53 protein-coding genes, 2 tRNA genes and 1 pseudogene (2 of these 56 only partly in view) are annotated in these 55,532 nt (G+C 57.9%); 18 read left to right on the top strand and 38 right to left on the bottom strand.

Translation table 11 applies throughout. The annotated features are described in order from the left end of the window. From ACVWY8_RS03325 to ACVWY8_RS03310, 4 genes are all read right to left on the bottom strand, one after another. Positions 1–28: the 5' portion of an energy-coupling factor ABC transporter ATP-binding protein gene (locus ACVWY8_RS03325; RefSeq protein ID WP_457393101.1), read on the bottom strand. The gene continues 653 nt to the left of window position 1, outside the view; only the first 28 of its 681 coding nucleotides appear in the window; it begins with the start codon at positions 26–28; its stop codon lies beyond the left edge, outside the window. Between the two features lie 36 nt (positions 29–64). Next, positions 65–334, bottom strand: coding sequence for a hypothetical protein (locus ACVWY8_RS03320; RefSeq protein ID WP_414332008.1), 270 nt, complete (start codon positions 332–334; stop codon positions 65–67). 150 nt (positions 335–484) lie between these two features. Next, positions 485–943 carry an MAPEG family protein gene (locus ACVWY8_RS03315; RefSeq protein WP_011434188.1) on the bottom strand — a complete coding sequence of 153 codons (459 nt, stop codon included), beginning with the start codon at positions 941–943 and terminating at the stop codon, positions 485–487. Positions 944–1,078: 135 nt separating this feature from the next. After that, positions 1,079–1,507: an SHOCT domain-containing protein gene (locus ACVWY8_RS03310; protein WP_457393104.1), complete on the bottom strand. Its 429-nt coding sequence runs from the start codon at positions 1,505–1,507 to the stop codon at positions 1,079–1,081. A 138-nt stretch (positions 1,508–1,645) separates the two neighbouring features. Between ACVWY8_RS03310 and glmU the strand changes: the two are divergent. The 6 genes and pseudogenes from glmU to ACVWY8_RS03280 all read left to right on the top strand — a co-directional run. Beyond that, positions 1,646–2,998 (top strand): annotated as a pseudogene (glmU, locus tag ACVWY8_RS03305) (bifunctional UDP-N-acetylglucosamine diphosphorylase/glucosamine-1-phosphate N-acetyltransferase GlmU); the annotation flags it as partial. Positions 2,999–3,037: 39 nt separating this feature from the next. Continuing rightward, entirely contained in the window at positions 3,038–3,544 is a 507-nt protein-coding gene (locus tag ACVWY8_RS03300; RefSeq protein WP_414328979.1) for a PPC domain-containing DNA-binding protein, read from the top strand. Positions 3,545–3,927: 383 nt separating this feature from the next. After that, positions 3,928–4,374, top strand: a complete 447-nt coding sequence (locus tag ACVWY8_RS03295) for a pentapeptide repeat-containing protein (protein WP_457393107.1) — start codon at positions 3,928–3,930, stop codon at positions 4,372–4,374. A 52-nt stretch (positions 4,375–4,426) separates the two neighbouring features. Then, positions 4,427–4,702: a lipopolysaccharide assembly protein LapA domain-containing protein gene (locus ACVWY8_RS03290; protein ID WP_457393110.1), complete on the top strand. Its 276-nt coding sequence runs from the start codon at positions 4,427–4,429 to the stop codon at positions 4,700–4,702. Positions 4,703–4,899: 197 nt separating this feature from the next. Next, positions 4,900–6,159 (top strand): 4-hydroxy-3-methylbut-2-enyl diphosphate reductase, encoded by a 1,260-nt coding sequence (locus tag ACVWY8_RS03285; protein ID WP_011434194.1) that lies wholly within the window; start codon positions 4,900–4,902, stop codon positions 6,157–6,159. A gap of 26 nt (positions 6,160–6,185) precedes the next feature. Continuing rightward, a complete protein-coding gene (locus ACVWY8_RS03280; protein ID WP_457393326.1) occupies positions 6,186–7,118 on the top strand; it encodes an AEC family transporter in 933 nt (310 codons plus the stop codon). Here the strand turns inward: ACVWY8_RS03280 and ACVWY8_RS03275 are convergent. Together ACVWY8_RS03275 and ACVWY8_RS03270 are read right to left on the bottom strand one after the other, a co-directional pair. Beyond that, complete coding sequence (locus tag ACVWY8_RS03275; protein ID WP_414349826.1) at positions 7,115–7,309, bottom strand: hypothetical protein; 195 nt, start codon at positions 7,307–7,309, stop codon at positions 7,115–7,117. The genes ACVWY8_RS03280 and ACVWY8_RS03275 overlap by 4 nt on opposite strands. A 301-nt stretch (positions 7,310–7,610) precedes the next feature. Then, on the bottom strand, positions 7,611–9,146 hold the full coding sequence (locus ACVWY8_RS03270) for a hypothetical protein (RefSeq protein WP_457393113.1): 1,536 nt from the start codon (positions 9,144–9,146) through the stop codon (positions 7,611–7,613). A 94-nt stretch (positions 9,147–9,240) separates the two neighbouring features. Between ACVWY8_RS03270 and ygfZ the strand changes: the two genes are divergently transcribed. Next, positions 9,241–10,209: a CAF17-like 4Fe-4S cluster assembly/insertion protein YgfZ gene (gene ygfZ, locus ACVWY8_RS03265; RefSeq protein WP_457393116.1), complete on the top strand. Its 969-nt coding sequence runs from the start codon at positions 9,241–9,243 to the stop codon at positions 10,207–10,209. Between the two features lie 69 nt (positions 10,210–10,278). On the opposite strand, the gene ACVWY8_RS03260 is transcribed toward ygfZ, so the two are convergent. The 14 genes from ACVWY8_RS03260 to ACVWY8_RS03195 all read right to left on the bottom strand — a co-directional run bounded on the left by ACVWY8_RS03260 (position 10,279) and on the right by ACVWY8_RS03195 (position 23,829). Beyond that, positions 10,279–10,533 (bottom strand): HNH endonuclease, encoded by a 255-nt coding sequence (locus ACVWY8_RS03260; protein ID WP_414357979.1) that lies wholly within the window; start codon positions 10,531–10,533, stop codon positions 10,279–10,281. 2 nt (positions 10,534–10,535) lie between these two features. Next, positions 10,536–10,952, bottom strand: a complete 417-nt coding sequence (locus tag ACVWY8_RS03255; protein WP_414344169.1) for a KGK domain-containing protein — start codon at positions 10,950–10,952, stop codon at positions 10,536–10,538. Positions 10,953–11,275: 323 nt separating this feature from the next. Continuing rightward, complete coding sequence (locus tag ACVWY8_RS03250; protein ID WP_414332234.1) at positions 11,276–11,686, bottom strand: KGK domain-containing protein; 411 nt, start codon at positions 11,684–11,686, stop codon at positions 11,276–11,278. A 47-nt stretch (positions 11,687–11,733) separates the two neighbouring features. Next, positions 11,734–14,268, bottom strand: a complete 2,535-nt coding sequence (locus ACVWY8_RS03245; RefSeq protein ID WP_457393119.1) for a dynamin family protein — start codon at positions 14,266–14,268, stop codon at positions 11,734–11,736. 204 nt (positions 14,269–14,472) lie between these two features. Next, positions 14,473–14,545: transfer RNA gene (locus ACVWY8_RS03240), tRNA-Phe, on the bottom strand. A gap of 59 nt (positions 14,546–14,604) precedes the next feature. Continuing rightward, a complete protein-coding gene (locus ACVWY8_RS03235) occupies positions 14,605–15,258 on the bottom strand; it encodes a Crp/Fnr family transcriptional regulator (protein ID WP_011434200.1) in 654 nt (217 codons plus the stop codon). Positions 15,259–15,576: 318 nt separating this feature from the next. After that, positions 15,577–17,172 carry a bifunctional aminoglycoside phosphotransferase/ATP-binding protein gene (locus ACVWY8_RS03230; protein WP_457393328.1) on the bottom strand — a complete coding sequence of 532 codons (1,596 nt, stop codon included), beginning with the start codon at positions 17,170–17,172 and terminating at the stop codon, positions 15,577–15,579. A 75-nt stretch (positions 17,173–17,247) separates the two neighbouring features. Continuing rightward, positions 17,248–17,817 carry a hypothetical protein gene (locus ACVWY8_RS03225; RefSeq protein ID WP_414332236.1) on the bottom strand — a complete coding sequence of 190 codons (570 nt, stop codon included), beginning with the start codon at positions 17,815–17,817 and terminating at the stop codon, positions 17,248–17,250. Positions 17,818–17,850: 33 nt separating this feature from the next. Further along, positions 17,851–18,852: a zinc-dependent alcohol dehydrogenase family protein gene (locus ACVWY8_RS03220; RefSeq protein WP_414349833.1), complete on the bottom strand. Its 1,002-nt coding sequence runs from the start codon at positions 18,850–18,852 to the stop codon at positions 17,851–17,853. Between the two features lie 429 nt (positions 18,853–19,281). Then, complete coding sequence (locus ACVWY8_RS03215) at positions 19,282–20,166, bottom strand: hypothetical protein (protein ID WP_457393121.1); 885 nt, start codon at positions 20,164–20,166, stop codon at positions 19,282–19,284. Positions 20,167–20,497: 331 nt separating this feature from the next. Continuing rightward, positions 20,498–21,898, bottom strand: a complete 1,401-nt coding sequence (locus tag ACVWY8_RS03210) for an AtzE family amidohydrolase (RefSeq protein WP_414417106.1) — start codon at positions 21,896–21,898, stop codon at positions 20,498–20,500. Continuing rightward, positions 21,895–22,083 (bottom strand): DUF4089 domain-containing protein, encoded by a 189-nt coding sequence (locus ACVWY8_RS03205; RefSeq protein ID WP_414328765.1) that lies wholly within the window; start codon positions 22,081–22,083, stop codon positions 21,895–21,897. The genes ACVWY8_RS03210 and ACVWY8_RS03205 overlap by 4 nt, the downstream gene beginning before the upstream one ends. Positions 22,084–22,176: 93 nt before the next feature. Next, a complete protein-coding gene (locus ACVWY8_RS03200) occupies positions 22,177–22,809 on the bottom strand; it encodes a hemerythrin domain-containing protein (RefSeq protein ID WP_457393124.1) in 633 nt (210 codons plus the stop codon). A 153-nt stretch (positions 22,810–22,962) separates the two neighbouring features. Then, positions 22,963–23,829 carry a tRNA (5-methylaminomethyl-2-thiouridine)(34)-methyltransferase MnmD gene (locus ACVWY8_RS03195; RefSeq protein ID WP_457393126.1) on the bottom strand — a complete coding sequence of 289 codons (867 nt, stop codon included), beginning with the start codon at positions 23,827–23,829 and terminating at the stop codon, positions 22,963–22,965. A gap of 124 nt (positions 23,830–23,953) precedes the next feature. Here ACVWY8_RS03195 and accD point away from each other — a divergent pair, with 124 nt between their 5' ends. The 3 genes from accD to ACVWY8_RS03180 all read left to right on the top strand — a co-directional run bounded on the left by accD (position 23,954) and on the right by ACVWY8_RS03180 (position 26,339). After that, positions 23,954–24,898, top strand: coding sequence for an acetyl-CoA carboxylase, carboxyltransferase subunit beta (gene accD, locus ACVWY8_RS03190; protein WP_414344447.1), 945 nt, complete (start codon positions 23,954–23,956; stop codon positions 24,896–24,898). A gap of 239 nt (positions 24,899–25,137) precedes the next feature. After that, entirely contained in the window at positions 25,138–25,533 is a 396-nt protein-coding gene (locus ACVWY8_RS03185) for an STAS domain-containing protein (protein WP_457393128.1), read from the top strand. Positions 25,534–25,634: 101 nt separating this feature from the next. Further along, positions 25,635–26,339 carry a class I SAM-dependent methyltransferase gene (locus tag ACVWY8_RS03180; protein ID WP_457393130.1) on the top strand — a complete coding sequence of 235 codons (705 nt, stop codon included), beginning with the start codon at positions 25,635–25,637 and terminating at the stop codon, positions 26,337–26,339. Positions 26,340–26,414: 75 nt separating this feature from the next. Here ACVWY8_RS03180 and ACVWY8_RS03175 read toward each other — a convergent pair whose 3' ends face one another. Beyond that, entirely contained in the window at positions 26,415–28,595 is a 2,181-nt protein-coding gene (locus ACVWY8_RS03175) for an NAD-binding protein (RefSeq protein WP_457393133.1), read from the bottom strand. A gap of 474 nt (positions 28,596–29,069) precedes the next feature. On the opposite strand from ACVWY8_RS03175, the gene ACVWY8_RS03170 reads away from it, so the two are divergent. From ACVWY8_RS03170 to ACVWY8_RS03160, 3 genes are all read left to right on the top strand, one after another. Next, a complete protein-coding gene (locus ACVWY8_RS03170) occupies positions 29,070–30,116 on the top strand; it encodes a Fe(3+) ABC transporter substrate-binding protein (RefSeq protein ID WP_457393136.1) in 1,047 nt (348 codons plus the stop codon). 173 nt (positions 30,117–30,289) lie between these two features. Further along, positions 30,290–31,558 (top strand): esterase-like activity of phytase family protein, encoded by a 1,269-nt coding sequence (locus ACVWY8_RS03165; RefSeq protein ID WP_414390689.1) that lies wholly within the window; start codon positions 30,290–30,292, stop codon positions 31,556–31,558. Positions 31,559–31,651: 93 nt separating this feature from the next. After that, complete coding sequence (locus ACVWY8_RS03160) at positions 31,652–33,352, top strand: ABC transporter permease (RefSeq protein WP_414416571.1); 1,701 nt, start codon at positions 31,652–31,654, stop codon at positions 33,350–33,352. Between the two features lie 5 nt (positions 33,353–33,357). On the opposite strand, the gene ACVWY8_RS03155 is transcribed toward ACVWY8_RS03160, so the two are convergent. The 8 genes from ACVWY8_RS03155 to ACVWY8_RS03120 form a co-directional block, all read right to left on the bottom strand. Next, positions 33,358–34,302, bottom strand: a complete 945-nt coding sequence (locus tag ACVWY8_RS03155) for a F0F1 ATP synthase subunit gamma (protein WP_414330493.1) — start codon at positions 34,300–34,302, stop codon at positions 33,358–33,360. A 61-nt stretch (positions 34,303–34,363) separates the two neighbouring features. After that, entirely contained in the window at positions 34,364–35,884 is a 1,521-nt protein-coding gene (atpA, locus tag ACVWY8_RS03150) for a F0F1 ATP synthase subunit alpha (protein WP_414357040.1), read from the bottom strand. Between the two features lie 43 nt (positions 35,885–35,927). Further along, positions 35,928–36,476: an ATP synthase F1 subunit delta gene (gene atpH / locus ACVWY8_RS03145; RefSeq protein ID WP_414330491.1), complete on the bottom strand. Its 549-nt coding sequence runs from the start codon at positions 36,474–36,476 to the stop codon at positions 35,928–35,930. Between the two features lie 20 nt (positions 36,477–36,496). Then, positions 36,497–37,060, bottom strand: a complete 564-nt coding sequence (locus ACVWY8_RS03140; protein ID WP_457393139.1) for a F0F1 ATP synthase subunit B — start codon at positions 37,058–37,060, stop codon at positions 36,497–36,499. 35 nt (positions 37,061–37,095) lie between these two features. Beyond that, on the bottom strand, positions 37,096–37,569 hold the full coding sequence (locus tag ACVWY8_RS03135) for a F0F1 ATP synthase subunit B' (protein WP_414349846.1): 474 nt from the start codon (positions 37,567–37,569) through the stop codon (positions 37,096–37,098). A 102-nt stretch (positions 37,570–37,671) separates the two neighbouring features. After that, complete coding sequence (gene atpE, locus ACVWY8_RS03130) at positions 37,672–37,917, bottom strand: ATP synthase F0 subunit C (RefSeq protein WP_235280127.1); 246 nt, start codon at positions 37,915–37,917, stop codon at positions 37,672–37,674. 221 nt (positions 37,918–38,138) lie between these two features. After that, entirely contained in the window at positions 38,139–38,885 is a 747-nt protein-coding gene (atpB, locus tag ACVWY8_RS03125; protein ID WP_414330483.1) for a F0F1 ATP synthase subunit A, read from the bottom strand. Between the two features lie 5 nt (positions 38,886–38,890). Further along, positions 38,891–39,295, bottom strand: coding sequence for a hypothetical protein (locus tag ACVWY8_RS03120; RefSeq protein WP_457396809.1), 405 nt, complete (start codon positions 39,293–39,295; stop codon positions 38,891–38,893). Between the two features lie 517 nt (positions 39,296–39,812). On the opposite strand from ACVWY8_RS03120, the gene ACVWY8_RS03115 reads away from it, so the two are divergent. Both ACVWY8_RS03115 and ACVWY8_RS03110 read left to right on the top strand, forming a co-directional pair. Next, on the top strand, positions 39,813–40,400 hold the full coding sequence (locus ACVWY8_RS03115; protein WP_011434226.1) for a DUF3177 family protein: 588 nt from the start codon (positions 39,813–39,815) through the stop codon (positions 40,398–40,400). Next, positions 40,397–40,711, top strand: coding sequence for a DUF7734 family protein (locus tag ACVWY8_RS03110; protein ID WP_414330481.1), 315 nt, complete (start codon positions 40,397–40,399; stop codon positions 40,709–40,711). Before ACVWY8_RS03115 ends, ACVWY8_RS03110 begins: the two co-directional genes overlap by 4 nt. 14 nt (positions 40,712–40,725) lie before the next feature. On the opposite strand, the gene gpmI is transcribed toward ACVWY8_RS03110, so the two are convergent. The 4 genes from gpmI to mnmE all read right to left on the bottom strand — a co-directional run bounded on the left by gpmI (position 40,726) and on the right by mnmE (position 45,082). Further along, a complete protein-coding gene (gene gpmI / locus ACVWY8_RS03105) occupies positions 40,726–42,318 on the bottom strand; it encodes a 2,3-bisphosphoglycerate-independent phosphoglycerate mutase (RefSeq protein ID WP_457393143.1) in 1,593 nt (530 codons plus the stop codon). Between the two features lie 215 nt (positions 42,319–42,533). Next, positions 42,534–43,052, bottom strand: a complete 519-nt coding sequence (locus ACVWY8_RS03100) for a tetratricopeptide repeat protein (protein ID WP_457393146.1) — start codon at positions 43,050–43,052, stop codon at positions 42,534–42,536. Positions 43,053–43,091: 39 nt separating this feature from the next. Continuing rightward, the gene (gene dps / locus ACVWY8_RS03095) at positions 43,092–43,592 is read right to left on the bottom strand and encodes a DNA starvation/stationary phase protection protein Dps (RefSeq protein WP_414344460.1); all 501 of its coding nucleotides are present in this window, start codon (positions 43,590–43,592) and stop codon (positions 43,092–43,094) included. Between the two features lie 110 nt (positions 43,593–43,702). Then, positions 43,703–45,082, bottom strand: coding sequence for a tRNA uridine-5-carboxymethylaminomethyl(34) synthesis GTPase MnmE (gene mnmE / locus ACVWY8_RS03090; protein WP_414418763.1), 1,380 nt, complete (start codon positions 45,080–45,082; stop codon positions 43,703–43,705). Positions 45,083–45,232: 150 nt separating this feature from the next. Between mnmE and glgP the strand changes: the two genes are divergently transcribed. Further along, positions 45,233–47,833 (top strand): alpha-glucan family phosphorylase, encoded by a 2,601-nt coding sequence (glgP, locus tag ACVWY8_RS03085; protein ID WP_457393148.1) that lies wholly within the window; start codon positions 45,233–45,235, stop codon positions 47,831–47,833. A 412-nt stretch (positions 47,834–48,245) separates the two neighbouring features. Then, positions 48,246–49,307: a tetratricopeptide repeat protein gene (locus ACVWY8_RS03080; protein WP_457393150.1), complete on the top strand. Its 1,062-nt coding sequence runs from the start codon at positions 48,246–48,248 to the stop codon at positions 49,305–49,307. Here ACVWY8_RS03080 and ACVWY8_RS03075 read toward each other — a convergent pair. Continuing rightward, on the bottom strand, positions 49,304–50,113 hold the full coding sequence (locus ACVWY8_RS03075; protein ID WP_414522992.1) for a response regulator transcription factor: 810 nt from the start codon (positions 50,111–50,113) through the stop codon (positions 49,304–49,306). The two genes, ACVWY8_RS03080 and ACVWY8_RS03075, sit on opposite strands and share 4 nt — an antisense overlap. Positions 50,114–50,415: 302 nt before the next feature. Between ACVWY8_RS03075 and fni the strand changes: the two genes are divergently transcribed. Further along, a complete protein-coding gene (fni, locus tag ACVWY8_RS03070) occupies positions 50,416–51,474 on the top strand; it encodes a type 2 isopentenyl-diphosphate Delta-isomerase (RefSeq protein WP_457393330.1) in 1,059 nt (352 codons plus the stop codon). Between the two features lie 258 nt (positions 51,475–51,732). On the opposite strand, the gene ACVWY8_RS03065 is transcribed toward fni, so the two are convergent. The 4 genes from ACVWY8_RS03065 to ACVWY8_RS03050 form a co-directional block, all read right to left on the bottom strand. Further along, positions 51,733–53,331 carry a DUF6930 domain-containing protein gene (locus ACVWY8_RS03065; protein WP_457393153.1) on the bottom strand — a complete coding sequence of 533 codons (1,599 nt, stop codon included), beginning with the start codon at positions 53,329–53,331 and terminating at the stop codon, positions 51,733–51,735. A gap of 189 nt (positions 53,332–53,520) precedes the next feature. Further along, positions 53,521–53,593, bottom strand: a tRNA-Thr gene (locus ACVWY8_RS03060). Positions 53,594–53,676: 83 nt separating this feature from the next. Beyond that, complete coding sequence (locus ACVWY8_RS03055) at positions 53,677–54,489, bottom strand: TPM domain-containing protein (protein WP_457393156.1); 813 nt, start codon at positions 54,487–54,489, stop codon at positions 53,677–53,679. Between the two features lie 143 nt (positions 54,490–54,632). Further along, a protein-coding gene (locus ACVWY8_RS03050; protein WP_457396806.1) for an FAD-binding oxidoreductase crosses the window boundary here: on the bottom strand, positions 54,633–55,532 show its 3' portion. The gene runs 204 nt beyond the window's last position; the window shows 900 of its 1,104 coding nt (coding positions 205–1,104); its start codon lies off the right edge, out of view — the gene reads right to left on this strand; the stop codon is at positions 54,633–54,635.

Below are 55,532 nucleotides of genomic sequence, written 5' to 3'. Positions count from 1 at the left end.
TCTCCACCCGAATGGCCACCTCAGACATGGGGATCCCTTAGCGGCAGAGAGAAAAGGGCTGTCCTCAGCTTTGCAACTGGGCCAAAAAACCGGGACGGGCTCCCATGGGGCTGGCGCCGCCCGACTTGGAAGTCATTTGCACGCCACATAGCTCACCGGTGAGCAGGAACACCTTTTTGCCGGTGCGGTCACAGGTCAGCTCCAAACTCTGAGGGGATCCACTCTGCAGAGCATTGACGATGCTTTGGTAGGCCCGGTTGGCCGCTTCTTCCTCTTTTTGGTGGACAACGATGGGGGCAGGGTTCCCTTTCAGGAGCAGTTCCAGAGTGTACATGGCTGACCGTTGTGTAGTGGGCCGTGGACAGAAGAGAGGCACCCAGAGGACGCCGTTGGCGACAGCAGGACGAAGTCCTTTTCCAGTATCGCAGGTTGGGCCAGGGTACCGGCAGGCTCAACAAATGACGGGGGAGTTTCTCTCGCCAGATTAGGCCAGGCCGGTGCCGAGAAAAGGCAGCAGGCTAATCAGCAACAGGCCCAAAGTAGCTAGGGATCCCGCCAAGAAGGAGAGGGATCGCCCAATGGGAATATCGGCAATGTAGAAAAAGTTGTAGAGCAGCCGCGCCAGCAGAAACACCCCACACAGCACAGCTACCCCTTCATCTCCGCTGAGGCCAAAATACCAGGGATCCGAGTGAGGGCCGGTGATGTAGGCGATCAACGCTGCTGCCGCAAACATCCCAAAGGTCTCAAACCCGTTGGCGTGGGCCCAGGTGGCCCGTTGCCCGTAGGGAGGTAGCCTATCAAACATAGCCCGAGGAGCATGCAGGTCGTAGCCAACGCGGGCACGGGCATAGCCCACCACCCCCATGGGCAGATAGACCAAGAGCATGGCTGCCGCGATGGAGAACAGGGGGATGGCTACGAGAGGAGGATTTGGCAACATAAGATAGGCAAAAGGGCGGTGCACAATGTACAGAGGAGAGAAAAGAGCCCAGCTTGGGTGGGAGCTATTGCCGGGAAAATCAACACCAGAACCATTATCCATCTATCGGGCTGTCTATCCAGGCAGATGCTTGCGTCAGGAAATCTTGCGGATTTGCCGGCGGCGCTCCTCATATTCAGCGCGGGTGATCAAGCCCTGTTTCAACAGGCTTTCCAACTGCTGTTCGGGATCCCGGGCTTCTCGCCCTTCCACACTGGTCCATTCCAGCTCGATCAACTCTCGGTTGAATCGAAAATCGAAATCGGCATTGCTCATGGTCAGGATCCACAGCCCTTCCAGCAAACAAAGGGCGCGTACCCCGTAGCTGAGAATCTGCAGCGGGATGGAAGGAACGAACACCATCAGCCCCACCACCAAGTAGCCCCAGCCCCAGCGTTGGTGCCCCATATAGAAGCGCTGCAACCCTGGGATCAGCACCCCCAGCATCGCCAGCCAACCGGCCACCTCTCGGATTAACCGCCGACGATCCTGTGGGGGCGTATCAGGATCCCTGCTCTCGGCCATAGACTGCACCAGCTAGATGTGCCATTAAGCTAGCTCAGTTTTGGCCGCACAGGGCTCAGGAACTTGGATCCAACCTTAGAAGATTTTTGAGCAGCATCCCGCCGCCTATACTTGATGGGGGCGGTTCGGGGAAGGAACATGGCAGAGCGGGAACTATCGGTAGCGATCTTGGCAGCGGGCAAAGGTACCCGGATGCGGTCGCAGTTGCCCAAGGTGCTGCACAAACTGGGATCCCTGTCTTTGATCGAGCGGCTGCTGCGCACGGTGCTGACGTTAAAGCCCCACCGCTGTCTGGTGGTCGTGGGTTATGAACAAGAGCAGGTGCGCCAAGCCCTGCGGGAGTACCCGGTTGAATTTGTGGAGCAGGCCCAGCAATTGGGCACCGGACACGCCGTTCAACAGCTGTTGCCCGTCCTGGGCGGTTTTCAGGGGGATCTGCTGGTGATCAACGGGGATGTGCCCCTGCTGCGGGCAGAAACCCTGCAAGCTCTGGTGGAGCGCCACCGCCAGGTGAACCCAGAGGTAACCTTGCTCTCGGCTCAGGTGGCGGATCCCTATGGCTATGGACGGGTGTTCTGCGATGCCCAACAGCGAGTGCTGGAACTGGTGGAAGAGCGAGACTGCACCCCAGCCCAACGGCAAAATCGCCGCATCAACAGTGGGGTGTATTGTTTTCACTGGCCGGCTCTGGCTCAGGTTTTGCCCCATCTCAATCGCAACAACGCACAGCAGGAGTACTACCTAACAGATGCCGTCAAGCGGGTGGGCAAAGCCATCGCTCTGGATGTTGCCGATCCGCAAGAAATTGTGGGCGTCAACGACCGCCGCCAACTGGCCCAGGCGTACCAGATTTTGCAGGATCGCCTCAAAGAAGCCTGGATGGAAGCCGGGGTCACCTTTGTGGATCCCGACAGCAGCAGCCTCGAGGAAACGGTGGAATTGGCCCCCGATGTGGTGATCGAGCCCCAAACCCATCTGCGAGGGGTGTGCCGCATTGGCTCGGGAACCCGCCTGGGGCCGGGCAGTTGGATCGAGTCCAGCGAGATTGGATCTGGGTGTCACATTCTCTACTCGGTGGTCAGCCACAGCCGCATCGGCAACCACGTCTGGATAGGCCCCTACGCCCACGTGCGCCCCCACAGCCAGATTGGGGATCACTGCCGCATCGGCAACTTTGTGGAAACCAAAAATACCCAGATTGGATCCCACAGCAATGCCGCCCACTTGGCCTACCTGGGCGATGCCAAGCTGGGATCCCAGGTCAACATCGGCGCGGGCACCATCATCGCCAACTACGACGGCCAGCAAAAGCACTTCACCGAAATTGGGGATCGCAGCAAAACAGGCGCCAACTCGGTGTTGGTGGCTCCTTTGCAGGTGGGATCCGATGTCACCATTGCCGCCGGCTCCACCATCCCTGCCCGCTACCCCCTGCCGGATGACTGCTTGGTGATCGCTCGCTCCCGCCCGGTGGTCAAGCCCGGCTGGCGACTTGGGATCCGCTCTTCCCGCCCCCAGGAGCTCCAGCCCATGCCGCCGGGATCCCTCAAGATTTATCCCTTGCGCCTTTTCCCCGGCCAAGATCTCAAGCAGGAACTGGAGCGAGTGGCCCGGCAGCAGCCCTTGCAAGCGGGGTTTGTCCTCAGCGCCGTCGGCAGCCTTAGCCAAGCCACCCTGCGCCTGGCCGACCAAACGGGGGATCACCTGTTGTCGGAACGCCTGGAGATCCTGGCCCTGAGTGGATCCCTGTGCCCTGACGGAGTCCATCTCCATCTCACCGTTGCCGATGCCCGAGGCCAAACCTGGGGGGGACACCTGCGCCCCGGCTGCCTCATCTACACCACCGCCGAAATTGTCCTCGCCGACAGCCCGGAGTACCGCTTCTCCCGTCAACCGGATCCGGCCACCGGCTACCTGGAGTTGCACATCCAACCCGTGGCAGGGGATCCCTGCTGGCCGTCCCCACCCCCCCAACCCCAGCAAAACCAGCAGACAAAACCAGAGGCTGACAACAGCAGGCCGAAAAGCTTACAGTAGTCAACATGAGTTACCTAAAGCTAAAGGGGGCTTGTGAGCGCCAAGCCGAAAGCTTCACGGAACTCATGGACGCTTTGCGGTGTGGCGGGCATGTTACTGGGTTTTCGGACGCAACTCATTCTTAACCGCAAGCAAACAACTCTAGCCGCCCAACACGCTGCGGTAGCCCGCCACGCCTGTGGAGATTCCTCTGGCGGGGTGGTAAGCCTGAAGCTTACTACCAGTCACGAGTCGTGGAAGCAGGAAGAAAGCAGAGACGCGACAGGCACTGAACACTCTGGAAGTGTTTGTTAGCGTTTCGTAGGTCTTTCGGAGCGGTCATCAGTACCCCGTTGAGCAGCCAGAAATTGTTAAGCTTAACGCACGGATGGCAGTATCCGGCCATGCCCCGAGTGACAACTGCTGACGAGCTGCTGACAGAATATGCCTCTGGCGAGCGCAACTTTCAAGAATCCAACCTGGTGGGGGTGGACTTGGTGCGCTCCAACTTGCAAGGGGTGAATCTGAGAAGGGCCAACCTCTCCTTTGGCAAGCTGAGTGGCATTAACCTGCAGGAAGCCGATTTGCGCGGCGCCGATCTCAGCTCGGCCAACTTGATGGGGGCCAACCTCCGCGGGGCCAATCTTTGGGAAGCCAACTTGATCGGCGCGGATCTCAGCTTTGCCGACTTGCGGGAAGCCAACTTGCACGGTGCCTACCTTTGGGAAGCCAAGCTAACCCGTGCACAACTGCAGGGAGCCGATCTAAGCGGGGCAAAAATCGGCGGAGCAGTGCTGACCGGCGCTGACCTCAGCAGAGCCACCCTACCCGACGGGAGTGTGCGGGCTTGAGCCACCCCCCCAGCAGACAAGGCAGAATGGAACTGTTGCGACGGGATCCCTGATGTTGCTGCTGTTCAACTTGGTCTTGACACTGCTGCTGGCTGTGGGAGTGGCAGTCCTGGCCGGACAAAACCCCACCACCCTGACCGTACATTTCTTAATGTGGCGCTCGGTGGAGCTGCCCTTGGGATTTCTCATTGCCGCGGCTGTCGGCTTGGGCCTGTTGACGGTGGGGCTGGGCTCTCTCCTCTGGCCTGGGCGCAGCTTTTCTGCCACCGCCCGCCAATTACAAGAGCGGGTGCGCCAACTGGAAATGCAGGATCAACCGCCCCAATAACGGCCAATTCCCAAAGGGATCCCCCTGCTTTCTGGCTTTGGCTCAACAGCTTCGATCCCGCCGTTGACTTGCTGGACGATTTTGTCGGTGGCCCTGAGGAAAGCGTGCCGAAATAGCTCGCCGACTGAGACTGGGCGTAAGCTGAGAAAGGATCCCTTCGCCGTCTGCTTGATCAGTGCGTATCTCCAACCGTAACCATGCCTCATTCCCAACCCACTTCCCCGGATCCCTCTCCCCAAGACCCACGGGCCCTGCGCAAAGCCCTGCGCGGATCCAGTACCTACTTCGCCAAGGGGTTTGAAGAACACAAGGATCAGGCTCAACTGGAGCTGCAAACCACCTACAAAAGCCCCCTTGTGGAGCAAATCCGTGCCCAGTCCTACCGCTATCAGCGGGGCGACATTACCATTCACCTGGCCAGGGCCTTTGGCTTTTGCTGGGGCGTGGAACGGGCGGTGGAATATGCCTATGAAGCGCGGCGACGCTTTCCGGATCGGCAACTGTGGATCACCAACGAGATCATCCACAACCCTCTGGTAAACCAGCACCTGAAGGAGATGGGGATCCGCTTTGTGGAGAAAGGCCCAGACGGCAAGAAGGACTTCTCTCAGATCCGGCCCCAAGATGTGGTGATTTGGCCTGCTTTTGGGGCAAGTGCATCGGAAATGGCGTTTTTTCGGTCGCAGGGCAATGAGATTGTCGATACCACCTGCCCCTGGGTTTCCCGCGTGTGGAACCAAGTGGACAAGCACCGCGCGGCCCAATTTACCTCTGTCATCCACGGCAAGTACAACCACGAAGAAACCGTAGCCACCAGCTCCTTTGCCGAAAAGTACCTGGTGGTGCTGAACCTGGAAGAAGCGGAATGGGTCGCCCGCTACATTTTGCAGGGCGGAGATGCGGCAGAATTTCGGCGGCGCTTCGGCAAGGCCACTTCCCCCGGTTTTGATCCGGATCGCGATCTGGAGCGGATCGGCATCGCCAACCAAACCACCATGCTAGAGGGGGAGACCCGCGCCATTGCTAAGCTCTTTGAGACCACCATGCTGCGCAAATATGGCCCCCAGGAGTTGGACAATCACTTCATGAGCTTCAACACCATCTGCAATGCCACCCAAGAGCGGCAGGATGCCATGTTCGAGCTGCTCGAGCAGCCTTTGGATGTGGTGGTGGTGATCGGGGGGTTTAATTCCTCGAATACCACCCACCTGCAGGAAATTGCCCTGGCCAAGGGCTTGCCTTCCTTCCACATCGATGGCCCCGACTGCATCCAACCCAACAACCGCATCCGCCACAAGCCCCTTCACCAAGACCCGACGGTTACCGAAGGGTGGCTACCCGATGGGCCGGTGCAAATCGGCATTACCTCCGGTGCCTCTACCCCAGACCGCGTTGTTGAAGAGGTGATTCAACGCATCTTCGCCCTGCGTGAAGAACCTCGGCGGATCCCTGCCTAGGGATCCCTTCCCTCTTCCCTTTGAGCGTGCTCAACACCCTTTTTCAGGTTTATCCTCCCTTGCTGGGCTGGACGCTGCTGGGTTTTTTTCTCCAGAAGGGGCTGCCCGGCGGCTGGAAGCGTTGGCTGGATCCCCACGCCTTGGGGCGATTCATGTTTTGGGTGGGAGTGCCCCTCAGCATTGTTGGGTTTATGCAGGGGGTGGATCTGTCGGGCCAAATCTGGGTTGCTCCCCTGATCTGCTGGCTGTCGGTGGGGCTGGGGTTTGCCTTGACCAGCGCTTGGCTGTGGTGGCAGCGCCACAACTGTTGGAGCAGTGCCCAGCAGGGCAGCTTTCACCTGACCGCCACTCTGGGGAACACCGGGTATTTGGGCTACCCCATCTGCTTGGCTGTGGCCGGAAGGGCTTACTTTGGCTGGGCCCTGTTCTACGATCTGCTGGGCACTCTGTTCATGGCCTACGGGTTTGGCGTGTGGGTGGCCAGCCGCCACGGCAGTTCCCATGCCCAACCTTGGCAGGTGGGCCTCCACATTTTGCGCACCCCTGCTCTTTGGTCTTTTGCTATGGGCCTACTGCTGACCCGCGAACCCCTGCCGGGTTGGCTCTCTCAAGGGTTGGCGGCTTTTGCCTGGAGCATGATCCCGCTCAGCTTGATGATTTTGGGGATGCGGCTGGCCCAGGTGAAGCGCTGGGGATCCTTTCTTGCCGCCGGAGTGGCCCTCTTGATCAAAATTGTGATTGTGCCGCTCTTGGTGGGAATCGGCCTTGCCTTCACCCCCTACCCGCCTCTGGCCAAGCTGGTGCTGGTCCTGCAGAGCGGTATGCCCCCCGCCATCGCCACCCTGGTGCTCACGGAAGAATACGACTTGGATCGGGAAATTACCGTAACTGCCTTGGCCGTGGGGTACTTAGCCGCCTTGCTGACCTTGCCCCTCTGGCTGGGACTCTGGGGATCCTAATAGGCCAGGTGAGACAAGGTTTGCTCTAGGTAGCGATGCACCAGTTGATCCAGCTCTGCTTCCTGAGTGGGCAACTCCCGGCCCTGGAGCCATCCCCGAAAACCCGAGCTTTCCACAATGGCCTGCCGCAATGGCTTCCAAACTGCTTGCGTGCGCAGTGCTGTATCGGAGCTGAGAGCAGGACTGATCATGAGAAGAAGGTGAGTAGGAGTGATTCACCCTCAGAATAGCTTGGATCCCAGTTGACTTTGGCTCTCTAGGATACAAATCTCCCCTCTATGCTGAGCAAGCCTTCTCTCAGTCGCTCAAGCCAAAAAATCCTCAATATAGTCATTCCAAACTAGATTGAGACACTCCCCAGGCGTTCCGCGCTGCTTCCGCGGCCACCCCCAGACCTTCTCCCAGAGGGAGAGAGGAGTTGGACAGAAATGTTTCATTCCTGTTTAAAATGACCATACATCCCATCAACTCGAGCAAGAGGCCCAGGGATCCCTAAACAAACAGTTGGCTGCGCTGCTCGACCCGCAAAGTTGGCCCCAAGGCATTGAGAAGAGAGACGCCGTAGCTGCGGGCAATGATGCGGCTATCCAAAATGGCCACCCATCGGGTGGATGAGCTGGAATCTTCTCCCGAATCAGAGCTTTGCCGCAGAGGCGCAACAGCCCGTTGCAACTGGGCAGCGGCCACCGGCAAAAGGTACTGACGGAACCAGTCCTGCTGGGTGCGTTGCAGATATTGCACCCGTCCGGCCACCCTTGGGTCTTCCACAGAAGGGAAAGGCAAAGTGGCGATCACCATCAGCTCAGGGCGCGGCAAGCCGGCCTTGTGGTGCAGCCAGTAGGGCCAGTCGCAGACCAAAATGCCCTTTTCGCCGGGGAACGGGCTGTTTACCCGCACCCGTGAGCCGAATTCGGCAGCCAAAGCCGCTCCCACCTGTGCTTGCAGAGGCTGATCCGACACCAACACCACCACGAAGCCCTGCGCTTGAGGGATCAGCTTTTTCAGCTCTTGCAGCAGGTGATCCCGAAATAGAGGGCTGTTGGGCAAGGGCAGGCGCGGCAAGTAGAGGGACAGCTCCGCCCCGCCGGAACGGGGCCAACCCTCGCCTGAGGCAAACCGCAACGGCGTCAGATCCGGCAAGCCCAACCGTCGCCGGTAGGTTTCCGCCTGGCGATCCAGATCCAGCGCTTCCCCGATAATCACCACCGGCTGTGTGGCCCAAATGGGGGCCAACCAATCCTGCAGAGCCGCCGGGCTGTGGTGAAGGGTGAGGCGACCGGTTTCTCGGTCGGTTTCGGCCCACCAAATCCATTTGGAGACGGGATCCCCCTCAGAGCTGAGCCGCCGGCGGATTTGATCCCAGGGATCCGGCAGCCAGCCGGGGTAGCCTGTCACCAAAGACAGCACAGCATCCAGGTGAACCTGTTCATCCGCATGAAGCAGACAGCGGGAAAGAGGCCGCCGCAAAAGCTGAAGGGACAAATTGACCTGAACCTGGGAGAGCTGCTCCGCCTCGGCAGGGAAGATTTGCCGGAGCTGTTGCCAATGGCTGGCTTCCAGGGTCACCGTTAGCGCCTGGTAGGCCCAATCTTCCAGGTCTTCGGCTCCGTCGAGGATCAGAGGGATCCCCGTTGGCACTTGCGAGGATCCCTTTCTCAGGCGAGCTTGCAGCCAATCCAGGGGATCCACCAACAGCAACCCCTGGAAATCGGGATCCGGCCAGCGGTCTTTTTGCAGGACAGGCTTATGCAACTGCAGGGTGTGCTGTAGCCAGGGGATCTCTTCCCCCAAAATTTGCGCCTGCACAGGAGCTGTAGCGCAGAGCAAGGTGGGGTTGGGCCACATCAGGGCCGGCAGCAGATAACTGAGGCGGTGCTGACCCCCAGCAGGCACCTGGATCAAGGTGCTGCGACCCAACCGCAACCCTCGCGCCACCATGCGAGCCATCGTCAACTGGTGGGGCCACAGGGCTTCGGGAGACTGCCGCAAAAGCTGCCGCAACTGTTGGTGGACTTCAACCTCAATCACAGTTCAGTACGCCGGGGGTCTGCCACAGACGGTAGGGTGAACTAGCCTATTCTAGGGTAGAGAAGAAAACCAAAGCCCATCTCTGGGGTGAGCGATGTCTCTTCTAGCTGCTGTTTCCACGGGATCCCTGCTTCTGGATCGCTCCGGGTGGGGCCGTTTGCGCATGAAGGGATCCCCAGGCTTGGACTATCTGCACAACCAAAGCACCCAAAATCTGAAGGCCCTCCAGCCAGGGCAGGGGGCCGACACGGTTTTCGTGACCCCCACCGCTGGCATCCTGGATCTGGCCACGGTGTACGCGGGAGAAGAAGACTGCTGGATCTGGACTTCGCCCCAGCGGCGCAGCCTGCTGATGCAGAGTTTGGGGCGTATGCTGCCTTTGGTGCGGGGAGCAGAGTTGAAAGATGAGACGGACCAGACCTTTGGTTTTGGGTTGCTCGGCCCCCAGAGTCAGGCTCTCCTGGAGCAAGTGGTGAGCTCAGAAGAGATCCCGACCGGGCCTCATGAGCACCGCCCCGTGGAGATCCAGGGGATCCCTGTCCATCTGGCTTGTGGCACGGGTCTTGCCCAGCCGGGGTTTACCCTCTGGGGCACCATTGACCAGAAAGTCGCTCTTGAAGAATGCTTGCTCCAAGCCGGAGCCAAGCTGGCCCCACCTGAGCTGTGGGAAGTCCTCCGCCTAGAAGCGGGTCGCCCCGCCGCCGACCGAGAGCTGACCTCAGACTACAACCCCCTAGAAGCCGGCCTGTGGCGAGCTGTTTCCCTTGACAAAGGTTGCTACGTTGGCCAGGAAGTCTTGGCCAAGCAGGTAACCTACCGGCGCATTCGGCAAACTTTGTGGGGGATCCGCCTCCAAGGAGAAGCTCATCCTGGCACAGAGATTTTGCGGCAGGGGGAAAAGATTGGTTTACTGACCAGCGCGGGCTTGACTTCGCAAGGGTACCTGGGATTGGGATACGTGCGCACTAAATTCAATCCTGCCGAGGGGCTGGAAGTTGAAGTCGGCTCAGCGCCGGGAGTCCTGACCCGAATGCCGTTTTTGAGTTTCCCGCCTATTGTCTAGGATTGTTTTTGCGGCAGAGACCTCCCCTCTCCCGCTTCAAGGGAGAAACGCGGGCAAAGGATCCAGAACTTATAGGTCAAAGTGGCGGCGAAAGCGGGGATCCCGTCGATCCTTTTTGCGTCGGTTGCAGGTTTTGCACAACGTTTGCAGATTGCTGATATCGTTACTGCCCCCTTGGGCAATGGGGATGATGTGATCGATCTGAAGCTGAACCTCTGGGGGCGACTTTCCGCAACCGCGACAACGGAAGCCGTCTCTTTGGAAAACATACTCCCGCACGGCTGCTGGAATTAGAATCCTTTCGCCGGATTTTCTTTCTTTCATCGTTATTCATCCATACTGCGAAGATCGTCCAGTGGAGACTTTTCATCTAGAGGTTCTAATATCTCTTGGTCGGGTTCTTTTATCAGAAATTCAGGATTGTCAGGATAAAAGTCAATCGTAACTTCTACTCTTACTTTTACTCTACCGGTCTGCCAACCGTTAGTTTTAGGAGAAAGAATCGAGCATGGAACTCCTTTATGGAAAAAATGAACCTGATCTTCATAGGGAATACCTGTTTGTATCTCAGACGAACTCAAGTGACTGTTTAGTCCGCTTCCCATTTGGTCAAACCTCAGGAAATAAGAATTGATAGAATCGCAAAGCTTGGAAATCATGTAGACTTTCTGCTTATTGTTCTTGTTGATAAAAGTGATAACTCCGTCTCCCAGTTGGCTAAGATTAATGGATGTTTTTGTCATCTTATCGACCTCAAGACATAGAGACAACAATCCACGGTGAGCCAGGACGTAAGAGTTTAGCAGGAATTCCTTTCACGTTAGTTATTCCGTTCAAGTTGCTCCATAGAATCGAGACTCCCTTTTCGCTAAGTTTGCTGGATAAGTAGGATCTGATACTCTCATAAACAATCTCTGAGTACACCTGAGCAAACTCTTGCGAGTAGATTAGGCGTCCTCCTATATCAATGACAGTATTTTGGAAAATATCTAGCTCAACAAAGCACTCCTGAGATTGATCATTACTTGACACTTGCCCAACCCCCTCTATGTCTCTCTGGCTTAGGCTAGCTCTCACTTTCGCGAAGGTCATCCAGAGGGGATCCACTGCTGCTCTCTGAGCCTGTATCCTCTGGCTCAAACTCTACAGTGATCCGCAATCTGACTCTGCCTTTTTCCCAATCCTTCTTGCCCGGCACCAAGAGCTGACAAGCAAGTCCCTGCCCAAACCACTTCGCTTCTTGCAACAATTTTTCTTCTGGCTTGGGAGCAAGAAGGCTACTGGCAATGTTGAGCAAGTCTTCCGGCGGCAGGATCCCTGAGGATCTCAAGGCCGCAATGAACAAGCGATGCAGCTCTTCTTTCTTGGTCAAGTCCTCTTGGGCTGCTTTGACCAAGTTGGCAACCTTGAAAGTTTTCTCCCTTACAGAGAGGATCCCTTCTGGGTGCTGCTGTAGAGGTATCGATTTGGATCCCATGACTTTATCTGGATCAAGTGAAAGGCCAAAAACAAAGACAAGCCGCTCTATCTCAAATCATCGAGAATGCTATCCAACTCTGGAAAACTCTCGTCTATGGGTGTAGAACGACCAAGAGCGACTGCTTCGCTTGCATTGCTGTCACCTACTTGCTGTTCAGGAAGACTTGCCAAAATTTGAACTGACTCACCAACAGAGGAAGGTTCAGGACGAGTAATCAAGGGCAGCATCTCACGATTGAGGCCCAAAGCTTGCAAGCAGAGGTTGATCCCAGAAACAGCTTGGTTGTACTTGTCTATGCTTGCCTCCAGTTCTTTCAGCCGCTGTTGGTTAAGCGCAATTTTCTCTTCAGCCTCTTTCCTGAGAGTTGCTTCCATGAACTGCTTTGCTTCTGGGTACTTTTGTAAAATCTCATCGGCTACTTGCTTGGCAACCGGCAATAGCTGAGTTTTTAGAGTATTGTTGGTCTCTTGTCGGAAGCTAGAACGCACTGTCTGGCTAATTTTCGGCTCAAAGTCAAGCTTGAGTAATTGTCGGATTCCAGGCTCTGCGTCGCGAATAGCAGAGATGTCATAAGATTGGCTGGTTTGCTTTAGGACTTCTCGAAACTGGTAGATCGAGAATGTTCCTTCGTCATAGAAGCGGGGGCTTTCTCTGAGGTAGCGGTCGCACTCTTTTCGGGCACCATTGACAAGAGAGCTCAAAGTTACATCTCTAACCAAAAGAAGCTTTTTCTCCAAGTCCCCATCGGATCCCAGTAGGCGAAACAACTGCCTGTAGTAGCTCGAGCTGCGAACTTCATCAACAAGGCGACGAAAGAAGTTCTCTACAAGCGTGCTGGCTGATTCTACCAGGATGTCCTCTAGATGGTTGGACAAATAATAAAAGGCTTCGACCAATACAGCTAAGAATGGAGCTGTGGAGTTGCGGGGACGAATGCGAACGGCTTGACTGTAAACATTGTCCAACGAAAAAGTATCCAAAAGCTCATCTAGCCTCCGTACCATCCTAGTCTTCAATTTATGGAAATCGTTCTCAAATTCTTTGTTTTCTCCGTTAATAACTTTATTGACTACTGTCTGGATATGCTCGTCAAACTCTCGGCCAATACTGGCTAGCTGCTGATTGATCAGCGTCAGCTCATAGGAAATCATGCTGTCAATCTCTTTGGGCTGGCTATCAATGTCTCGGTAGAGATCTAGATAGGACTTCCTCATCTCGATGCAGAGAGGTTGCAAATCATCGGCCAGCGCGGAAAATAGCTGTGGCCGCTTTTCTTCCGTTAAATAACGAGTGATCCCAGCCCGAAAGTCTTCAATACCGCTATCTTTAATCATATACTCAATCAAAGGTTTTCCCCACTCCCTCAGAATCCGAACGTAGTTATTTATGGGTGTGTCGTACCCATGTACAGAAGGGCGGAACGGGGATCCAACCAACCTACCTGACGTGCAGTACTTGTTAAACTCGCTGACAAACTGGGGCGTTTCTTCCTCACCACCCAATTCTTTGATGCTTTCTGAAAAAATCGTATCCAGTCCAAATCGATCCTCAGGGGTAGTTGCCTTGATCTGGGAACCATAGAAGCCGAGAAGGCCGCTTGTCTTAAATACGCGGAGTTGACGAAATTGCTGGTCGATAATGTTTTCTAGTCTCTGCTTTAGTTGTGCGTTGTACCAAGTCTCATCAATCCGGTTAAACACATAGAAGACGCGATCCCTGATGCTGTCATTACCTTGAATGTGTTCAATAAGTTCTGTCTCTTCCTTGGTCAGCTCACCCGTTGCAGCACACTTGAGAACGCAAACAACTGCGGACGTATCCGGATCGGCAATTTTTCGATAAGTACGCTCTGCATCCGCTTTGACTGGAGCATCGATCCCAGGAGTATCGACAATAACGTTTCCATCTTCCAGCAAGGGGTGGTGGCAATAGTATTCCACCTTTCGCAAAACTGCGCTATTGGCGCCGCGCCGGGCAAAACCCGCAGCTTCTCTTAGGTTGCCGAAGTTGAGCTGCTCCATTGAGAAAACTTTGTTCTCGGTAGGGTGAATTTTGTCCCGGTTCTGCTGGAAACCTGTAATCAACAAGCGAAGTGCATCCGCCTGCTTCGCCCGCTCTGACTTGCTTTTGCCTCCCTCCTGCTGAATAATAGCCTCAGCACGCTCCTTCAGGGGATTCAGTGCAGTGTCTTCCAGCCTGCTGAGTGACGGAGCCAAGTTTAGGAAAGCGCAGAAGGCGGTCATCTGTTCTTGCACTTCCTGCTCGCTAAGAAAAGTGAGCACTACCCTCTCCGCATTTGGCTCTGCGTAGGCGATGTAGCACTCTGTCCCTGTGGCGTGCCCTTCGGCGCTGTAGAGAAGCTCTCTTTCTAAGAGGGCATTGATTAGCATAGACTTGCCAGCACTGAAAGCACCGGCAAAGACAATCTCGAAGGTTGGAGAAATAGCTTTGCTGAGGGAAGCTTGAATCCGAGTGGTATCTTGCTTGCCTGAAAAAGTGGAATCCTGATGCCAGAGTTGCAGGATAGCTTCAACCTGCTCTTTCAAGTTCTCACACTGAGGCAGGAGCTTTACAGACATAAGAGAGCAATCTCCACAGAGGCTGCCGGGATTATAACTTGCCTATGCTTGAGGTGAGGATTCCTACAACAATTTTCTTCAGTCCCGGAGCTGTGTGGCTATATGTGCATACACGTGAAGAGAGAAGAGCAGAACTCCCCAGACCGACATAGCAAAAAGGCTTAGGTCGTTGACCCAAGCCCGCCTCAGCATACTCATACCAGATGCCAGGAACCAGACTTGAACTGGTGACACGAGGATTTTCAGTCCTCTGCTCTACCAACTGAGCTATCCCGGCTCTGGACCTACTATCTTACGATGTCGAGGGGGGTTTTGACAACTGGTGGCGCCCCCAATTTAGCCAATCAATTTCTCCAAAGCCTCCATCTGGGGGATGCAGAGAACATCTCGGTTGCGATCCCGGCGGATCAGCTCCTCTTGCTCCAGCTTGGACAGGACGCGAGTGACCGTTTCCCGGGCTAGGCCACTTAGGCTGCTCAGCTCCCGATGGGGCAAGTTGGGGATCTCTACGCCACTTCGGCTAACCCGGCCACGGGATTCGGCCAAAAACAGCAGGATATCGGCAACACGGGCCGTACTACTGGCCTCGCGCAACTGCAGACGACGGTTGATCTGCCGTAAGCGGCGCGACATGAGCTGAGCAAGGCGGATGCCGGCCTGAGGATCAGAAGCCAAAAAAGCCAGGAAGTGTTGGGCCGACAGACAACTGACTTTGGTGGCTGTTAGGGCTACAACGTCGGTGGAACGAGGCGCTTCGTCCAAAGCAGCCATTTCCCCGAAGATTTCCCCTGGACCAAGAATGGTGAGGGTGATCTCCCGGCCTTCGAGATCATGGGTGCGAATCTTGACCCACCCTTCCAGGATGAAATAAACGGCGTTACCCCAGTCATTTTGTAACAAGATGGCCTGGTTGACCGGGTGGGAGCGCAACGACATTTGCCCGGCCAGAGGCTCTAGCCTCTCAGGAGGAAAGCCCTCAAACAGGAGCATCAGGCGTAGGTCATCTGGAGTTACATCGCTCACCGTGGGATCCTCCTGCACGTGGTCAGTTCTGGTCGAGTGGGATGGGAAAAGGGTGGGCCTGCACAGACACGTCAACATGCCCCTCAGCCTACCGTCTCTCTCAGGTCTATGGCCCGCCGAGGCGAACTGCGTAGCGATAGGGCAGGGCTTTAGACCCAATTTTTACCGCTACTTTGGAAAGGGATCCCTGCACAACAAAAGCTGCTGCCATCCTCTAGCCCAGAAACGGCAAAATCCATCTTGCTGATAGCAATTTTCTCGAGTTTGTGCAGTTTGAGTCGAGATCTAGACCTGCTGAAGTTGAGATGGCCAATCTTGGCTGGTATCCAAAATCTTTAAAAAAGGCCGTTCCGAATCGGAAAAATCCTGCCAGTGGGCCTGCTGTTGGGAGAGCATCTCGGCGGTGGCATCAGCAATGTCGGCAGAGTGCTGCTGATCCCCATCGATGCAGCCGGCTGGGGCCAAGAGGGGTTGAGGAGCTGGGCTGCGGCGTTGCAGGCGCTCCCGCAAAACAGGTTCAGGGGCGTAGCAGTGGAGGATGCGCAGTGGGATCCCTTGGCGTTGGGCCTGATCAATGGCCATCCCCCGCAGGGCTTGCCGGTCAAACTTGGCGTCCAGAATCACGGTGTAGCCTTCCTGGGCCAGCTCTACTCCCAACTGCACCAAGCGGCGGTAGGTTTTATCGGTCATCTCCGGGGTATAAACCTCCGGCCCCCCCCGTTGCCGCAGAGGGATCCCGGCCAAATGCTTGCGCACCGCATCGGAGCGAATGTGAATGGCTCCCCGCTGACGGGCCAAGTGGCGGGCTACCGTGCTTTTGCCGGATCCCGACAATCCCGACATCAGGAACAACTGCCCCCGCTTGGGGAGGGTGTATTCCCAGGCAAGACGGTAATAGCGGGCGGCGGTGCTAAAGGCTGTGGCCTTGGCTTCCTCTGCTGCAGTGGGATCCTCCAGCAAAAAAGAGGTGACCTTGGCCCGCACGTAGGCCTGCCGATTGAGGTAAATAGGCAAGATCTTCAACCCTTCCCAATCTCCGGTTTCTTCCAGGTAGGTGTTCAAATAGGCGTTTCCCAGATCGGGGCGATGGCGGGCATCCAAATCCATCACCCCATAGGATATGTCGTACATGACATCCACAAAGCGGAAGGCTTCATTAAACTCGATGCAATCAAAAAGCAGGATCTTCCCTTCCCAAAAACAGATGTTGCCTAGGTGCAGGTCTCCGTGGCATTCACGAATGCGGTTTTGTTCTATTCTTTGTTGAAACAGCTCCTGCCGCTCAGCAAAAAAGCGATCGGTGTAGGCTTGGGTTTCTCGATATTGCTGAGCTGTTTGTGGGCCGCCGACGTAGCGCTGGGTTTGGGCGTAATTCTCGTCAAAGGCTTCTCGCACCCGTTCTGGCCGGCCAAAGCTGCGGATGTAGTCGTTGGTCTCGGTTTGGGCATGAAACGTCGCCACCACCCGCCCCAGCTCCTCCATCAAGGACGGCGTTAGCTCTCCCCGCTCAAACAGGTTGCTGAACAGTTGCTCTTGGGGAAATTGCCGCATTTGCAGAGCGTATTCTATGGGCTCGCCGCTGCTGTTGAACTGAAATCGGCCATCGGTCTGGACAATGGGCAACACTTGCAGATAAAGGCCGGGAGCACCGCGCTGGTTCATGCGCAGCTCTTCTTGGCAAAAGTGGCGCCGCCTCTCCAGGGTGGTGAAGTTCAAAAAGCCAAAGTCCAAAGGCTTTTTCACTTTATAGGCATAGTCGCCTGTCAGCAGAATATAGGAAATGTGGGTTTGAATAAGCCGAATGGGATCCTGTACCGGATGAGGGTAGAAGGCGGGATCCAGCATCGCTTGGATCAAGGGGGGCAGGTGGGTATCGACCATGAAAAACGATAGAGATGGAAAAAGGGCTTGGACGGGGATCCCTATCTTCCGCCGACAGAGCAGATTGTCCTCCACCTATTCCTTAAAGGGCAAGGCGGCTTCTTGGGGGGAAAGACGGATGAGGCTGATCCCCTGCTGAATTAGCGTATCTTGAGCAGCACCGGAAAGAGCGTAGGGCCAGACCAGATATTTGGTGTTGATGTAGTCTTGTCCGCGCTTGGCCAGGTTTACCTGTTCCGAGAGCATGCGCACGTCTGGCCCGCGGCTGATAGTGGCTTCGGCCCGGCGAATGCGCTGCATCAGTTGGCTGAACAGCTCTTGGGGCTGCTGCACAAACACCACAATGGCCAAGTCGCAGGGGTTGTAATAGTTGCCGATGCCGCAGAGGAGCAGGGCTTCACTGGAGAGAACAAGGGTTTCTTGATCCCCCAGAGCCACCACCGGATACAGAAAGGTGCGCACATCCTCCAGTTGCCAGTGGTTAAAAGAGTGGCTATCTACCTCCCCCCGCACCCAAGAGGAGATGGCAGGAAAAACTGCTTCGCTCAACAGTCGATAGGCCGTCTGGGGTCGCCCTAGCCAGCAGAGGGCATTTTCGTAGAAGCTCTCGTTCTCCAGCAGGTGGGGGGTGAGAGGAGCAACCATGGGCAGATCCTCAACGGGCTTTCTCCAGCATGCCTACTCGGGGATGGTTAAGGCAATTTTGCCCAGAACGGATCCCTGCTCCAGCAACCGGTGGGCGGCAGCCGCTTCGGCCAGAGGAAAGGTGTGGCTGAGCTGGATCCGCAGTTGGCCTTGGTCGATGAGGCGGGCACATTGCCTGAGGATTTCCGCCTGATTTTGTTGGGCGTTGGTCAGGCTTTTCAGCATCGGGGTGAGCATCAGCTCAAATCCCACCCGCAAGTTGCGGTCGCGAGCCACCCGCCAGTCGATCTCTGGGGCCGGGGCCAGCAGGGTGACGATATCTCCGTACACGCGCACTGCGGGGAAGGTCTGCTCCAATAGCTTGCCGCCCAAGGTATCTAGGGCAAGATCTACCCCCTCTCCCCCTGTCCAGTCCAAAACGGCGCGCACAAAGTCTGTCTGCCGGTAGAAGATGGGCAAGCCGGCGCCTAGGGAACGGACAAACTCCGCCTTTTCCGGGGTGCTCACGGTGGTGGCCACTTTGGATCCCCGTAGACGGGCCAGTTGAATGGCCACATGGCCAACTCCACCCGCTCCCCCGTGGATGAGCACACTTTGGCCGGCCTGGAGACGCCCCCGGTCGTAAAGCGCTTCCCAGGCGGTGATCAGCACCAGCGGGGCAGCAGCAGCCTCCGCAAAGCTCAGAGTTCTGGGCTTGGGAGCCACAAAACGCTCGTCCACCACGATCAGCTCGGCGTAATTCCCCGCCTGCCTGCCCAGACCCCCGTGGCAGAAGTACACCTCGTCTCCCACTGTAAAGTGCCTAACTCCGGATCCCACGGCTTCCACAACGCCGGCACCGTCACACCCCAAAATGGCGGGCATCTCCTCTGGATAGAAGGTGCCCCGTTGCCGCAGTTTGGTGTCGATGGGGTTGACGCCGGCTGCCCTCAGACGGATGCGCAGCTCCCGCTCGCCGCGAATTTGGGGCTCAGGTACTTCTCGGAGCTGCAGAACCTCTGGCCCGCCGGGCACACTCATGACTACGGCTTTCATGCGCTCAAGTTGTCAGCTTCAGTTGGGTTGGCCCGCTCAAAGGATGCAGGGTAGAGTTTGTTCTGGTGATGAGAAGATGGGCATCTCCCCATTGGGGTGTTGCTTTGCAACCCTGCGGAGTCTTGCAGCTGCTCTCTAGCCTATTTTAGCTAAACCGCCGAGAAGCCCCGCGCTGTATGCGCAGGGTCAACATACCCACGCAAAACCGAAGCCGTCACCCCACTCCATGAAGCAATAAAAAGGCTAGTGACTAGTGACTAGTCACTACGCACTACTCTACAGGGCGGTGGGGCATCCCGTCCTTTTCGCGTCAGCGGGACGTAGTCCTTAAGCTCAGGAAATGTCTGAAGCGATAGCAGGGGTCACTGAGAAGCCCGCGCTGTGTGCGTAGCAACCCTGCGGGAAGCTAGCTACAGCGTCGGGAGTATGTCACGCAGCCTGCGACTTCATGGGCTCCGAGTAGGCCAAAATGAACTGAATGAACTGGTCGATCTCCAGCAGAATGTGTTCCGCCTCGGCCAGAGAGGTCGGTACGGTTGCCAGCACCTGGGCATCTACTTCTGCAGCCTGCCCCGCTTCTCGCAAGAGGTTCATCGAGTTATGGCTGAGCAGGAGCTCCAGCTCGTTCAGGGTTACCATGGCCAGCTGCTCCTCGGCTTGATGGAGCTTATTTTGCAAAGTCTGAACTTGTTCGGTTTGCACCTTCAGCCTAGCTTCCGCCTGCTCAGCGCGAGATACAGCCAGTTGTGCAGCTTGCTGGGCCTCATCCCGCTGAGCTTTCAGGAAGGCCATCTCTTGCTCCAATTGTGCCAATCGCTCTTGCAGGCTGTAAATGTGCTGATCCCGGTCTCCCAAAGCTCGCTCCAGCTCGCGATTTCGAGCCTCCATCTGCTGACAAGCTTCGTTCGCTTGGGCCAGCTGTTCCGCCAAGTTTGCCATTTCCTCTTCCATGTTGGTGAGCCGACTCAAGCGTTCCAAAACCTGAGCATTTTCGGCTTCCAGTTTCTCAATCAGCGCTTGAGCGCTCAACAGTTCTGCTTTGGTAGAGTCCAGCTCGCCGCAGACTTGGTCGTAGTTGGCGATTAGCTCGCCAAGCCGGGCCTCTTTGGCTTGCAGTTCTTCTCGTAAGGAGTTCATCCAGCGGTCGCTCTGCTTAAGCTGCTCTTGCAAAATCGGCTTGAGCGGAAAGAGTCGTTTGATGTAGCGCTGTAGGCGGCTGTGGGACTGATCCAATTTGGCGAAGGCTTCATTGAGAGAGAGATAAGCCTCGCAGAGTTTCGTGTAGCGCCGAGCCACAGAATCAGGATGATCCATAGGGTTATAGAGTCCAGGTGGGGGTGCCGTGTCTATTTTATGCTGTTCATTCTATTGGCCAAGCCTGGAGAAGGAGGCATTTGATACAACAACTGGGGGCTTAATTTTACTTTAATATCCGGTGCCCCAATCTCTCTTGCGAGCCAAGGCCAAAGAGTCTGCCCAAATCCAGCTTCAGACATTGCCCACGGGCCATACGGAGACTAGAGCTTCTCCCCCAAGGCAATCATTCTCTTGACCGCAAAATGTTTATCTACACATTTAGTGTCTACAAGAGGATGCCCGCGAGTCCTAACGCTAGATACGCTGCAAAAGCAGGGCTCTTCATGGCTCAGACCGGCTGGGCATTGGGGATCCCTAGCTTCTCCAAATAGGCGGCTGCCCGCAGCAACTTGGCTTCTTGGTAGGGGGCGGCCACCAGTTGTACGCCAAAGGGCAGGGATCCACTCTCGCGCAACGGCAGCGAAAGCACCGGCAGACCGATAAACGAGAGGGGCTGGGTGTAGAGGCCGAGGTTGGGCCGAGTGAGAACCTCTACCCCATCGATCACCATCTTCTCTTGGCCGAGCAAGGGGGCAAAGCAGGGGGTGGTGGGGGCGATGAACAGATCGATCTCCTGAAAAATGGCCTGCACCTGCTGGCGATACCAGCGGCGAAAGCGCTGTGCCTGCAAGATCCAACTGGCGGGCAGCAAAGCTCCGGCCAAAAAGCGATCCCGGGTGGCCGGGTCAAAGTCGTGGGGGCGAGTTCGCAGGTTGGGCAAGTGCAGGTTGGCTCCCTCAGCAGCCGTGATCAGGAAGGCGGCGGCACGGGCGCGCTGGGCTTCCGGGATCCGCACAGTCTGGCCGACCCCCAAGGCTTGGGCCACTTTTTCTACTCCGGCCAAGATGGGGGGCTCTGCCCCTCGGGCAAAGTAATCATCCGCCACCGCGATGCGCAAGCCCTCGATCCCCTGCCCCAATTGCCCAAAGGTGGGATCTACAGGACGCCGGGTACAGACGGGATCTTGGGGATCCGGCCCTTGCATGACATCGAAGCTGAGGGCAATATCGGCCACCGAACGGGCCAAGGGGCCCACGTGGTCAAAGCTGGCGGCAAACAGAGCCGCTCCTGCCCGCGATAGACGGCCATAGGTGGGCTTGAGGCCGTAGACGCCACACAAAGAGGCCGGTACCCGAATCGAGCCGTTGGTGTCGCTGCCCAGGGCAAGGGGCACCAAACCTCCTGCTACTGCAGCTGCCGAGCCGCCGGAGGATCCCCCCGCACTGCGGCTGAGATCGTGGGGGTTGTGGGTGGGGCCGTAGTGGCTGTTTTCGGTGACGAAGCCGTAGGCGTACTCGTCCATGTTGAGGGTGCCCACCAAGATTGCCCCTGCCTGCTTGAGACGAGCCACCACCGTTGCATCTTGGATGGCCGGGGGATTCTCGCGGTTGATCGCCGAGCCAGCCAGGGTGGTGAGGCCGGCCACGTCAAATAAGTTCTTGACGGCAAAAGGCACCCCTGCCAACGGGCCTACAGGGATCCCTTGAGCCACCTGTCGATCCACCTGCTCCGCCGCTTGTAAGGCCGATTCCTCCAAGACAGCTGTAAAGGCATTGAGCTGGGGATCCCGCCGGCGAATCCGCTCCAGACAGGCGGCCACCACCGCTTGGGCGCTCACGGATCCCTGGCGGACAGCCCTGGCAATAGAGACCGCGTCAGCGCTGCCGAGAAGGTGGGGATCCCCGGTCATGGCTGAGGGTCAAAGGTGGGATCTGGCTCAACTATCGGCGGCAACGGGAACTCCAGCACCTGTTGAGCAATGGGCAGAAAGCGGGCAAAATTTTCGATCACCCCTGCTCGGTGGTCGGGATGCAGGGGCAGTTGCAGCAGTTGGGCCATCTGGTCGACGTAGGTTTCCGGATCCCAGGGTTGCATGGTTCTAGGGTCAGCAGGCCGGTTGCGGCAAAGATACCACAAGCTCGCCTGCGAACACCACCAGGCAGCCTCCAACAACAAGACCGTCGTTGGCTAGGGAGCGGCCATCTGCACAGCGTTGCCCTGCAGCGACCAGAAGCGCTCGTTGGGCAAGACAGGACGGGTTACCGCTTGCCGTTCCAGCTCCTCCAGAGCGACGCGGCGGCTACTTGCAGAGCTATTGGCGGCAGCGCTGGCTTGCAGGCGTTTGCGGAACAGACGCAACTGCTGCTGCTCTGCTTCGGGAGAAACATGCTGGGCAAAGAGGGGATGCAAGATTTTCTCCTCCTGATCAAACTGAGCCCGCAATTGCCGATAGAAGTGAAGGGCAGCAGAAGGATCCACCTGCTGCGGAGTGCGCTCTGATTGGTGCAAAAAGCGCGTCAGCTCTGGAATCTGATCCCGCAGATGTTGCTCCAGCCGCTCAGTTTGGGCGCTGAGGTGGGGATCCCCCTGGAGAGCCGACCTAAGCAGAGGGTAGAGAACATGGCGCTCCAGTTGAATGTGGCGGGAGAGGCGCTGTCGCAACCTTTGTACACAGAGGCGTCGCTGCTCCAGATCCAACTCCGGCGCTCGAGACAGGCGAGTCAAAAACTGCAGGATGACGCGGTGCTGTTCAGCACAAAGGGCAACCAGCGTACCGGCAGAGGCTGCTCGCGTCAGCGGGAGGGACTCCTCAGAGGACATGGCATTCACAGCAGAAAAGTTTCGTCCTAGCTTAACTTTGTCAAGAAATGGTGGCTTGCGTAAGGGTACGGGAATAGCGCAGGTGTCTTGGATACACTCGGGCAGCAATCCTGGGAAAAGTTGTCCAGATCTGAACTCCGGCAACGCCACTCTCTAGGCTTGCACAGGCCAGCGGCGTTTCCAAGCAGAAGTGGGCTCCAAAGGGGATCCCTGCTGTTCCCGTTGGCGTTGCAGACGGATTTGCGCTCTATCTCCTTTCAAGGTGGGATCCCGGTAGGGCACGGCAGCGCGAGTTTTCAGGTGCTCCCACTCCATGGGGGAAAGAGGCGGCAGGTGGTCAGGTTGGGGCGAGGCCACTGTCCCCGGCCAAGGACGACCTACCGGGGGGGTAGAGCCGATGAAAAGCCCTGCTTCCAACAGAGCCGCTCGCACCGCCGCTGCACAGGAATAGGTGGCCAAAATGCCGGTTGGTCGCATCCGTTCAGCCACGGCCCGCAGGAAATCCACCGTCCACAGCTCTGGGCAAACAGAAGGCGAGAAGGGATCCAAAAACACCGCATCTGCCCACCCCAGCGGCACCTGCAACACCGTTTGCCGGGCATCGCCCCACAGCAGCGTTCCGCGCCAGCGCTCCGATTGCCAGGATCCCTGTTCAATCCAGTGTTGCCATTCTTGCCCAAAGCTCCAGTCGGATCCCACCCCCGCCTGCCAAGCCTGGCGAGGCACTTCCGGGGATCGCTCCAGGCCGATTACCTCCACAAGACAATCGGGCCGGATTTGCCAAATGGTTTCTAGGGCAAGGCCGGAGTTGTAGCCCAAGCCAAAGCAAATATCCAAAAGGCGAATGGGCTGGGCGGGATCCCGCTCCAAAGGCAGCCGATCCAGCCGGCAAGGGCGGACAAACTTCTCCAGAGCCTCCTGAGCGGCACCACTGACGTTGTGAAAAGCCTGTCCAAACTCTTCCGAGAAAAAGGTCAGGGATCCATCCCCTGTGGTCAGCACCTGCCACCGAGTCTCCATTGCCTGCTGTTGTCTCTATTTTCAGTTGGGCGATTCTTTGATAGCTTGAGAACGTTGAGATGTGTTTCGCAGCTCACCGGCAGGGCTCTCAACATCCCTGAGTAGGGAGGATATTTCAACAGCTATGTCTCTACTGGATTGGTTTGCGGAGCGGCGCAGACAAACCTCTCTGAACCTGACAGGTAGCAGCCCCTTCGACAAAGAGCGTCAGGTAAGAGAGATTGCCGACGGCCTCTGGCAAAAGTGTCCTGCCTGTGACACTCTGACCTACACCAAGGATCTGCAGCAAAACTGGCAAGTCTGCCCTAGCTGTGGGCATCACCATCGCATTACAGCTCCAGAGCGGCTGGAACAGCTTTTGGATCCCGGATCCTGGCAACCCCTCGACGAGCACCTGGCTCCCACGGATCCCCTGCACTTTTTCGACCAAAAGCCCTACTCCGAGCGCTTGGCCACCTACCAGGAGCGCACCCAGCTCAAGGATGCCGTCCTGACAGGGTTGGGAAGCCTGGAAGGGATCCCGGTGGCGATTGGGGTGATGGACTTTCGCTTTATGGGCGGCAGCATGGGCTCGGTGGTAGGCGAGAAGATCGCCCGCCTCACGGAACGGGCCACCTGCGATCACCTGCCCTTGATCCTCTTTTCGGCTTCGGGGGGGGCCCGCATGCAGGAAGGGATCCTCAGCCTGATGCAGATGGCCAAGACCTCAGCCGCCCTACAAAGGCACCGCGACGCCAGACAATTGTTCATCTCCGTGCTCACCCATCCCACCTATGGCGGGGTAACTGCCAGCTTTGCCATGCTGGGAGATTTGATCCTGGCCGAGCCGGGCGCGCAGGTGGGGTTTGCCGGGCCCAACGTAATCGAGCAAACCATTGGCAAGGGCAAGCTGCCAGAAGGCTTCCAAACCGCCGAGTACCTGCTGGCCCAAGGGCTCATCGACGCGATTGTGCCCCGTACTGAGCTGCGCAAGCGGCTGGCCCAGTTGCTCTCTATGCACCGTCCCCGTTTGCACATGTCCCTTCCCTCCATAGACTCGGAGGCTTTAACCCTGCAACCTATGCTGTAGGTAGATCCGCCTAAGATGCGGAATTTGTGGCCGAGGCCGGATCCCTTCCCTGCGGGGGATGGAGTTCCTGCTAAGCTCTGGGGCGGCTCTTACTTCATGGGTTTACACGGCTTCCCTCTGGCTTGTTGGGAGAGGAGCTGGGGGCGAGAGGGCAGATGTTTTTGGAGGGAGCCGCGCTGTCCCTGGGGATCTTCACAAGATTTCCTGGTGGGCGGTAGCGGATGGTGTTAAGGTGGGGCATGAGGTCTTCACTGGAAACGATGGATTTCAAGCTGCGCATCCGTACTGCTGAAACTCCGCAAGGGCAAAAACTGGCAATTGTGCCCCTGGAAGGTCGTTTTGACGCCAAGGCCGCCTCAGAAGTTCGGCAATTGCTCCAGCAGGTTTTAGATTTCGGTTATCCCAATATGTTGATCGACATGTCATCGGTCACTTTTATGGACAGCTCTGGGCTGGGGGTGTTGATCTCGGCTTTGCGCAAGTGCCGTGCTGCCGGGGGCAACATTAGCCTTTGTTGCGTGCCGGAAAGTGTGGCCCTCGTCCTCAACCTCACCTCCATGGAAAAGGTACTGACCTGCTTTAGCGGCCTGGAGACCGGCATTGCCAACTTTTCCAGCGCTCCCACTGCTCGTTAGGCCGACATTAGGCCTTACTTTTGGGGATCCCCCGATGCTCTTTTCAGCCCATCAGCGAATTCTGGTGATCCCTCTAGCAATTTTCTCAACAATCTTCAGCCATGCCCCAGACCGGCCTCGATACCTTTCAGCTTCTCTACCAGCACCACCGTGGCCCCAGCTTCTGCGAGCGCATGGTGGCGACGGCTCCTGGGCGCTTTAACGAGGCGTTTTGGCAGTTCTGGCAGATGCAAATCGAGCCCTGTCTGCCTCCTGCACCGCGCTTGTTGGATCTGGGAACCGGGCCGGGGTTTGCTCTGGGTCAGTGGGCGCAACGCTATCCCGGAGGACACTTCATCGGGGTGGATGTGATGCCCTACATGTTGGAGCGAGCGGCGGCAGATTTGAAAGGGATCCCTGGAGTCCATTTGCTGCAGGCCGACCTGCACGACCCTCACTTGCCGCTTGCGGCCAACAGCATCGATGCAGCTCAGGCAGTGGTGGTGTTGCACGAGATGGTGCAGCCCTTGCGCCTGTTGCAGGAGGTGCTGCGTCTACTCAAGCCGGGGGGGCGATTTTTGCTGGTGGATTGGGTGCGCGCCCCGCTCAGCCTCTACTTCGATGCCGATACAGAGGCCCAACTCTTCCAGTCGGACACGCCTTTGGAAACGCTGCTGGATCAGTTTACCCACTTCTACGAGCACAATCGCTTCAGCGCCGAAGACCTGGTGTGGTTGCTGGAGAAGGTGGGTTTCGCAGTGGTGGCTCAGCAGCTCTACAACCAAAATCGCTTTGTGCGACTTGCAGCCGAAAAGCCTATCTCCTGAATGTCCAACTGCCCATAACGAGATGTTTTGGACTACGGAGTGCAGAATAGACCAATAAACAGAACAGTGTCCAAATCAATTCAGATTACTCTCGCTGTTTTCGTTCATGGCTGCAGGGATCCGATGGTCAGGCTGCGCCTGGGCAAACACCTGCACTTCAGTGCTCATCTTGCGCAGTTGGCGGGCTAACTTGATTGCCTTGTCGCGGGGAAGGGGTGGGCTCACCACCGCCGGCAGACAGCCCAATAGGGGTTTCAGGGCCGTTTTGGGCAGGCGTGCGTAGAACGATAAAGCCGAGAGGATATCCTCTTCAAAATAGGGGTTGCGATACTCTAGGAGGCGCACCTGATACAGCTCTGGGGGAAGAGGCCGTCCTTGGGTTAAGCGAATCAGGGATCCCACCGTTCCCATCACATAGAGTTGATCGCCTTCTTTCAACAGGGTCTTGCCCTCTTTTTGCCAGATCTTGGGAAAAACACAGGGTTTCCCCGGTCGGGAGCGATGCAGCAAGATCACCAGGTCATAGTCCTGGGCCAGTTGGCGCAAGGATAGCCCCAGGTAGTGGCAATCGGCCGAGACCTCCAGCAGCGTCACCAGCAGAGTTTCCCCCTGCCAAGCCAGGGTGCCGTAGACGGATCCCACCAGTGCTGCGGTGGCAAAAGCCCGTGCCCCCAACCCGGTAGCACTGTAGCTGATCCCCAGGGTCTGCATGTGGCGCTGCATGCGAGCCGCCAATTCGGGATCGGTAACCCGCAAAATGGTGCGGATCCCCGGTTGCAGGCTGTGGGCCGTCAGGGCCGTCTCCAGGTTGGTGAGATCGTCAGGGGTGGTGCAGATTAGGCAGCGGCTGCCCTGAATGCGAGCCTGTTGCAGCGTGCTTGCCAGGGCGTAATCCCCACGAACCACCACTGCCCCCTCCCGTTCCGCCGCCTCCAAGAGAGGGTTCTCGCTATTGGGATCCACCACCACCACCTCGTAGCCCATCTGCCGCAACAACTGCAGCACCAAATAGCTCAGCCGCCCCAACCCTGCGATCACCACATGATCCTCTTTGGGCATACGGGCAGCCCGACCCAAGCCAAAGCGACTGCTCACCAATTTGTCGGTCACCAAGCCGTAAATCAACCCCACCAGGGCAGCCCCCACCAAGGTCATCATCACCGCCAGCACCTTCACCCCCAGCGGTGTTTCCGGCTGTTGAAAAGCCTCAATATCCCCGTAGCCCCCTGTCAGCACCACGATCGTCAGCAAAAGCCCATCGATGAGGGGTTTGCCGATCATCCTGAAGTTGATCACCCCCAGCACCAGCATGGCCCCCAAGGTGAAGGTGAGGGTGCGCACGATGGGCTTGACCTGTAGGAGTCCCTGCACTCCTCTGCGCAGCCAAGACCCAAGGGATCCCCGCCCCAACGACCTGCCTTGCCGTTGTTGTCGCTTGTCCTGCATCTGGCCGCTGGCCCAGCGCTGTGCCCGTGAGGAGCCCCGTCGCCCGTTGCGTTCCAACAGTTGCAGGTAGGCTCTGGGATCGCAAATGACCAAAACGCGATCCCCCTCCAGCAGCTCTGCCTCGTGGTCAAAGTCGTCGAAAACTCGCTGTTTGGAAAAGTTAGAAAGCCCATCCACCGGGTAATGAAACAGCACCCGCGCCCCAAAAGTTTCCTCCAGCTCCGAGAGGGGCATATGCAGCAGGCGGGAGTTGTATCCGATGGTCAGCTCTACCACGTTCCAGAGGGTGGTCTCTCGGTCTGAGACAAAGTAAGCCGGATCTGCCAGCTCTGGCGGAAGCGTGGCCGGCTGGGCTTCCAGCTGGGGCAGCTCAAAGTAGCCAACAAATTCGTCGGAAACAGCCTTAAGGGCAAAAGCCGGGGCAGCCAAAGCCGCCACCGATAGGGAAAAATGCTGCGGCAAAGCCGAGTCGAGATAGCGGGCAAGGCTGTGGTTGAACAGACGGGAGACGACACGCACCTGTGGATTGAGATCTCGAATCAGCAAAGCCAGCTCGAAATTGGCTTGGTCGCTGTCCTCCAGGAGCAGCGCCACCCTAATCCGCTCGATCCCAGCCCGCTGCAACACCCCCGGCTGGCGGGGATCCGCCTGTAGGTATTGCCACTGCTCTTCCAAATGAGGGGGCAGATCGGGAGCAACTACTACAGCGCGATGTCCAAAAGCTTCTAGGGCTTGGAGAGTGAGCTCCACCAAATCGTTGTAGCCGCAGACCAGGATAGAGACACCTGGATCCCTGCTATTCTCTTGCACCTGTGCATGAGGCGATCTCGAAAGGGAGCTCACCATAGCTCTGTCATCTACCCTGCTCCCTTTATACCCGAAGCCTCTTCAGCTTTCGCGAGTGCTGTCAATACTGCTCCGCGGGGCTCCGGCCACAGACCGATTGCTCAACAAGATCGGCAAGATCGGCTGGGTCGCCGGCCATCTCGAGTGCTGTCGAGAACAGGGGGAAGTTGGCCAGTTCCATCCCAAAGGGTGAGAGATGAGAAAAACTTCTAAGAGCTTGACCCGGTACTTGAGATCCTCTATCATTGCCCCAAGGCGAGGTTCTTGAATAAAAGTCTCAATAAAGCTGGCCTAAGATGAGGGTCAACAGAGTGAGATTTGCGGGAACCGCCTTTGTCCTTTGGGCGTAGCTTTCAGGTTTTTTCTCAGAGAGAGGCATGGCCAGCTTGGCCGGTGGAGCTCTGTCTCTTGAGATGTTTTTGAACTTAGGAGTTGGGTATGCGCTTATCGCGACGGCAATTTGTCAGTGGAGCCACGCTAGGTTCTGCGGCTCTGGCAGCAGGGTCTCTTCTGCGTCCGGCCCATGGCGCTAATCGGGAAGTGAACCTCTACACCTCGCGGCACTACGGCACAGACGAGAAATTGTACGAACTTTTCCAGCAGAAAACGGGCATTACCGTGAATTGGGTGCAGGGCAACGCCGATGAGATCGTCCAGCGCATCCGCAGCGAGGGATCCAACAGCCCCGCCGACATCTTCATGACGGTGGATGTTGCCCGGCTGTGGCGCGCTCAGAACGAGGGCTTGTTTCAACCCATCCAGTCGGAGACGCTCTCCAAAAATATTCCCGAGTCTCTGCGGGATCCAGAGGGGTACTGGTTTGGCCTCACCAAGCGGGCACGGGTGATCATGTACAACAAAGACAAGGTGGATCCCAAGGAGTTGTCCACCTATGAGGACTTGGCAAACCCCAAATGGCGGGGCAAGGTGCTCACCCGCTCCTCCAGCAACGTTTACAGCCAATCCTTGACGGCTTCGATCATCTTGGCCCACGGGATCCCGGAAACAGAGCAATGGGCCCGGGGTTTAGTAGCCAATTTTGCTCGTCCGCCGGAAGGGGGAGACACGGATCAGATCAAGGCCGTGGCCGCCGGAGTGGGAGACGTGGCTTTGGCCAACACCTACTATTTGCCCCGTTTGATCAAATCCGACAATCCAGAAGATCGCGCCGTAGCCGAGAAAATCGGCGTCTTCTTCCCCAACCAAGAGGATCGCGGCACCCACGTCAACATCAGCGGGGCCGGCATTCTGAAAACAGCTCCCAACAAAGAAGCGGCCATCCAATTTTTGGAGTTTCTCTCCGGGCCAGAGGCGCAGGCCATTTTTGCCCAGAGCAACAATGAGTACCCGGTACTGCCCGGGGCTGAGATCGACTCGGTGGTGGCCAGCTTTGGCACCTTTAAGGAAGATACGATCAACGCCGCCAGCATTGGCCGCGTCACCCCTGATGCCCTGAAGGTAATGGATCGGGCCGGTTGGAAGTAGATCAGGCCTCCAGGACAGGCCCTGAGTGCAGCCTTTCATTGCTTGACGCCGTGAACGTTAAGCAGCTTGACGGTTCTTGGCCAAGCGTCGATACTCTAGGACGGCGTTGCTTCCGTTCGAGGCCGCTCAGGCGTCCTGTCTTTCTTTTTCAAAAGCTTCTGGAGGTTTGCCAAATGAAACAACTGCGAACAGCAGGCTTGTTCTTGCTCCTGCTTTCTTTAACTTCTTTCTACACCAATAGCCCGGCAAAGGCAATTGAAAACCTTCCCGAAAAGGCTCCTGTTCCAAAGCGGGATCTGCTTTTGACCACAGAAAACGGCGTCAAAATCTACAATGGTGGGTTTGGCTCTGGCCTTGCCTTTGATGGCCAATATTTTTATGTGCTCACCGATCGCGGTCCCAATATTGATGGAGCTGAGTCAAACGACAAGATTTTCCCTAAGCCAGACTTTACCCCTCAAGTTGCCAGATTGTCTTTGGACGGCAAGGGCTTCAAGTTGGACAGGGTCATCCTGCTGCAAGACGAGACAGGCAAAAATCTCACCGGGATCCCCAATCCATCTGACTCGGGGGGAACGGGAGAGAATGCCTACGATCTCAGCGGCAAGCAGCTTGCGCCGGATCCCAAAGGTATCGATCCAGAGGGGATCGCGGTGGCCAAAGATGGAAGCTTTTGGGTTGCCGACGAATACGGACCTCACTTGATCCATTTTGATTCCAATGGCAAGGCCATCGAGTGGCTAAATCCTTTTGGAAGTGGAGTTGGCGGCAAAAAGCTTCCAGAAGTTTACAAAAATCGGCGCCCCAATCGCGGCATGGAGGGGCTAACTCTGACGCCCGATCAGAAATACTTGGTCGGCATCATGCAGTCTCCGCTTTTGAACCCCAACAAAGATGTTCAAAAGACCGCAACTGTTTGCAGGATACTCTTCTATGAACTGGCCACGGGCAAGTTCAAAGAATACCTCTATCCTTTAGAGGGAACTGGCACCGCTGTTAGCGAAATTGTCGCCATTACCGACACAACCTTCCTGGTTCTCGAACGGGATGGCAAAACGCCGGGAGAGGACAAAGAGGTTACGAAGAAGATCTACAAAATCGATACTGCCGCTGCCACGGATGTCTTTGATCCTGGTCCAAATGGCCTGCTGGTTAACGGCAAGACTCTGGAGCAGTTAACCCAAGAGGAAATCATTGCAGCGGGGATCAAGCCCGTTTCCAAAGAAGAAGTATTTGACATTATGTCGATCCCCAATTATCCCCACGACAAGCCCGAGGGGTTGGCCATTCTCAACTCAACTACCCTAGCGATAGTTAACGACGACGACTTTGGCATCGTCTCGGAAAAGGGCGCGGTTCAAGAAAAAACTATGCCTTACCTTGGTAACAAGCAAGACGAGAACATCGTTTATTTCGTTAAGCTGCCCAAGAGCTTGTTTTGAGAGAAAACTTGGTTGGGGATCCCTGGAGGATCCCCTTTTCTTCCCCAGGAGTTGCTCAAGAGGTAGCTCCCGCCTGTTGAGATGGACAAAGAGATGAGGTTGAAGTTGTTGAGCAAATCTCTGCCGGGAAGTGGCTTCTTTCCTCTGAACGGCTGGGCGCTTCTGACTCTGACCCTCAGCGGTCTCATTCTCGTTCCTGTCCTTACGGTGTTGCTCAGCCTTTTTGCGGACGAGCGGCAGGTTTGGGAGCACCTGGCCGATACGGTCTTGGGGCTTTATGTGCGCAATAGCCTGGTGATGATGGCAGGGGTGGCGGCGGGGGTCATCCTGGTGGGCAGTGGCACTGCCTGGCTGGTGACCATGTGTCAGTTTTGGGGGCGGGCCTGGCTGGAGTGGATGTTGGTGCTGCCCCTGGCGGCCCCCACCTATGTGTTGGCCTACGCCTACACCGATTTTTTGCAGGTAACCGGCGGTTTCCAGATCTGGCTGCGGCGGGTAACAGGTTGGGGGATCGGCGACTACTGGTTCCCTAACATTCGCTCGTTGTGGGGGGCGATCCTGCTGCTGATCCTCACCCTCTATCCCTATGTTTACCTCTCGGCCCGGCTGGCCTTTCAGGAGCAATCGGTGGCCTGCTTAGAGGTAAGCCGCTCCTTGGGCTACGGGCCTTGGGCCAGCTTTTTCAAGGTGGCTTTGCCGCTGGCCCGACCGGGGATCGTGGCCGGCTGTCTGCTGGCCTTGATGGAAACCCTCAACGATTTCGGCACCGTCAGCTATTTCGGGGTAGATACCTTTACAACCGGCATCTACCGCACCTGGACGGCCCTGGGCAATCCGGTGGCGGCGGCTCAGCTTTCGGCGCTGCTGTTGCTGCTGGTGTTGCTGCTGATAACGATGGAGCAGGTCTCCCGCCGGCGGGCGCGCTACTATCGCCAAGGGTTCAAACCCACCCCAACCCGTTACCGCCTACAAGGGATCCGGGCGGTGGGGGCTTGGCTAGCCTGTGGGATCCCGATTGGGCTGGGCTTCGTCGTGCCGGCCTTGATCCTGCTCCACATGACCCTGCGGCAGGGGGAGTTGGGTCGCCGCTTTTGGAGCTACGCCCAGAACAGCTTTTGGCTATCCACCATCACGGCTATCATTGCTGTTTCCGTGTCGGTGGTGGTGCTTTACGGGCTGCGCATGCAGGGGCTAGGACGGGCGGGATCCCCGTGGGGCCTGCGGCTGGCAGTGCAGTTGTCTTCTCTGGGCTATGCGCTGCCTGGGGTGGTGATTGCAGTGGGGGTTCTGATTCCCCTAGGGTGGTTGGATCAACTGCTGAGCTACCTGCGGCAGGTGGTGCTGCAACAGCCACCTGGCCTGGTGATCAGTGGCACCCTCACGGCTTTGGTGTTCGGCTACCTGGTGCGGTTTTTGGCCGTGGCTTTGGCCACCGTCGAGGCCACGCTGCTGCGCATTCCCCCCAGTTTGGATGAAGCGGCCCGCAGCCTGGGACAGGGATCCCTGGGCACCCTGTGGCAGGTGCATTTGCCCTTGATGAGGGGTGGCCTCTTGGGGGCTATGCTGCTGGTATTTGTGGATGTGATGAAGGAGCTGCCGGCCACGATGGTGCTGCGGCCCTTCAACTTCGACACCTTGGCGGTGCAAACCTACCGCTTGGCAGCCGATGAGCGTCTCGCGGAGGCAGGGGCACCGGCTTTGGCCATTGTCTTAGTGGGGATTTTGCCGGTGGTTCTGCTCAACTCCCAGATGGCGCGGCAACGCAACCTCGGCTCCTCAGGGGATCTCCTTTGAGAACCCTACAAGGCCTCCGCTCCGGCCACCACCTCCAGGATCTCCTGGGTAATAGCCGCCTGGCGAGCTTTGTTGTAGGCAAGACCCAGCGTGCGAATGAGCTCGCTGGCATTGTCGCTGGCGTTGTTCATGGCCGTCATGCGAGCTGCCAATTCGCTGGCCGCCGCCTCCTGCAAGGCCCGTAGCAACTGGTTGTTCAGGTACAGCGGCAGCAGTGCATCCAAAATCTGCACGGGATCCTGCTCAAAGATCATGTCCTGAGGTGGGGCCGAGACCGCTGCGATGACTTTGCTGCGCTCGACAGTAAACTCTCCGCCCCGCACCAAAAGACGAAAAATTTCATCGTCTTGAGTGGCCAACCGCGACGGATCGAGGGGCAACAGGGATTGCACCACCGGACGGGAGCTGATCAAAGAGACAAAGCGGGTATAGAGCAGCTCTACCTTGTCCACCTTCTCCGACAAGAAGGCCGAGAGGAGCTGATCCCCAATCTGGGCAGCCTCAGCCGCCGTGGGGATCTGCGACAAATTCACGTAGGTCTTGGCGATGGGAGCGGAGCGCCGCTGGAAATACTGCACCGCCTTGCGGCCCACCAGGTAAAGCTGCACCTGCTGCCCTGTCTCCTGCAGCTCGCGAACCCGCTCCTCGGTGCGCTTAATCACGTTGGCGTTGTAGGCTCCGCACAAGCCCCGATCCCCGGCCACCACCAACAGCCCCACCGTCTGGATGGGCCGCTGCTTCAGCAGAGGCAAGTTGACATCCTCCAGCCGCAGCCGCGTCTGCAGTCGATAGAAAACCTGGGCCAGCCGGTCGGCGAAGGGACGGGTGGCCATCACTTGCTCTTGGGCGCGCCGCACCCGAGCTGCTGCCACCAGCCGCATGGCCTCGGTAATTTTGCGGGTGTTTTTCACCGCCTTGATGCGATCGCGGATGCGCTTGAGGTTTGCCATAACCTACTCCCTCTATTTTGGTGGTCGACAGGGATCCGGGCCAGGAGAGATCCGCGTCACCCTAGGCCGCCTTGGCCACGAAGCTCTGCTTGAACTCTGTGATGGCCGTTTTCAAGATTTCTTCTGCCTCGTCGGTGAGCTGCTTGGTGGAGAGGACGATCTCGCCATACTTGGGATGGGTGGTGCCCAGGTAAGCCAAAAGGCCCTGTTTGAAGCTGGAGACCTTCTCCACCGGAATGTCATCCAAATAGCCTCGTGTTCCCGCATAGATAATGGCCACCTGCTGATCCAGAGACAGGGGAGAGTATTGCGGCTGTTTCAGCAACTCCTGCAGCCGTTGGCCGCGGGCCAACTGCTTTTGGGTGGCCTCATCCAGGTCAGAGGCAAATTGGGCAAAGGCTTCCAGATCCCGAAATTGGGCCAGTTCCACCTTGATGGAGCCAGCCACCTTTTTCATCGCCTTGGTCTGAGCCGCAGAGCCGACGCGGCTGACGGAAATCCCGACGTTGATGGCCGGGCGGATGCCAGCGTTGAACAGATCCGATTCCAAGAAGATCTGCCCATCGGTGATGGAGATAACATTGGTGGGAATGTAGGCCGACACGTCATTGGCCTGGGTTTCCACGATCGGCAGCGCCGTCATGGATCCCTCTCCCAGTTGGCTGCTCAGCTTGGCGGCTCGCTCCAATAGCCGCGAGTGCAGGTAGAACACATCCCCAGGATAGGCTTCTCGACCGGGTGGACGGCGCAGCAGCAGTGACATTTGCCGATAAGCCACCGCCTGCTTGGAGAGGTCGTCATAGACCACCAGGGTGTGTTTGCCCTGGTACATGAAGTATTCGGCAATGGTGGCACCACAATAGGGGGCCAGCCACTGCAACGGGGCCGGGCTATCGGCGCCGGCAGCCACCACAATGCTGTAGTCCATAGCCCCTCGCTCGGTCAGGATGCCCACCACCTGGGCGATGGTGCTCTGCTTCTGGCCAATGGCCACGTAAATGCAGATCACATCCTGCCCTTTTTGGTTCAGGATTGTGTCCACAGCAACGGTGGTCTTGCCGGTTTGGCGGTCGCCGATGATCAGTTCCCGCTGCCCCCGCCCGATGGGGATCAGGGCATCGATGGCGGTAATGCCGGTTTGCAGGGGCTCGTACACAGAGCGGCGATCGACAATGCCAGGTGCCGGAGATTCGATCAGGCGAGACTCCGTACACTGGATCGGGCCTTTGCCGTCGAGGGGGTTGCACAGGGGATCCACCACGCGGCCCAAGAGGGCTTCCCCCACCGGGATGCTGGCAATCTTGCCCGTGGATTTGACGGTGGATCCCTCTTGGATATTCCGCCCGGAGCCGATCAGCACGGCACCGATGTTGTCTTCTTCCAGGTTGAGGGCAATACCGGTGGTGCCATCCTCAAATTCCAGCAGCTCGCTGGCCATCACCTTATCCAAACCGTAGATGCGGGCAATGCCATCCCCCACCTGCAGAACTGTCCCCACATTGGAGACCTGCATCTCCTGGTTGTACTGCTCAATCTGCTGTTTGATGATGGTGCTAATCTCGTCTGGGCGAATGGTAGGCATAGCAGTCCTCTCAAGTAATGGGAAGGGATCCTCAAAAACCAACTTAGGCCAACTGCAAGGCAAGCCGGCGCAACTGTCCACGCAAGCTGAGGTCGATCACCTGGGATCCAATCTTGATGACCACCCCTCCCAGCAGCTCCGGATCCTGAGTGGCTTGCAACTCCACACCGCTGGCCTGGGTGAAGTCCATCACCCGCTCGCGAATCGATTGCTGCTGAGCTTCCGTCAAGGGTATCGCCGTCGTCACCTCGGCCAGGACGATGTTCTGGAGCTTCCGTTGCAGATCCAAAAAGCGCCGGCAGACAGCCCCGAGAAACATAATACGGCGGCGGTCGGTCAACAACTTCAGCGCATTCAGCAGCAGAGGGTGGATCTGATCGGCAAATACTTGCTGCAGCAGGTTCTTTTTGGCCTCGGCCTTGATCACCGGGTTGGCGAGAAACTGGCCCAGCTCCGGCGTAGCCCGCAAAACCTCGGCAATAAAGCGCATATCGGCGGCAAAAGTGTCCAGCAATCCCTGGCCTGACCCAAGAGCAATGAGAGCCTCGGCATAGGGATCCACCACCTTCTCGGCCATTGTGCTGCTGATCATACCTTTCTCCTCCTTGAGAGTTAGCGGGCAATCATTTGGATCCCTCTCTCGATCAAGCTGCGGTGAACCTCTTCGTTGAGGTGCTGCGGCAACTCCTGCTCCACCTTGCTCAGGGCTTGGCGAACGATCTGCCGACGCAACTCCTGAAAAACCCGCTCCTGCTCGCTAGACAACTCTTTCTCGGCATTGGCCCGCAGCCGCTCCACTTCCCGCTCCGCCTGCTCCAACAACTCTTGCCGACGGGCTTCGGCGTTGGCTTCCGCCTGCTTGCGGATACGTTCAGCCTCCTGCTGAGCCTGGGCCAGCTTTTGCTGCTCCTCCGCCAGCTTCTCGATGGCTTCCTGTTTGCGCTGCTCCGCCTGCCGCAGTTCTTCTAGGATCCCCTCCCGCCGCTTGGCCAGGGCTTCTCCCACCACTTTGCGACCCAAGATAAACAGCAAGGTGAGAATGATCGCGATGTTGATCAGGTTGCTCTCGAGAATCTTGGCCAAGAGATCCCCCTCTCCTGCCTTGGCTTCTGGGAGTAGCTCCGTGGTCTCGGCCACAGCCAAGATCCAACCGGCCACCCAACTCCACACAGGCATCGCAAGCTCCTCCAAAAGTACTTCCAACCAGCGATCTAACGAGCACTGCCCAACAGTTTCTGGGTAATCTGGGCGGCAATGGCATCCACCTGCTGCTGCAGCTGTTCGAGGGCTGCCTGCTTCTCTTGCTCGACCTGTAGCCGCGCCGCCTCCAGCTTCTGCTGGATCTCTGCCTGCACAGCAGCCAGTTTCTCGGAACGAATGCGAGCAGCTGCAGCCTCTGCCTCAGCGATCACCTGCTGGGCTTGCAAGCGGGCCTGGCTGATCTCAGACTCATACTGTCGGGTCAACGACACCGCCTTGTCCAACCGCTCTTGGGCTTCCGCTTGAGTGGTGCGGATGTAGTCGCTGCGGCTGTCGATAGCCCGCGTAACCGGCTCATAGAAGAGGGAGTTGAGCACTGCCACCAACAGCAAAAACTGAATGGCAATCAGGGGCAGGGTGGCATCCAGATCGAAAAGACCACCTTTTTCAGCCGCTTCAACAGCCAATAGAGTTTGGAAGAGCATGGGTGTTATGACCCCAACAGAAACTTAGGTCTACCGTCAGGCCGGGTTGGGGGGCGGATATGGCTCACCTCGGCCATCGCTGCGGCCCGCCCCCGTAGGACACTAGGCGAAGGGGTTGGCAAACAAGAGCACCAAAGCCACCACCAAGCCGTAGATGGTCAGAGCTTCCATGAAGGCCAGGCTAACCAGCAGGTTGCCGCGGATCTTGTCTTCCGCCTCAGGTTGGCGGGCCACCCCTTCCATCGCAGCAGCAGCGGCGTTCCCCTGTCCGATCCCAGGACCCAGGGATCCCAGACCAATGGCCAGAGCAGCAGCCAGAACAGAAGCAGCAGAGGTTAACGGATCCATAGTGAGATGCTCCTTGGTGATTGACACAACAACAACGTCTCTTGAGCTTCAGAGGTGATCGGGTCTGATACACTACAGCCTCAAATCACTCCCTTGTCGGCGGCTTTCAGAACCAATCTGTCAGCCCCAACAAACCTTACCAAAAGAAGGGATCCCTTGCGCTGACCCATTTGAGATGATCCTCCCGAAAAGGTTCAAGATGGATCGACCGACCAGCGGGATCAATCGTGGTGATCCCCTCCTCCATGACCTTCCAGCGCCTCTCCAATGTAAGCTGCCGAGAGGGTTGAGAAGATCAAAGCCTGAATCGCCCCCGTAAACAGAAACAAAATCATCACCGGCACGGGGATAAACAAGGGCACCAGCAACACCAACACCGCAATCACCAGCTCTTCTGCCAGGATGTTGCCGAATAGACGGAAACTCAGGGAAAGGGGCTTGGTGAAATCTTCTAAAACGTTGATGGGCAGCAGAATCGGGGTAGGCTCGATGTACTTTTTGAAGTAAGACAGCCCCCGCTTGCTGATGCCGGCCACGAAATACATGATGCTGGTAAGCAGCGCCAAGCCAGCAGTGGTGTTGATGTCGTTGGTGGGAGAGGCCAACTCCCCTTCCGGCAGGGGAATTAACTTCCAGGGGAAGAGGTTGCCCATCCAGTTGGAGACGAAGATGAACAGGAACAAGGTGCCGACATAGGGTACCCAGGGCCGGAAGTTTTTCTCGCCAATCTGGGCACGGGCAATGCTCTGCACAAATTCCAGGGCATACTCGACAAAGTTTTGCAGGCCAGCCGGCTCCCGCTGCAGTTGACGGGTGCCCAAGATAACCACCGTCAAGATCAGGGCAATGGCGATCCAGCTGGCGATCAAAACCTGCCCGTGAACCGTGAATTTGCCCAGGTGCCAGTAAAGGTGATGGCCGACCTCGAGTTCTGCCAAAAGAGGAGGAGAGGAGAAGGACAGGTTCATGGGCATCACACAGAAGAAGATGAACGGGTCAAGGTCTGGACAAGATGAATGAGCAGGGTGACCTTGTAGGTCATGAACCCCAGGAAAATGGGCAATATCTGTAAAGACTTCACCTGAGTGGCTAAAACGATCAGCCCGACAAACAGAGCCAAACGCGTCACCCCCAAACGGTTGCGGCTTTTGCCCAGCTCCGCTACGCCGCGGCCCAGCAGGCGCAGATAAACCACGCCAACAACCGCCCCCAGCAAGTAGTTGGCAGCTACCCCCAGAGAGTAAACCAGGGCCACTCCCACGGCAATGGCCAGACTTACCCCCAAGGTAACCAGCACCAGCCACAGCTGCAGCGCTTCATAGCTCCCGCTGCCAGCAACTGCTGCCCCCCTAGCTCCACCCTTCACCTTCCTCGCCAAATCGGGCTTCCCCAGGGCAAGGGGTGGCTCTGACGCAACTGGATCCCCTGTCTCTTCCTCCCGCTTCGGAGAAGGAGGTGCATTCTCCAAGGGAGGCAGTGGTCTGGGCTTCCACTGGGTCGCCTTCCAACGGGTAGAACTGTGAGAGAGGAGTCTGGAAGAACGGGCCATGGTTTCGAGGTCATGCCTCTCAAGGTTTGACCTTAACCCAAGATAACACGATTAAGTAACAATACTTAATGAGATTAAGTTGGGCCAAGGTCTGAAGGAGACTCCGCTGGTCGCTCAGACAGGCAGCTGGCCTTCCGAACGACAGGGATACTCCTCTGAGGAGCTAGCTAAGAATCTACCACTTTCGGGGATCGGTAGCGGCAAAATGGAAAACTTTCTGAAAGCTGTCTGGTGTAAAGTTTTGCTGGGGATGGTCAGCAGGCGTTAACATTCCGTAACTCTCTGTGTCCCGTCCTGGATCCCCCAGGTTTCATATACTAAGGGGCAGGAGTGGCAGAGGGTGAGGATGACTCCCCAGAGTTGGCTGGTGGATGCAATCTGGCTGGACTACCGCTTGGCAGTGGCGCTGACGGTGGTGATGCCATTGCTGCTGCTGATTTGGGCTTTTGCGGTGGGGTTGCGGCCCTTGATTCAGCTATTGATCGTTTATTGGCGGGTATCGAGCCTCTTGGCGGTGACGGTGTACCTGATGATTGGGGGCCTGCCCGTCAGCTTTCTCAGTGGAGCAATGGCGCGGCTGTTGATCTTGGTTTGTCTTTGGTTTTGGCGGGACTGGAGTGCTGCTCTCGAGCAGTCGAGAACCTGGGCGGCGCGAGCCTTTTTGCTCTGGCGGTGGGGCCTGACTGGTTATATGGGGGCCGGGATCCTCTTTTCGGGGGCCTTTGTGCCCTGTGCTTTCCGCACTTCTCTGCCAGAGGAGTGCCGAGCTTGGTTTGGGCCACCGCTGGGGTTTCGGGAGATCTTCCATCCCAATGTATCGCCGGAGCTGCTGGGGAGCGTGGGGGCCTGGGGGCTGGTGGCCTACCTGCTCTACAGCCTCTACTTTGTCTGGCGGCTGCGACCCGGAACTGATAAGGGGGAACTGGAAGCATGAGGGCCCTGCCTTGGCCCTTGGCCTTGGAGCGCTATAGCCAAGACCACCCGCAAGAGGTGCTGCGGGTGGAGGTGGAAAGCGAGGGAGAGTCTGATCTGGTGCTGATCTACCGCGGCTACAGCAGCTCCTTGCGCCGACCCACTCCCCCCGATCCCGAAGCGGCGGTGATCCCTCCCCAGGCCCGCTTTTTGCAGTTGGAGCGCTTGGCTGCCCCCTATCACCCCGATCGCTCACGGGTTCTGGCTGTCTATCGCAACTGGGGAGAGCTAACAGCATGGCTGGCCCAAGAAGGGATCCCAGTGACGGAGTAAGGGATCCCTGGCACCTACCGCCCCACAGGGCTGGGTTGCCGCTGGAGGATGGTGTATTCTGCCGGCTGCAAAAGCGAACGTCCTGTCATTTCGGGGGGCTGAGGCAGGCCCAAGATCTCCAGCAGGGTGGGGGCCACATCAGCCAAAGTGCCGTTGGAGCGCAACTTGACATCGCCGCCACAGCCGGGGATTTTGCGCCTTTCCCCCTCCACCAGAATGCAGGGAACGGGGTTGGTGGTGTGGGCCGTCCAGGGGTTGCCGTTCTCATCCCACATCAGCTCTGCATTGCCATGATCCGCCAGGATCAAAGTAGTGCCTCCCGCATCTACCACTGCCGCCAGCAGCCGGCCCAAACAGCGATCCACCGTTTCCAGGGCGCGGATGGTGGCTTCGTAGTTGCCAGTGTGACCTACCATGTCGGGGTTGGCATAGTTGAGCACCACCAGGCTGTATTCGCGGCGGGCGATGGCCTCTATCGCCTTGTCGGTCACTTCCACTGCCGACATCTCCGGCGCCTGGTCGTAGGTGGTCACCAGCGGGCTTTGCACCAGGATGCGATCCTCACCGGGGAAGGGCTGCTCAATGCCGCCGTTGAAGAAGTAGGTGACATGGGCGTATTTTTCCGTCTCAGCAATGCGCAATTGCTTGAGGCCGGCCTCGCTCACCACTTGGCCCAGCAGGTGATCCAGGTTCTGCGGCTTGAAAAGCACCTGCACCGGCAGCTCCGCCTCGTACTGAGTCATGGTGATGAAGGTGAGATCCGGCAGCAAGGGGCGCTGAAAGCCTGAGAAATCTGGGCAGACAAAGGCTTGGGTAAGTTGGCGGGCGCGATCTGGGCGGAAGTTGAAGAAAAGCACTGCATCGCCGGGTTGCACAGCCCCTGGAGCCAGGCGGGTGGGCGGGATGAACTCATCTGTGAGATCCTGGGCATAGAAAGCTTCCATCACCTCGGCGGCGCTTTGTCCACAGCCAGGGCCGTCTTGGGTCATGATCTCGTAGGCTTTCTGGGTGCGCTCCCAACGGCGATCCCGATCCATGGCGTAGTAGCGTCCGCTCAGGGTGGCGATGACGCCATTGCCCAGCCATTGCAGCTCTTTTTCCAGGGCGGCCAGAACCCTGGCACCATCGCGGGGCAAGGTGTCGCGGCCATCGGTGATGGCGTGGACATAGGCCGGAATCTCAGCCTGGGCCGCCAGCTTGAGCAACCCATAGAGATGGTCGATGTGGGAGTGAACCCCCCCCTCGGAGCAAAGGCCAACGAAGTGAAAACGGCCCCCTCGCTCTCTGAGCTGGCGACAAACTTGCATCAACAAGGGATCCTGGAAAAGGGATCCTGTCTCTATCGCGTCGCTGATGCGCACCAATTCCTGCGGCACCACCCGCCCTGCCCCCAAGGTCAGGTGCCCGACTTCAGAGTTGCCCATCTGTCCTGCCGGCAGGCCCACGGCCCGACCCGAAGCTTGCAGCAGGGTGTGGGGATAGGCAGCCCAAAGGCTATCCAGGACAGGGGTTTCCGCAGCCAGCACCGCGTTGCCATCGAGAGCATCCCGATAACCCCAGCCATCCAGGATCACCAAAACCACAGGTGCTACCGATTGCGAATCCATGAAATGGCCTCTCGTTTTATTTAAGACATAATACCAGCCCAGGCAACACGATACCGGATCTTACATTTGCGCTCAAGATTTCAGTATTATCAATCTTCTTTTGAGAGGATAAGGAAGTGCCTGCACAGGCAGGATGGAGTCTTTAGAGCCAACTCCTATGGACAACTGTGCTGCGGTCAAGAGTATTTCTGCGGATGAAATTGCAGATGGGATCCTCAGGGGCTGGGCTGCAACCGTTTGCGCAGAGACTCCGAGCGCCGCTTAGCAATGGCATTTCGGGGATCCAACTTCAGGGCAGTTTCGTAAGCTTCCAAGCTTGGGCCATAGAGATTTTTCTTCTCATAGGCATGGGCCAGATTGTTCCAAGCAGTTACATAACCGGGATCCGCAGCCACGGCATCCTTGTAGTAGCGGATGGCCAAGTCATACTGCCCCTGGCTGAAGTAGGCAAAACCGAGGGCGTTGCAGACGGGGGGAATGTTCTCCCCGGCCACTTCTAGGGCTTTTTTGAGCTGGGCAACCGCCTGGTCGTAGAGGCCTTTTTGCAAATAGACGCTGCCCAACTCGTAGTGCTCCTGCGGGGATCCCTTGCCTTTGCTCAGGCGGGGCTGCAGCTCACGGATGACCTTTTCCTGGGCCCGTACCCGCAGCACCTCCCGCAGGACAAAGAAGCCCGCCACGCCGAGGATACCGGTCAGAGCCACCAAATACAGGAGGGGAACGTTAACGCCCATTTTGCTTGATCCACTTGCCTGTGACTGGCCTCGCTGGCGTCACGCCTGCAGGTGAGCCTCGATGAACCAAAGATCTTTGTCGATCTGGCGCGAGATCTCGGTGAACAGGTCTGCTGTGTCGGCATCCCCCAGTTCGGTGGTGCGGTCAATGTTGCGGCGGACGGAAGCTGCATATTGAGCGTAACGGGCTGCCAAAGCCTGCAGGTGATCCCGACCCTCTTCAGCGGCCAGATCGTACTCCGGCAAGGTGGAGGTTTGGGCAACGATGCGAGCCGTGCCGCGGGCGATGCCCCCCAGCGCCGTAACCCGTTCCGCCAGCATGTCCACGTAGTTTTCCAGGGTGCTGGCAAAAGTGTCGAACATCTCGTGCAAGGCGATGAAGTGCATGCCTTTAACGTTCCAGTGGGCCTGTTTCACCTGCGTCTTCAGATCCAACGTGTCTGCCAAGGACTGGTTGAGCAGCTCCACCAGTTGCGCGCGAGCCTCTGCTGGCAAATCGATCTGGGTGGGGTAGAGACGGGTTTTCTCGGCGGTAACCATGGCCAACCTCCTAACTGTGTTTCCATTATCGGGGATCCGCTTCGGCTTCCCAACTGAGCCCATGGTAACACAAACTCAGAATGAGTATGAGTTAGGAGGAGTCTATAGAGTTACTTACCGATGCAGAAGCGGCTGAAAATCTGATCCAGCACCGATTCCGAGATCTCCTCGCCGGTGATCTGGCCAAGGGCATGCAGGGCGCCCCGTAGGTCGATGCTCCAAAAGTCCAGGGGGAGCTGAGCTTGGATGGCCTGCCCCACCTGTTCCAGGCTGGCTTGGGCTTGTTGGAGGGCAGCGGCCTGCCGCTGGTTCAGGCTTATCTCCAGATTGGGCTGGGGACGTCCCTGGGTGACGAGCTGCTCCAGGGCTCTTTCCAGCTCCGGGATCCCTTTCCCTTGGGCGGCAACCGTGGGGACGCGGTGGGCAATCTCGGGGGGGAGAGGGATCCCCTCTGGCGGGGCGAGGTCGGTTTTGTTGATCACCAGGATGAGGGGGCGATGGCGGATCGACTCGTAGATGGCGGCGTCGGCAGCCGTCCAGCCCGCTTGGGCGTCGATGACCAGTACCAGCACATCGGCAGCCTGGGCTAGGCGTTGGGAGCGCTCCACCCCCAGCCGTTCCACCGGATCTTCGGTGGCGCGGATGCCGGCAGTGTCCAGCAGTTGAACGGGGATCCCTTTTACCACCAGGTGGGATTCCACCACGTCGCGGGTGGTGCCGGGCAGATCGGTGACGATGGCGCGATCCTGTCCTGACCAGGCATTGAGCAAGCTGGACTTGCCCACATTGGGCCTCCCGACAATGGCCACCTTCACCCCGGTGCGCAGCAGTTGTCCCCGTTCTGCCGTGGCCAGCAGAGCTTGGATCTGGGTTTGTATAGCTTGGAGCCGGGCCTGCCAAGCAGCAACGTCCAAGGGGGGCAGATCCTCTTCAAAGTCGATGCGAGCCTCAATTTCTGCCAATAAACCCAGCAGCTCCTGGCGCAGGGCGCGAATGGATCCCCCTAGCTTGCCCTGTAAGCCCGCCAAGGCCATCCGGGCTGCCTGAGGGGAGCGGGCCGCCACCAGATCGGCCACACTCTCGGCCTGGGTGAGGTCAATGCGGCCATTCAGAAAAGCGCGCAGGCTAAACTCCCCCGGCTGAGCCAGCCGCGCCCCCTGCCGCAGGCATTGTTGCAACGTGGCCTGAACCACCATGATGCCACCGTGGCAATGCAGCTCTGCCACATCTTCGCGGGTGTAAGAACGGGGGGCCTGCATCCAAACGGCCAGCGCTTCGTCTAGGATTTGGCCTTTCTCGTCGCGGATCCAGCCGTAGAGGAGCCGATGGCTCTCCCAGACTGCGTTGCGGCGGGCAGGGGTAAAGATGGCTTGGACAATGGGAAGGGCTCGTGACCCGGAAAGGCGCACAATCCCCACGCTGCCCTGTTCAGGCACCACCGCAGTGGCAATGGCAGCGATCGTATCGGCCAGGGGCGCAGTCGGATCCATCCCAAATAGAGCCCTGAGGGAGTTCGAGCAGCCGTTGGATTACAGCTCGGCATCCACTGGATTACAAATCGACATTCAAGTTAAAAAGCCACGCCCTCAGGCTGAGGGCAAGGTAGCCTGACAGTGGAAACAACGCTCCTCCCAGTCTTTATGAAGCCGCTACGCACGTTTAAGGTCACTCCCTACCTGCCTACTCCGCTGGAAAGTCTGCGCTTGTTGGCTTACAACCTGCATTTTAGTTGGAACGTAGAAACCCGCAGCCTATTCCGGCGCATGGATCCGGATCTGTGGGATGCCTGCAGCCACAACCCGGTGGCTCTTCTGGGCCAGATTCGGCAGGAACGGCTGGATGAGTTGGCGGAGGATCCCGGCTTTTTGGCCCAGTTGGAACGGGCCAGCCAACAACTGCAGAGCTATCTGCAGGAAGACACTTGGTACCGCAAGTATCGTTCGGCCCAAGCGGTGGAAGGGGAGTGCTACGCCTATTTTTCGGCAGAGTTTGGTTTGGCGGATTGTCTACCCCTCTACTCAGGCGGCTTGGGGGTTTTGGCCGGGGATCACCTCAAGGCGGCCAGCGACCTGGGCTTGCCCCTGGTGGGTGTGGGCTTGCTCTACCAAAAGGGGTATTTCCGCCAGTACCTCAACCCCGACGGCTGGCAGCAGGAACGCTACCCAGTTAACGATTTCTTTAACATGCCCCTGGAGCTGCAGAGAGATGCGGAGGGCCGCGAAATTCGCATTGAGGTGGATTATCCCAACCGCAAGGTGTTCGCCCGCATTTGGAAGGTGACGGTGGGGAGGGTGCCCCTCTATCTTCTGGACACCAACATCGAGCCCAACAGCCAGTACGACCAAGACATCACCGATGAGCTGTACGGTGGCGACCAAGATCTGCGCATCCACCAGGAGATCATGCTGGGGATCGGCGGCGTGCGGGCTTTGCGCGCCCTTGGCATCCATCCCACCGTCTACCACATGAACGAAGGGCACTCGGCCTTTTTGGCAGTAGAGCGGATTCGCCTGTTGATGGTGGAGCAGGGGCTGAGCTTTGAAGAGGCCTGGCAGGTGGCCAAGTCCAGCCAGATGTTTACCACCCACACGCCGGTGCCCGCCGGGATCGACCTATTCCCGCCCGACAAGATCGATTACTACCTCGGCTTCTACTACAGCCAGATGGGCCTGAGCCGGGAGCGCTTTTTGGCTTTGGGACGGGAAAATACTGGCGACTTCCAATCTCCCTTCAGCATGGCAGTGCTGGCCATCAACATGGCCTCTTTTGTGAACGGTGTGAGCAAGCTGCATGGGGCGGTTTCCCGCAAGATGTTCAGCCGGCTGTGGCCTGGGATCCCGCTGGAAGAAGTGCCGATTACTTCCATCACCAACGGGGTACATGTCCGCACCTGGGTGGGGGAGGAGAACCAAGCCCTCTACGACCGCTACCTGGGGCCGGATTGGGCAGAGGCTCCTCCTTCGGATCCCCTCTGGAAAAAGGTGGATCGGATTCCGGATGGGGAATTGTGGCGGGCCCACGAGCGCAGCCGCTCCCGCCTGATTAACTTTACCCGCGAGCGCTTGATGGAACAGCTCCAGAAACGGGCTGCCTCAGCGGCTGAGATCCAACGGGCCTCTGAGGCCCTCAACCCGGAGGTGCTCACCATTGGGTTTGCCCGCCGCTTTGCCACCTACAAGCGGGCCACCCTTTTGTTCCACAACCTGGAACGGCTCAAGGCTTTGCTCAACCATCCTCAGTACCCGATGCAGTTTATCTTTGCCGGCAAGGCCCACCCCCGCGACATACCCGGCAAAGAGCTGATCCGCCAGATCGTGCAGGTGTCGCGGCAGCCGGAGTTTCGCCAGCGCTTGGTTTTCATTGAGGACTACGACATGTATGTCACCAGCTTGATGGTGGCCGGGGTGGATGTGTGGCTGAACAACCCCTTGCGCCCCCGGGAGGCCAGCGGCACCAGTGGCATGAAGGCGGCAGCCAACGGTGGACAGAACCTCAGTATTTTGGACGGCTGGTGGGACGAGGCTGACTATTACCAGACCGGCTGGCCCATTGGCCGCGGTGAGGAGTATGAGGATCGCGCCTATCAAGATGAGGTGGAGTCGAATGCCCTCTACGACCTGCTGGAACAAGAGGTTGCCCCTCTCTTCTACCAGCGCGGCAGCGATGGCCTACCCCATCAGTGGATCCAGCGCATGAAGCAGGCGATTCGCCTCAATTGCCCCCAGTTCAGCACGCAGCGCATGGTGTTGGAGTACGTCCAGCGAGCCTACATTCCTCTCAGCAACTACTTCGACCGCATGCGCCGTGACCACTTCGAGTCGGCCCGCCAGTTCGTTCGTTGGCAAAACCACCTGCAGGAGCATTGGTACAACATCCAGGTTCTCAACGTCCAGATCGAAACCCCGAAGAAAGCTGCCGCTGCCGGCCTTGCCTTGGCACAGGATGACCAAGTGGTGATGGCCAGGGATCCCCTCACCGTGACGGTGGAGGTGCGGCTGGGATCCCTGCAACCTCAGGATGTGATCGTGCAAGCTTATCAGGGGCCGGTCAAGGATGATGGCCAGATTCAGAAAGGACAGGCAATCTCCCTGCGCTATGTGGAGACGCTGGAGGATCGGGCCATCTTTTCCGGCCAGATTTGCTATGAGGCCAGCGGCTTGCAAGGGTTAGCCATCCGCTTGCTGCCCTTTCACCCCGATATGCACGATCCCTATGAGCTGCGGTTGATGCTCTGGGCGTGACATACTCCCATCACTGACCCTACGGGTACAGTGTGGGCTTCTCGCTTCATCGGGGAGCCTACGCAAGAACCCTCTGCGAGCAGACACGGGATGTCCCACCGCGTAGCTGCACCAGATTCCGGCAAAGCCGTTTTGTGCAATTACTCTCATCATACACCATGTGGGGGTATCTGTATCCCGACACTGACGCTACGGGTACAGTGCGGGGCTTAGCTACCCCCACACCCCCACAAGCTAAAGGGTTGGGAGGAGCACGGGGATCCCCTTTCTACTCTTGATCCAAGTGAGCTACGGGAGCTTTTTGGGCTTGAGCTGTTCGGCGTTTTTCGCTGCCAAATCGGGCAGAATCAGAGAGAAGCTCGCGAGCAGATTAAAAAAACAGGATACGCTCGTAACAGCGGTGCAGAGCAGTATGTTCAGAGCCCACGACTCTGCCGGTTTGCGCCTTTTGATTGCGGTTGCCCTGTTGCTGGGGAGCATGGCCAGCTGGCGGCAGGATCGTCTTTTGGCAGTGATGGGCCTGGTGGGTGCAGCCGCCATCTCTGCCTTTACCCGTCCGGCCATCTTGGCCTACAACCGTGGTCGAGAACGGTGGCTGAACCGGGATTTGCTGGGGGCTATTGAACAGCTCAGCTTGGCTCTGCAACGGGATCCCTGCCTGGCCAACGCCTACATTTTGCGGGGAGAAGCCTACTTTGCCCTCGGCCAAGTTCCCCAGGCCCTGGAGGATTTCGGCCAGGCGATCCGGTTGGCCCCGCGGCGACCAGAACCCTATTTTTATCGCGGGCTGATTCGTCAGTCTCTCGGGGACCTCCAAGGAGCAACGGCGGAGTTTGCTGAGCTGGTGCGCCTACACCCCAATGTCCCCCACCACCTCAGCTTGGCCAACCTGCTCGTGCAACAGGGATCCCTGCCTTTGGCCCTAGCCCACCTGGATGAAGCCATTCGCTTGGATCCCACCTCAGCACTTGCCCATTCCCAGCGGGCCCGTTTACACAGCTACCTGGGCGAATGGGAGGCGGCTTTGGCCGATTGGTCTCAGGCTATTGACTGGGATCCCAGCCCAGCCCACTACTACCAGCGGGGGGTGACCTACGCCTGTGGTGATTACTTTGACGAGGCCATTGCCGACCTCAGCCGCAGCTTAGAAAGAGAACCCCAGCAGCCCAACGTTCTCTACAGCAGGGGCAACCTTCTCTATGCGCTGGGGGAGATCAAAGCGGCTTTAGATGACTACGAGCGGGCCTTTCGCCTGGAAGCGGACATGAACCGGATTGACCTCTCCGACGAGTATGGGTTGTACGGACGAGGGCTGGCCTACTGGAATATGGGAGATAAAGCAACAGCTTTTTCGGATTTGCAGGCAGCTTTGCAGGTCAGCCGCCGACATCACAACCTGGCCTTGGAGCAGCGGGTACGCCGGTCTCTGCTGCAACTGAGCGATCCCGACTGGGATCCTGCGCAATCTGCCTAGCGGGATTTGATTGATTGATTTGCAGGTGCCTCCCCTGACGCTGCAACTCCACGACGCTGCCGCTGAGGCCCAGATCCCGAAACGCCTGCAGCCACTGAAACGGTTTTCTGTTCCTGAGGCAGCGGGGGGTTGAGACCGAAGCAGTAGCCGACATTGCGCACTGTGTGGATCAAGCTGGGCTGGCGCGGATCCCGTTCCAGCTTTTTGCGCAACGAGAGGATGTGGGTATCGACGGTGCGAGGGTTATCGGTGGAATCCGGCCACGCTCGCTCCAGCAGCTCTAGACGAGAGACGGGATCCCCATCCGCCTGCACCAGCACCATCAGCAGGCTAAACTCCTGGGGCGTGAGGTCGATCCCTTCCCCGGCCAGGGCGACGCGCCGTTGCACCAAGTCAATTTTGAGATCCCCGTACTGCAGAAAGGTAGGGGGGATATGACGCTGTCGCCGCCGAGCCAAGGCTAGAAGGTGGGCATCCAGCAGTTGCATACTAAAGGGCTTGGTGAGGTAATCGTCCGCTCCTGCTTCTAGGCCGGCGATGATATCCGCCTCGGATCCCCGGTGGGAGAGTAGCAAAATCAGCAGATCGTACTGGCGATGGGCCCACCGGCACAATTGCAGCCCGCCGCGGTTGGACAGCTCCGCATCCAAAATCAGCAGGTGAATGGGCTGGTGTTGCAGCAGAGTCTTTGCTTGGCGAAGGGTCTCTGCTTCCCAAACTTGGTGTCCGGCCTGTTGCAAATGCCAACACAGCAAGCTGCGCAGATGAGGGTTGCCTTCTGCCAGCAAGATGTGCAAGGGTTGCATGGCTGTTCGGTTGGGATCCCGCCCACATCATAGTGCTCCGCACCGCTGACGCGACAGTGCTCCGCACCGCTGACGCGACAGTGCTATGCCTCCGGCACCCTAACGGGAACCGCACCGCTGACGCGACAGTGCTATGCCTCCGGCACCCTACCGGGAACCGCACTGCTGTCCCAGTAGATAGCGAGTCACCTTGGACTCCGTCCCGCTAGCGCGAACGGGCAATGCTGTTCGCTTTTGGCAGCGCGCGGCGTTATAGACTGACAATCTCTACCAAGACCAAGGTGCTCCGCACTGCTGACATGATGGCCGATTCTCTCCCCCCCATTTCCGAGCGCAAACAGGATCACCTGGACATTGTTCTGCAGCAGGATGTGGCTGCCAAAGGGATCCGCACCGGGTTTGAGCGGTTTTTCTTTGAGCATGTGGCGCTGCCGGAGCTGCTGTTGCCGGAGATCGACCTAAGCTGCGAATTCTTGGGAAAACGCCTACAGGCACCCCTGCTCATCAGCAGCATGACGGGGGGAACAAAGGCTGCCCGTGAGTTGAACCGACAACTGGCCGCCGCCGCCCAACAGTTGGGTATTGCCATGGGGGTGGGATCCCAGCGAGCAGCCTTGGAACATCCAGAGCTAGCCCGGACTTACCAGGTGCGCCAAGTGGCCCCGAATATTCTGCTGCTGGCCAACCTGGGTGCCGTTCAGCTCAACTACGGCTATGGGTTGGAGCAGGCGCGACGGGCGGTGGAGATGATCGAGGCGGATGCGCTGATTCTGCACCTCAATCCTCTCCAGGAGGCGGTTCAGCCCCAAGGGGATCCCGACTGGCGTGGATTGTATGGCCGCATCGAACGGTTGGTGGCGCAGTTACCGGTGCCGGTGGTGGTGAAGGAAGTGGGCAATGGCCTCAGTGCCAAAGTAGCCCAGCAGCTGGCCGAATGCGGCGTGGCAGCCCTGGATGTGGCGGGGGCGGGCGGCACCAGTTGGAGCGAGGTGGAGGCCTATCGCCAAACAGATGCTCTCAAAAAACGCATTGCCCACAGCTTTAGGGATTGGGGGATCCCAACGGCTTTGTCCCTGCTGGAAATTCGTCGCCTGCTGCCGGACTTACCCCTGGTGGCCAGCGGCGGCATCCGCAATGGCATCGACGCGGCCAAAGCTATCCGTCTGGGAGCCGATGTGGTGGGTATGGCCGCCCCCGCTTTACACGCCGTCTCCCAAGGACAGATGCAGGCAGTGGTGGACACCTTTCGCGCCGTGATCGAGGAGCTGCGCATTGTTGCCTTTTGCACTGGATCGGCCAACTTGGCTCGGCTGCGACAAGCTACCCTGCGGCGGCAGGATACTTGGGATCCCTTGCCCTAAACTCCAAGCACTTGCCACAAACTGAGGGTCAATACCAGAGCCCCCAGATGATAGGGCCACTGTATGCTTTGTCGAGATGCTTTGTCGAGCTATTTTGCCGGTCAGCACCCAGGAGAGAACCAGAGCCAAGATAGCGTGGATCCCTGGAAAAACCGAATCACCGCCCGGTAAACCTGCCAGAGATAGAAAGAAGGGATCCCGGCTGGGAGAAAGTTGCTCAGGTTACCAGCAGCACCTAACCTGCCTCCATCTGGACGGTCAAGGCAAGTGCAATTGTCGGCTAATCCGCACCATCGGCCCCAGTCCCAGTCCCGTTGGGTTCAAAGCCTGCATCTCAAACAGGGCCAGAATGTGGCGCACTTGCAGCTCTGGGCGCGTAGAATTCACCCCCATCGCCACCACCAAGCCGCAATAGCCACCCGTATCCCGGCAACGCCGCTCCCAGCGCTTGCGAGCCATGGAGTGGACGGGATCATCTTCGGGAAACTCCCCAAACAGGTGCAGGTCACGATTGCCCGTTTGCACAATTTCCAGGTCGTAGCGATCGCCATCGAAGGGATCCACCCCTGTGTTGAAACAAACGCCTTGCGGCCCACCTTCCCCACGCAAATTCTCGATGAGCTGCTTTGCTTTTGATCGAGAGGTGCGCACAATCACCACCGGCAGCCCTTCTCCATTTTTCACCAGCTTGCTTTGGGGGAGGGGATGCCATTGCCCCGTGCGCCGCAGCATTTCCACCGTTGTCCACGGCAAGACCCCCAGACCTATCTGCGCCCCCTCGGGCACCAAATCATCCCGCAGCAGGGTTTGGGCAGGTTCTTCCTCCTCCCCTTCCAGCTCCAGCAGCTCTTCGGCCACGTCCGGCAGAGTGCGCACCTGCACCGAAAGGGTTGCTCCCTTCTCTTGGGGGTTGGGAATGCGGTACCGACCTTGATAGGAGCGAAAGTCATCTTCCAGCTTGCGGTGGTACTGCTTGAAGAAGCGATGCAAGGCTTCCAGGGCCACCGATAAGACCGCTGCCTCGTCCTCCTGCAAAGTCACGCGCAAGCCTTCCAGGGGGTGAATGGTGCCGAAGTTCGGCTCAACTTCCTCAGGATCCAAATCTGCCAAGTCCAGATCCGGCAGTTCGTTGAGTTCAGGATTGCGAGCTTGGAATGTGAGATAGAGACAATCTTGTCTGAGGAAGGCTTCCTCCATCTCTTCGGGAGTATCCGGCTGGCCCGCATCCTGGCGAAACTGTTTAAGAGAGGGCAGCGAGCGATAAAAAAGCACCCCATACTCCATGCCCAACCGCCCCATCACCGAGACATAAAGGGTTTGGATGTCCCAGTGATCTAGGTCGATGGCCAAGATTTGGTGATCCTCTAGGTAATCCCAGGGAGCATCTCGCCACAGGGTGAGGGCTTTGCCGGTCAGCAACTCAGCATAGTGTTCCGGCAGAGGGGGAGGGATCCGTTCGTTGGCCTCTTCAAAGCTCTGCAGGATCTCATCGATTAGAGGCAATTCCGGCTGGCATTCCACCTTGATGTCCAGCTCGTGCAGGATGCCGCGCAAGAAAAATTGCACCTCTCGATCCCGCACGATGATCTTCTGGGGGCGAGCAGGTGAGGCAGCATGGGGCCGCTCCATGGCCACAATCAAGGTTCGCACCATCGGCTCAAAGCCAGAATCGGCGGGCACTACTTCCATGGCCCGTACCACGCCCTGAACGCCATCTACCCAAAGAATGCACTCCCCCTCTGTCTGGGATCCCATGGGTGGCGATCCTGAGAGCTTGTGGCGATCCCCTTCCCACACGGAGGGCACCTGGGGCAGCTTTTGCAATCGACGAACCGTAGCGGCTGGGAGACCGGACATAGACATCCAAGGAGAATCAGGAGAACAACCCAATCGGCTGAGTAGGTATGCCAAACTGAGCAGGGATCGGCCTTGGCCTCCTGTCAACAAGACCCAGGGATCCCGCTAATGCCAATCTAACCACCAGTGTAGAAGCTGAGTTCTGCTTCAGCGAGAGGAGACGGCAGAGCCCAGCTCTATAGCAACAAAAGCTGATGGTCAGATTCGAACTGACGACCGCTCGATTACAAGTCGAGTGCTCTACCAACTGAGCTACACCAGCAATTTCTGCTCACCGATTCTAGCATTTGTCCCCTGCGAACTGGGGCTCGCAGGGAAGGACGCCCAGCCGACTTCACGAGTCAGCTACTGCTGATCCACTGCCGGGCGAGCAATGGGAGCTAGGTAGATCACCAAAGCCCCTGCCAGAAACCCCAAGACGTTGCGCAAGACCGGGATCCAATCCTGCGTGCGTGTGACCACCGGCCCGATACCGAAGGCCCCGAACAGAATGAACCACAGGGGAGAAATGAGCAAGGCCCAACGCCAGTTAAACAGCTCCTCCGCATGGCGGGGCTTGCCGGCAAACCCGAAGACAATCCCGCCCAAAATCGAGGTCACCAGCGTTAGGATCCACTGCTCCTGAGGCAGGCCGGGCACCACACGGCAGCCCCCCTGATGAAAGCAGCGATCCAAGACATCCACGGTCTCTAAGATGGCGCGGTGGGTGCCGTGCTCCCGCACGTAGAATTGATTGCCAAAGCGAGATTGCAGCTCAATCCAAAAGGTACGTGGCAAGATCTCGCGCACAGCATCCCCTACATTAAACGCCAGCAAGTTGCCCCCCCTGGGATCCGCCACCATCAGAACGCTGCGCTCATTCAAGCCCCAGTATTCCTTCACCTGACGACCCGGTGTTTGGTCGAACTGAGTCAGCACCCGCAGCTTCCAGCCGGTGTCTTGCTCTAACTTGTTCAGATGCTGGGCCAGTTGAGCTTCCTGATTGCTGGTCAACTGATCCGCCAAGTCCAAGACCGGCACAGGCGGCTGGGGCAACTCCATCGGCACCACCGGCAGGGCAGGTTGCGCCCAGGTCAGGGATCCCCCGCCCACCGCAATCAACAGCCCAAGGCAAAAGCCCACCCCAATGTGGAGTATCCGTTGCCACTCGATGCTCATGCTGATCCCTCTCTTAGCTTTGACGCTGAGATACTGAGAAATGATGTTAAGAAATGTTTCAATTTCTTATAGATCTATCATGCACCGGAACAAGACGTTTGGCCAGAGGGATCCCGAGGAAGCAGCGGTGGCGAGGGCGATGTTTATATCAAGCTGGGGCTGAAGGTGCCGGCAGGGTCAAATTGCTGCTTCAGCTTGCGCATTAGGCTGGCAGCCGGGCCAAAGTCATGGGCAAGAGCCTTCTTCAGAGCTGGCGGAGCCTCCAGAAGCAGGAGAAATCCGCCTGCGGACTTGAGGTAGCGCTGCAGTTGCATTAGGGATCCCACTTCTGGCTGAACCAGCCAAGCCCGTCCTAGCCCACAGCCTCGGTGCAGTTGCACCTGAGCTCCAGGAAACAGGGTTTGAAACTGCTCCAGTGTTGCCAAGCTCTGACTGGGCAGGCACCCGAACTTGGCCAGCACTGCTCCTGAGCCGGGTTGAGGCAGGGACAGAGAGCCGGGATTCACTTCCTGCAAAGTCAGCCCTGCAGGGGCCAGCCGCCGCGTTTGGGCCATCTGCTGGGCAATCGCCCGCTCCGAGCCGTGAAAGCTGAGCCAAACTTGGGATCCCTCTGCCCTCAGCCAGAGATCCACCCCCACAGGGTTAACGGGGCCGGTCAGCACCTGCCGACACAAAACCTCCAGCTCCGGCAGGGATCCTGTAGCCAGCAAAGCAAACTGAGCTGCCGGCAACGGGTAAAGCCGTAGGCTCACCTGGGTCAAAATTCCTAGGCTGCCCAAGGATCCGGTGAACAGCTTCATCAGGTCATAGCCAGCAACATTCTTGACAACCCGCCCGCCCGCTTTGGCCACTTCCCCATCCGCCCGCACCCAGGCTATGCCCAGCAGCAAGTCGCGGATCCCGCCGTAACGCCAGCGCAGAGAACCCGTATCGGCAGTGGCGATAATGCCCCCCAGGGTAGCCCGCTCCGGATAGAGGGGATCCACCGGCCACCATTGCCCTCGCTCCGCCAAAATGGGTTGCAGTTCCGCCAAAGTCATACC

Source organism: Thermostichus sp. OS-CIW-32 (genome assembly GCF_054060415.1).
The sequence above is the reverse complement of the archived record's forward strand: the minus strand, read 5'-3'. Positions and strand labels throughout refer to the sequence as shown.

What these genes read in the sequence shown, in the direction of transcription:
- ACVWY8_RS03185 (WP_457393128.1), top strand. Translation starts at nt 25,138, where the DNA reads ATGAGGTCTTCACTGGAAACGATGGATTTCAAGCTGCGCATCCGTACT.
- ACVWY8_RS03180 (WP_457393130.1), top strand. Translation starts at nt 25,635, where the DNA reads ATGCCCCAGACCGGCCTCGATACCTTTCAGCTTCTCTACCAGCACCAC.
- atpE (WP_235280127.1), bottom strand. Translation starts at nt 37,917, where the DNA reads ATGGATCCGTTAACCTCTGCTGCTTCTGTTCTGGCTGCTGCTCTGGCC.
- glgP (WP_457393148.1), top strand. Translation starts at nt 45,233, where the DNA reads ATGAAGCCGCTACGCACGTTTAAGGTCACTCCCTACCTGCCTACTCCG.
- ACVWY8_RS03075 (WP_414522992.1), bottom strand. Translation starts at nt 50,113, where the DNA reads ATGCAACCCTTGCACATCTTGCTGGCAGAAGGCAACCCTCATCTGCGC.
- ygfZ (WP_457393116.1), top strand. Translation starts at nt 9,241, where the DNA reads ATGTCTCTTCTAGCTGCTGTTTCCACGGGATCCCTGCTTCTGGATCGC.
- ACVWY8_RS03100 (WP_457393146.1), bottom strand. Translation starts at nt 43,052, where the DNA reads ATGGGCGTTAACGTTCCCCTCCTGTATTTGGTGGCTCTGACCGGTATC.
- ACVWY8_RS03165 (WP_414390689.1), top strand. Translation starts at nt 30,290, where the DNA reads ATGAAACAACTGCGAACAGCAGGCTTGTTCTTGCTCCTGCTTTCTTTA.
- ACVWY8_RS03315 (WP_011434188.1), bottom strand. Translation starts at nt 943, where the DNA reads ATGTTGCCAAATCCTCCTCTCGTAGCCATCCCCCTGTTCTCCATCGCG.
- ACVWY8_RS03115 (WP_011434226.1), top strand. Translation starts at nt 39,813, where the DNA reads ATGACTCCCCAGAGTTGGCTGGTGGATGCAATCTGGCTGGACTACCGC.
- ACVWY8_RS03170 (WP_457393136.1), top strand. Translation starts at nt 29,070, where the DNA reads ATGCGCTTATCGCGACGGCAATTTGTCAGTGGAGCCACGCTAGGTTCT.
- ACVWY8_RS03290 (WP_457393110.1), top strand. Translation starts at nt 4,427, where the DNA reads ATGTTGCTGCTGTTCAACTTGGTCTTGACACTGCTGCTGGCTGTGGGA.
- ACVWY8_RS03230 (WP_457393328.1), bottom strand. Translation starts at nt 17,172, where the DNA reads ATGGTCGATACCCACCTGCCCCCCTTGATCCAAGCGATGCTGGATCCC.
- atpH (WP_414330491.1), bottom strand. Translation starts at nt 36,476, where the DNA reads ATGATCAGCAGCACAATGGCCGAGAAGGTGGTGGATCCCTATGCCGAG.
- atpA (WP_414357040.1), bottom strand. Translation starts at nt 35,884, where the DNA reads ATGCCTACCATTCGCCCAGACGAGATTAGCACCATCATCAAACAGCAG.
- ACVWY8_RS03295 (WP_457393107.1), top strand. Translation starts at nt 3,928, where the DNA reads ATGCCCCGAGTGACAACTGCTGACGAGCTGCTGACAGAATATGCCTCT.
- ACVWY8_RS03215 (WP_457393121.1), bottom strand. Translation starts at nt 20,166, where the DNA reads ATGGATCATCCTGATTCTGTGGCTCGGCGCTACACGAAACTCTGCGAG.
- ACVWY8_RS03080 (WP_457393150.1), top strand. Translation starts at nt 48,246, where the DNA reads ATGTTCAGAGCCCACGACTCTGCCGGTTTGCGCCTTTTGATTGCGGTT.
- ACVWY8_RS03300 (WP_414328979.1), top strand. Translation starts at nt 3,038, where the DNA reads ATGCCGCCGGGATCCCTCAAGATTTATCCCTTGCGCCTTTTCCCCGGC.
- ACVWY8_RS03205 (WP_414328765.1), bottom strand. Translation starts at nt 22,083, where the DNA reads ATGCAACCCTGGGATCCGGAAACCTACGTCGACCAGATGGCCCAACTG.
- ACVWY8_RS03250 (WP_414332234.1), bottom strand. Translation starts at nt 11,686, where the DNA reads ATGGGATCCAAATCGATACCTCTACAGCAGCACCCAGAAGGGATCCTC.
- ACVWY8_RS03275 (WP_414349826.1), bottom strand. Translation starts at nt 7,309, where the DNA reads ATGATCAGTCCTGCTCTCAGCTCCGATACAGCACTGCGCACGCAAGCA.
- ACVWY8_RS03255 (WP_414344169.1), bottom strand. Translation starts at nt 10,952, where the DNA reads ATGACAAAAACATCCATTAATCTTAGCCAACTGGGAGACGGAGTTATC.
- ACVWY8_RS03110 (WP_414330481.1), top strand. Translation starts at nt 40,397, where the DNA reads ATGAGGGCCCTGCCTTGGCCCTTGGCCTTGGAGCGCTATAGCCAAGAC.
- ACVWY8_RS03210 (WP_414417106.1), bottom strand. Translation starts at nt 21,898, where the DNA reads ATGACCGGGGATCCCCACCTTCTCGGCAGCGCTGACGCGGTCTCTATT.
- ACVWY8_RS03260 (WP_414357979.1), bottom strand. Translation starts at nt 10,533, where the DNA reads ATGAAAGAAAGAAAATCCGGCGAAAGGATTCTAATTCCAGCAGCCGTG.
- ACVWY8_RS03135 (WP_414349846.1), bottom strand. Translation starts at nt 37,569, where the DNA reads ATGCTCTTCCAAACTCTATTGGCTGTTGAAGCGGCTGAAAAAGGTGGT.
- ACVWY8_RS03055 (WP_457393156.1), bottom strand. Translation starts at nt 54,489, where the DNA reads ATGAGCATCGAGTGGCAACGGATACTCCACATTGGGGTGGGCTTTTGC.
- ACVWY8_RS03310 (WP_457393104.1), bottom strand. Translation starts at nt 1,507, where the DNA reads ATGGCCGAGAGCAGGGATCCTGATACGCCCCCACAGGATCGTCGGCGG.
- ACVWY8_RS03065 (WP_457393153.1), bottom strand. Translation starts at nt 53,331, where the DNA reads ATGTCCGGTCTCCCAGCCGCTACGGTTCGTCGATTGCAAAAGCTGCCC.
- gpmI (WP_457393143.1), bottom strand. Translation starts at nt 42,318, where the DNA reads ATGGATTCGCAATCGGTAGCACCTGTGGTTTTGGTGATCCTGGATGGC.
- mnmE (WP_414418763.1), bottom strand. Translation starts at nt 45,082, where the DNA reads ATGGATCCGACTGCGCCCCTGGCCGATACGATCGCTGCCATTGCCACT.
- ACVWY8_RS03140 (WP_457393139.1), bottom strand. Translation starts at nt 37,060, where the DNA reads ATGCCTGTGTGGAGTTGGGTGGCCGGTTGGATCTTGGCTGTGGCCGAG.
- fni (WP_457393330.1), top strand. Translation starts at nt 50,416, where the DNA reads ATGGCCGATTCTCTCCCCCCCATTTCCGAGCGCAAACAGGATCACCTG.
- ACVWY8_RS03285 (WP_011434194.1), top strand. Translation starts at nt 4,900, where the DNA reads ATGCCTCATTCCCAACCCACTTCCCCGGATCCCTCTCCCCAAGACCCA.
- ACVWY8_RS03320 (WP_414332008.1), bottom strand. Translation starts at nt 334, where the DNA reads ATGTACACTCTGGAACTGCTCCTGAAAGGGAACCCTGCCCCCATCGTT.
- atpB (WP_414330483.1), bottom strand. Translation starts at nt 38,885, where the DNA reads ATGAACCTGTCCTTCTCCTCTCCTCCTCTTTTGGCAGAACTCGAGGTC.
- ACVWY8_RS03245 (WP_457393119.1), bottom strand. Translation starts at nt 14,268, where the DNA reads ATGTCTGTAAAGCTCCTGCCTCAGTGTGAGAACTTGAAAGAGCAGGTT.
- dps (WP_414344460.1), bottom strand. Translation starts at nt 43,592, where the DNA reads ATGGTTACCGCCGAGAAAACCCGTCTCTACCCCACCCAGATCGATTTG.
- ACVWY8_RS03200 (WP_457393124.1), bottom strand. Translation starts at nt 22,809, where the DNA reads ATGTCCTCTGAGGAGTCCCTCCCGCTGACGCGAGCAGCCTCTGCCGGT.
- ACVWY8_RS03235 (WP_011434200.1), bottom strand. Translation starts at nt 15,258, where the DNA reads ATGCTCCTGTTTGAGGGCTTTCCTCCTGAGAGGCTAGAGCCTCTGGCC.
- ACVWY8_RS03160 (WP_414416571.1), top strand. Translation starts at nt 31,652, where the DNA reads ATGAGGTTGAAGTTGTTGAGCAAATCTCTGCCGGGAAGTGGCTTCTTT.
- ACVWY8_RS03155 (WP_414330493.1), bottom strand. Translation starts at nt 34,302, where the DNA reads ATGGCAAACCTCAAGCGCATCCGCGATCGCATCAAGGCGGTGAAAAAC.
- ACVWY8_RS03195 (WP_457393126.1), bottom strand. Translation starts at nt 23,829, where the DNA reads ATGGAGACTCGGTGGCAGGTGCTGACCACAGGGGATGGATCCCTGACC.
- accD (WP_414344447.1), top strand. Translation starts at nt 23,954, where the DNA reads ATGTCTCTACTGGATTGGTTTGCGGAGCGGCGCAGACAAACCTCTCTG.
- ACVWY8_RS03220 (WP_414349833.1), bottom strand. Translation starts at nt 18,852, where the DNA reads ATGAAAGCCGTAGTCATGAGTGTGCCCGGCGGGCCAGAGGTTCTGCAG.
- ACVWY8_RS03225 (WP_414332236.1), bottom strand. Translation starts at nt 17,817, where the DNA reads ATGGTTGCTCCTCTCACCCCCCACCTGCTGGAGAACGAGAGCTTCTAC.